The organism is Luteimonas sp. Soil_N_1 (assembly GCF_057656255.1).
Window position 1 is genome coordinate 2,550,867 of sequence record NZ_JBDGKS010000001.1, and the last position, 54,104, is coordinate 2,604,970.

Consider the following 54,104-nt stretch of genomic DNA (forward strand, 5'->3'; position numbering starts at 1 on the left):
GCATCGCGGTCGCGTAGCAGCCGGGATTGCTGATCCGGCGCTGGCCGGCGTACCGCGCACGCGTCAGCTCCGGCAGCCCGTAATACCAGCCGGCCTCGAAGCGGTAATCGGCCGACAGATCGACGATCAGCGTGCCCGGCTTCGCAGCATCGATCGCGGCAACGAACGGCGCGGTCTTGCCGTTGGGCAGCGCGAGGATCACCGCATCGGCACCCTTCGCGGCAACTGCATCGGCATCGAGACTTTCGAAGCGCAGTTCGCCCGCGAAACCGTCGTTGTGATCCGCGACGCGCTGGCCGTCGAGTTCGCGCGAGGACACGAACGCGAGTTCGAGGCCCGGATGCGCGGCGACGAGGCGGATCAGTTCCTGGCCGGTATGGCCGCGCGCGCCGACGATGCCGAGGCGGATAGGGGGTGTGCTCATGGAGGGCTGTCCAGCTTGAACGTGTCGAGTTTGAATCCGAGATGGCGACGCACCGCCGGCCATTCCGCGTCGATCACCGAAAACACCACGGTGTCGCGCAGCGAGCCATCGGCATGCCGCTTGTGATGGCGCAGCACACCATCCTGTTTCGCGCCCAGGCGCGCGATGGCCGCGCGTGAGGGGTGATTGAACCAGCTGGTCTCGAACGCCACCGACGCGCAACCGAGCACATCGAAAGCGTGCGCGAACAGCAGCAGCTTGGCTTCGGTGTTGAGGCCGGTGCGCTGCACGCGCGGCGCATACCAGGTGTAGCCGATCTTGAGGTTGGGCACCGCGGCGTCGAGATCGTAGAAGCGCGTGCTGCCGACGACGCTGCCTTCGGCATCCAGCACGGCGAACACCAGCGCCTCGCCGGCCGCCTGCGCTTCGAGCGCCTTGTCGATGTAGCGCGGCACGTCATCCGGCGCGGGCACGTTCGTGTACCAGACCGAATGCAGCGCGCTGTCACGCGACACCGTCGCGAGCGCGTCGGCATGTGCCGGCGTCAGCGGCACCAGCGAGACATGACGACCGGTCAGTGTCGGCGTCCGTGTCCACGCAGCGTCGGCGGCGCGTTCGCCCACTCAGCCCACCAGCGTCGGCGGACGGGTCGCGCAATGCGCGACGCAGCGCTGGATCTGCTCGAAGCCGTCGAGGCCGTACCAGAACACCTTCCACTTCTCCTGCTTGATGCAGCCATCGGATTCGGCGTAATAGAAGATGTTGACCTGATTGTGGTGGCGCGACCGCCAGAACAGCTGCGGCGTCTCGTCGCGCATCACGTTCCACACCGCGCGGCCGAGGCCTTCGCCCTGCGCGTCGTCGAGTACGGCGAACTTGTCCAGGTACACCGTGCCCTCGCCTTCGGTCAGGATCACCGCGGCGCGATAGTTCTCGCTGACGTAGGCGCGCAGCAGCGGCGTGCGTTCGAAATAGTCGGGCGCGAGTTCGCGGCCGAAGCTCGATTCGATCAGCGACTTCAGCCGTTCGAGATCCAGTTCCGACCAGTCGGTCACGCGCAGCACCTGCTCGCCGCGACGCACCAGCGTGCCGGATCCCTTGTGGGTAAACAGTTCCTTGGCAAGATCAGCCGGTCGCGTGATCGATACCGACGAGGCCATCGGCAGACCTTCGAGCAGCGCCTTGATCTGTTCGATCTTGACCTTCATGCCGCCATGGATCCACGGCTGCTCGATCAGATGGTCGTACTCGGTCGACAGATTGATCGAATCGATGACCTTGCCGTCCGCGTCGAGCAGTCCGCCGGTGCCGGTGAGGAAGATGATCTTGTAGGGCTGCAGTTCGCGCACCAGTTCGTTGGCGGCGAAGTCGGCATTGATGTTGAGGATCTGCCCCGAGGCGGTTTCGCCCAGACTGGTGATCACCGGGATCGAACCGGCCTGCAGGCTGGCTTCGATCGGCGCGAGGTTCACGGCGCTCACTTCACCGACCAGGCCGTAGGTCGCCTGGTCGAGATACGTCGCTTCGAACACGCCGCCAGTGATCGACGTCGCGCGCGCGCCGTTGCGTTGCAGGGCTTCGACGAGGCGCAGGTTCGCGGCCTGGAACACGCGGCGCACGATGGCCAGCGCCTCGGGCGTGGTGACACGCAAGCCACCGACGGTCTGCTTCTCGATGCCGGCCGCAGCGAGCTCGGCGTCCAGCTGCGGGCCGGCGCCATGCAGCACGATCGGCGTCAGGCCGACCTCCTGCAGGAACGACAGCGAGGAGGTCAGATCGTCGAGTTCGTCGCGCAGCACCGCGCCGCCGACCTTGACCACGGCGAAGCGCTTGGCATCGAGCTGCGAGAAGCGCTTGAGGTACTGGCTGATTTCCTTCGCGCTGGCCATGCTCGAAAGCAGGCGCACGATGGTCTGACGGGTCTGGACGTGGGTCGCGGGAATGTTCACGGGCTGCAATCGGTTGGGCGTGGGATGACGCGTGAAAAGCGGAGGCTGCGGGAGATGCTCAGCGATCGCCGTTGATGATCCGGTGCACAGAATCGGCGTAGCGCTGCAGCTGGTCGAGCGTCACGAACTCGTCGCCGGTGTGCGCCTGGGCGATGTCGCCCGGGCCGTAGACCAGCGCGGTGTAACCACCGGCGGAGAACAGCGAGGCCTCGGTCCAGAAATCGACAGCGTTACCGATCGGCAGGTCGAAGGCGTCGGCGACGTCGCGCGCGGCGAGACGGCGGTCCTCCGCACGATCGATGTCACCCGACGGCAGGCTCGGCCCGCGGAAGGTTTCCTCGAAATGCGCCGCATCGGGCTGCGCGAAACCGGAAAAGGTCCCAAGCAGATCGTCGATGTCCATCGACGGCAATGGCCGGAAGCCGAAGCGCAGCTCGGCGGCCGGCGCAATCATGTTGGCCTTGATACCGCCTTCGACCCGGCCGATGTTGAAACGCAGACCGGTCAGCCCACCGAAACGCGCGTGCGCCAGCGACTCGACATGGTCGAGCGCGCGACCGCCCCAGCGCATCGCCTGGTGCAATGCGCTCGCCGCCGGATCCTGTTTGCCCGAAGCGTGTCCCGCGGTTCCGGCGAAACGCATCAACACCGAACTGATGCCGCGATGCGCGAGCACCGCTTCGCACTGCGTCGGTTCGGCAACCAGCACGGCCTCGAACTGCAGACCGCGCGCAAGGAAGGCTGCGATACACCGCGGATCGTTGGCCTCCTCATCCGAGGAGAACAGAAACGCCGCATCGCCATCACCGGCATTGGCCGCTGCGATCAGCGCCGCCGCCGCGCCCTTGATGTCGCAGACGCCGAGGCCGACCACACGATCGTCAAGCCGCCGCATCACGTGCGGGTCGGCGCTCCAGTCGGGCGAATCCGGCACCGTGTCCAGGTGCACATTGAACAGCACCGTCGGCGCGCCACGCACCGCGAACAGGCTCACCGCGCCGTCGCCGTGATCGATCACCTCGACATCGAAGCCCGGCAGCTGGCCGCGGATGTAATCGAAGATCCCGCCCTCGGACTGGATCGCGCGCGGCGGATTGCGGGTGTCGAAGGACACCAGCTGTTCGAGATGGTCGAGGGTGTGGGTCAGCAGATCGGTCATCGCACTCGTTTCAACTGGATTGGAGCGTTGAGCACAGAATGTCGTCATTCCCGCGCAGGCGGGAATCCAGCGCCTTGATGCACTCAGCAAGAGACACTGGATCCCCGCCTGCGCGGGGATGACGTCCGATAGTTCAGCGGTTCACTTGCGCGTACAGCGTGCTGCTCATACCGAACAGTTTGATGAAGCCTTCGGCTTCCTCGACGCCCCAGTCCGCGGACTGCGCGTAGGTCGCACCCTTGGCGTTGAGGATGTGCGGCGAGGTCACCGCTACCGCGTCGACTCGGCCGCCGCGGGTTTCCAGCACCACTTCACCGGTGACCTTGGCCTGCGAGGATTCGAGGAAGGCTTCGATGTCGGCCTTGAGCGGATCGTGGAAGAAGCCTTCGTAGACCAGCTCGGTCCACTTGCGCGCGACCTCGGGCTTGAAGCGGTTCTGCTGCTTGGTCAGCACGGTGTCTTCGAGCGCGCGGTGCGCGGCGAGCAGCGAGATCAGGCCCGGCGCTTCATACACGATGCGACCCTTGAGGCCGATCACGGTGTCGCCGGTGTAGACGCCGCGGCCCACGCCATAGGGCGCGAACAGTGCGTTGAGCTTCGCGAGAATCTGCGCGCCCGGCAGGGTTTCGCCATCGAGCGCGACCGCCGTGCCCTGCTCGAACCGCACCTTGACCTGCAGCGGCGCTTCCGGCCATTCGGCGCGCGGTGCGCACCAGCCGCGGGCGCCCTCGCCCGGCGCTTCCCAGCGGTCGATCTCGCCACCGGACATCGTCAGGCCGAGCAGGTTCTCGTTGATCGTGTAGGCCTGCTGCTTGGCGCGCACGCCGAAGCCGCGCTCTTCGAGGTACGCCTGCTCGTAGGCGCGCGTCTGCGTGTGTTCCTTCTGGATCTCGCGAATCGGCGCCACGATGCGGTACTCGCCCTGCGCCTTCACGGCGAGGTCGAAACGCACCTGGTCGTTGCCCATGCCGGTGCAGCCGTGCGCGATCGCGTTGGTGCCGAGTTCGGCGGCGCGCGCGAGCGCGGCGTCGACGATCAGATAACGGTCCGACACCAGCAGCGGGTACTGGCCCTGATAAGCCTCACCGGCCCACACGAACGGCTTGACGAAACCGTCCCAGATCGCGGGACCGCCATCGACGGTGACGTGGCTGGCGACGCCGAGTTCAGCCGCACGCTGCTCGATGAAGGCGCGCTCTTCGGCATCGACGCCGCCGGTGTCGGCGAACACGGTGTGCACGGTCCAGCCCTGCTCCTTGAGATAGGGCACGCAGAAGCTGGTGTCGAGGCCGCCGGAGAAGGCAAGGACGATGTCGCGGGAGGTGTGGGCGCTGGTCATGGGGATGTCCGTGGGGATGCGGAAAAGAATTCGGTTGGGGTGCGGCGCGCGTCAGCGCATCAGGGTCGCCATGACCGCCTTCTGCACGTGCAGGCGGTTCTCGGCTTCGTCGATCGCGATGCAGTTGGGCGAATCCATCACCGCGTCGGTCGCCTTGACGTTGCGGCGCAGCGGCAGGCAGTGCGAGAACACGCCATTGTTGGTCAGCGCCATCTTCCGCTCGTCGACGATGAAGTGCTGGTACTGGTCGCGGATCGGCTTCTCGGGCGCCCAGTTGCCGAAGAACGGCAGCGCGCCCCAGCTCTTGGCGTAGACCACGTCGGCGCCGGCGTAGGCGCTGTCGATGTCGTGGCTGACGGCGAGCGAACCGCCGCTCTCGGCGACGTTCTGCGCCGCCCAGTCCATGTAGCGCTGGTCGAGCACGTAGTCCGGCGTCGGGCACAGAAGGGTCACGTCCATGCCCATGCGCGTAGCGATGGTGAGCGCGGAATTGGCGACCGCGGTGTTGAGTGGCTTAGGGTGATAGGTCCAGGTCAGCACGTACTTCTTGCCGCGCAGATCCGCGGTGCCGAAGTGCTCCTGCAGCGCCAGCGCGTGCGCCAGTTCCTGGCAGGGATGGGTGATGGTCTCCATGTTGATGACCGGCACCGGCGAGTACTGCGCGAATGCCTTGAGCACCCGGTCCTCGCGATCGACCGACCAGTCGACGAACTTCGGAAACGCGCGCACGCCGATCATGTCGACATAGCGGCCGAGCACGCGTGCGACCTCGGCCACGTGTTCCTCGGTGTCTCCGTCCATCACCGTGCCCAGATCGAATTCGATCGGCCACGCGTCCTTGCCCGGCTGCAGCACGATGGCGTGACCACCGAGCTGGAATGCGCCGAGTTCGAAGCTGGTGCGCGTACGCATCGACGGATTGAAGAACACCAGCGCGATCGACCGGCCCTTGAGCGCATCGCCAAGCTTTTCGCGCTTGAAGCGCGCGGCATCGACCAGCAGGGCGTCGAGGTCGGGACGGGACCAGTCCTGCGTGTTGAGGAAGTGTCGGATCGCAGTCATCGGTGGAAATCTCGTGGAGGCGATGGAGGGAGGATCGGATGGATCGATGAAACCGGTATTTCGGAAACGAAAAAACCCGGCACCGGCCGGGTTTTCTGCAGAACAGCACGCATACGCGAACGACGTTCCGACTAGCCCGGGAGGATGTGGGCTTCCGGTCGGCGGGCACGCGAGGTCATCCCCGACGCCATACGGGCGGAGGTCAGGATGTCGGCGTTGGCGCGCAGGGCGTTCATGAGGCGCGAATCCTCGCACGCGGAGCGTTGCACTGCAACAGCGGCGACGGCGCTGCTCAACGCTCGCCTGCGGGCGGTACGACCGGCGTCACGGACACGCGGACGCGCAGGCGGTTGCCCGGGTCGTACGGCAGCCGCGAGCGGTACTTGACGCCCTTGTGCACATAGTCGACGTCATAGGCGATCGGCCGGCGGAACTCGCGCTCGATCGGGACCATGCGGCAGTCACCGCCTGCCGAGCGATCGGTCTCGTCGACCCGGTCGTCCTCGGAACGCAGGACATCCCTGACCGCACCGACCCAGCGTGCAACGCCGCGTCGCTGCTCTTCGTCGACGGGGGTCGTGGCCTCGCAGCGCTCGACCATGCTGGTCGCGCGCAGGGTCTGATAGACCGGTTCGGCGCGCAGCACCTGGGCGTACTCGAGCCGCGCGTTCTCGGGCTGTCCGGGTGGCGGTGGGCTCTGTGCGAACGCCGGACACACGCATGCGAGCAGCACCGCCAGGACAGGCAGCGCGGGATTCGCACGAGGGTGGCTTCGGAGCGCGATCGACACCGACGCAGTGTAGGGCGCGCCCACCTGCGGGGGCTGAATCGATGCTGTCGTGAACACGCGCCCCGCCCGATGTGACGCGGCGTGCGGGGCGCAACGTCACCGGGGCAGCGCGGGGCCGCATGCGCCGTTAGAATCGTCCGGTTATCCCGGCGAGCCCGCCATGTCCCTGCATCTCTACAACAGCCTGACCCGCCGCCTCGAACCGTTCGCGCCCCTCGATCCCGCGTGCCCGACGATGTATGTCTGCGGCCCCACGGTCTACAACTACGTCCATATCGGCAATGCCCGTGGACCGGTCGTGTTCGGCGTGCTGGCCGACCTGCTGCGGCGCCGCTTCGGCGCGTTGAAATACGCGCGCAACATCACCGACGTCGACGACAAGATCAACGCCGCCGCACGCGACCACGGCGTCCCGATCTCGACGATCACCGACCGCTTCGCCGCCGCCTACCGGCAGGACATGGCCGCGCTGGGCATCGCCCCGCCGGACATCGAACCGGCCGCGACCGCGCACATCGGCGAGATCGTCGCGATGATCGGGCGCCTGATCGACAGCGGCCACGCCTATGCGGCGGAAGGCCATGTGCTGTTCTCGGTCGGCAGCTTCGACGGCTACGGCAAGCTGTCGCGCCGCGACACCGACGACATGATCGCCGGCGCCCGCATCGAGGTCGCACCGTACAAGCGCGATGCAGGCGATTTCGTGCTGTGGAAGCCGTCGACCGATGATCTTCCCGGCTGGGAATCGCCCTGGGGCACCGGTCGGCCCGGCTGGCACATCGAATGTTCGGCGATGGCCGCCGCGCATCTGGGCGAGACGATCGACATCCACGCCGGCGGCGTTGACCTGCAGTTCCCGCATCACGAGAACGAGATCGCGCAGAGCGAGTGCGCCCATGCCGGCGCGCCGTTCGCGAACGTCTGGCTGCACAACGGCATGCTGACCTTCGCCGGCAGCAAGATGTCCAAGTCGGTGGGCAACATCGAACGCGTGCATGACCTGGTGCAGACGCACGCACCCGAAGCGCTGCGTTATGCCCTGCTCTCCGCGCATTACCGGCAGCCGCTGGACTGGTCCGACGCGTTGATCGAACAGTCGGTGCGCACACTGGACCGGCTTTACGGCACGCTGCGCGATCTGGCCGATGTCGAGGCCGAAGCACGGATTCCCGACAGCATCGAAGCCGTGCTGGACGAGGATCTGAACACACCGGCTGCGCTGGCCGAGGTCGCCCGCATCGCAGGTGATGCACGCAAGGCCACCGACGACGCCACGCGTGCGACGCTCAAGGCAGAACTGCTCGGCGCCGGGCTCGCGCTGGGCCTGCTGCAGCAGGCGCCTGCCGAGTGGTTCGCGCGCGGCGCCAGCGACGACGACGACGTCCGTATCCAGGCGCTCATCGACGAGCGCATCGCCGCCAAGCAGGCCCGCGACTTCGCCCGCGCCGACGCGATCCGCGACCAGCTGGCCGCCGAGAAGATCGTGCTCGAGGACACGCCGCAGGGCGTGCGCTGGAAGCGCGGCTGAAGTCCACTGCGCGGTGCGCACGCGCCAGCGCACCTGCAGACAGAAAAAGGCCCGCTTGCGCGGGCCTCTTTTTTTTGGCTGGCAGGGTCGCCTGCCGTCAGACCTTGCGGAACACCAGCGTGCCGTTGGTGCCGCCGAAGCCGAACGAGTTCGACATCACGTACTCGACCTGGTGCTCGCGTGCGGTGTGCGGCACGTAGTCCAGATCGCAGCCTTCGCCCGGTGTGTGCAGGTTGATCGTCGGCGGAATGATGCCGGTGTGCAGCGCCATCGCCGAGAACACCGCCTCGATGCCACCGGCCGCGCCCAGCAGATGGCCCGTCATCGACTTGGTCGAACTGACCATCACCTTCGATGCATGCGCGCCGAGGACGCCCTTGATGCCCATCGTCTCGGCCACGTCGCCGGCCGGGGTCGAGGTGCCGTGCGCGTTGATGTAGCCGATCTGCGAGGGATCGATCCCGGCGTCGTTGATGGCGGCGCGCATGCAACGACCACCGCCCTCGCCGTTCTCGCTGGGCGAGGTCATGTGGAATGCGTCGCCGCTCATGCCGAAGCCCGCGAGCTCGGCATAGATGCGTGCGCCACGCGCCTTGGCACGCTCGTATTCCTCGAGCACCAGCACGCCCGCGCCGTCGCCCATGACGAAACCGTCGCGCTCGACGTCCCACGGACGCGAGGCGCCGGTCGGGTCGTCGTTGCGGGTCGACATCGCCTTCATCGAGCAGAAGCCACCGACCGAGGTCGGCGTGGTCGCGAACTCGGCGCCACCGGCCACCATCACATCGGCATCGCCGTACTGGATCATGCGCATCGCCAGACCGATGTTGTGCGTGCCGGTGGTGCAGGCGGTCACGGCCGCGATGTTCGGACCCTTGGCGCCGGTCATGATCGAGACCTGGCCGGAGATCATGTTGATGATCGTGCTGGGCACGTAGAACGGCGAGATCTTGCGCGGACCACCTTCGGCGTACTTGATCGCCGTTTCCTCGATGCCCTTGAGGCCACCGATGCCCGCACCGATCGCCACGCCGATGCGCTCGGCGTCGGATTCACGCACGTCGATGCCTGCGTCGGCGATCGCCATCAGGCCGCCGGCGACACCGTAGTGCACGAAGGGATCCATCTTCTTGACGTCTTTCGGCGCGATCCACTGGGTCGCATCGAAGCCCTTCACCTCGCCCGCGATGCGCGTGGCGAAATGGGTGGGGTCGAAATGGGTGATCGGGCCGATGCCCGACCGGCCGTTGACGATGCCGTCCCAGCTTGAAGCCAGATCGTTGCCCAGCGGCGAGAGGATGCCGATGCCCGTGATGACGACGCGGCGCTTGGCCATTGTTCAACTCCTGAGAAGTCGGTGGCGGCGCGGTTGGTCGCCGCCAATACGCACGAGGCCGCAACGCGGCCTCGTACTGGAACCTGTCTGCCCGGCCGCACCGCGACCGGACCAGTCGCACGCCCATCGGTCGAACCGTGGACGTGGACGCGGGCATCAGCCCTTGGCGTGCGCCTTGACGTAGTCGATCGCCTGCTGCACCGAGGTGATCTTCTCGGCTTCTTCGTCCGGAATCTCGCACTCGAATTCTTCTTCCAGCGCCATCACCAGCTCGACGGTGTCGAGGGAATCGGCACCGAGGTCGTCGACGAAGGAAGCGCTGTTGCTGACTTCTTCTTCCTTGACGCCCAGCTGCTCGATGACAATCTTCTTGACGCGCTCTTCGATGTTGCTCATGGGTAGTTTGCTCCGGGGAGGCGATTTTCGGTGGATAGTGTAAGGGAAAGCCGGGCGATGGGCGCACCACCATCAAAGCCCTTGCCATTCAACGGCTTGCCCTCGGAATTCAAGTGTCGACGCAGCCCTCTCAGGGCATGTACATACCGCCGTTGACGTGCAGGGTTTCGCCGGTGATGTACGCCGCCGACGGGCCAGCGAGGAACGCGACGGCCTGCGCGATGTCGTCCGGTTCACCGAGACGGCCGAGCGCGATGCGTTCGGTCAAGGCGGCCTTGGACTCTTCCGGCAAATCGCGGGTCATGTCGGTGGCGATGAAGCCGGGCGCGACCACGTTGACCGTGACGCCGCGCGAACCGATCTCTTTCGCCAGCGACTTGCTGAAGGCAATGATGCCTGCCTTGGCCGCGGCGTAATTCGCCTGGCCGGCGTTGCCGGTCACGCCGATGACTGATGCGATGTTGATGATGCGACCCTTCCGCGCCTTCATCATGCCGCGCATCACCGCCTTCGAGCTGCGGTAGACGCTGGTCAGATTGGTGTCGAGGATGGCCTGCCAGTCCTCGTCCTTCATGCGCATCAGCAGGTTGTCGCGGGTGATGCCGGCATTGTTGACGAGGATCGAGATCGCGCCGAACTCGGCGGTGATCGATTCGACCAGCGCTTCGATCGTGCCCGGCTGCGAGACGTCCAGCACGCAGCCGTGGCCGCCGTGCGCGGACAGGCGCTCGCCGATCTTCGCTGCGCCGGCATCGCTGGTCGCAGTCCCGATCACGGTCGCGCCCTGCGCGGCCAGCGTGTCGGCGATCGCGGCACCGATGCCGCGGCTTGCGCCGGTGACGAGAACGATCTCGCCGGAAAGAGGTGCGCTCATGAGAACTCCATAGGGGCGTGTGTGACGGCGAAGATCGAACGACGCAGGCATCGGCCGCAGCCACTGCCCGCAGTGTGCGCCGATCCGCGTCCTTCCGCCGGGTTCAGACCTTCCAGTCTGCCAGCGCGGCGTCGAAATCGTCCGGCGCGGCGAGCGCGCGGGCCTCGATCGACTTGTCGATGCGCTTGACCAGACCGGTCAGCACCTTGCCCGGGCCGCACTCGACGATGCGCGTCACGCCGCGTGCCGACAGCGCTTCGACGCAACGCGTCCACTGCACCGGCAGATACAGCTGGCGCACCAGCGCATCGCGGATCGCGTCGACACTCTCGTGCACGGTCGCATCGACGTTCTGCACCACCGGCAGCGACGGCGCCTGCCAGGCGACCGCGCCCATCGAGTCGGCCAGACGATCCGCCGCCTCGCGCATCAGCGGCGTGTGCGAGGGCACGCTGACCGCCAGCTTCACGACCTTGCGTACGCCACGCTCGCCGAGCAGTGCGATCGCACGATCCACCGCCGCGGCATGCCCGCCAATGACGATCTGGCCGGGCGAATTGAAATTGGCCGGCACGACGACGTCCGCGTCCTGCGATGCATCGCGGCAGATCTCGCCGACCAGCGCATCTTCCGCGCCGATGACTGCAGCCATCGCACCGGTGCCCGCCGGCGCGGCGCTCTGCATCAGCTGGCCGCGCAGACGCACCAGCTTCGCGGCATCACCCAGCGAGAGCACGCCGGCCGCGACCAGCGCGGTGTATTCGCCGAGGCTGTGACCGGCCAGCGCGGCCGGCGCAGCGCCACCGCGCTGCTGCCAGGCGCGCCACACGGCGACACCGGCAGCAAGCAATGCGGGCTGGGTGAACTCGGTCTGGTTGAGCTCGGCCTCGGGGCCCTGCTGCGACAGCGCCCACAGATCGACGCCCGCGCCTTCGGAGGCTTCAGCGAATGCCTCGACGATCACCGGATGGCGCGCGGCGAGATCACCGAGCATGCCCAGCGACTGCGAGCCCTGCCCCGGGAAGACGAATGCGAGTTGCGATGCGGTCACGCGTATTTCCAGCCTCAAAACCGGGGGCGATGATAAGTGCGAAGCCGCGACATTGTCTGTACCGGGGCGTATGCGGGGCGCCTCTCATATCCAGATCTGACCTTTACGCAATCAGATGGGCGAGCACGATGGCCGCTGCCTCACGCCCCCACTATCCGGATGGCGGACATCCGCCTCCCAGGCGGCCAGCCGAGCGTCGCGTCAAGTGTGAAGAAAGCCAGCTTTCACCCCACGCGGGAGTACTCTTCGCATCCACCCCACACCTCCCGACTCTACCGAGCATCCCATGGCCTCTGTCCCGCGAGTGACGTCCCTGCTGATCGCCGCCAGCCTGCTGGCAGCCTGCAACAACCAGGCACCAGAACCCTCCTCTACCGACACTGCGGCAGCTCCGGAAACCGCCTCCGCGCCCGTTTCCGCCCCCGCCGTGCCAGTCTCGCTGCAGGACTATGCCGCTGCATCCAACACACCAGGCGGCAACTGCGCGCTGGACGCTGTGAACGGCAGCCCGTCGGCTGGCACCAGCGTTGCGACCGGAACCCAGGTCTCGATGTCGGGATGGTTCGCAGATGCCGCGAACGGCGTACCCGGAGACGCGCTACTGGTGCTGACCGGAGCCGCACGCAGCTACTCGGGAGCCTTGCCGGCCGGCGTGGAACGTCCTGATGTGGCCGCTGCGCTTTCAAGCGAATCAGCGCGAATGTCCGGTTACAACATCGACGTGTCGCTGCAGGGTGTGGAGCCCGGCGACTATGCGCTGACCATCGTGCACGGCGGCACAGCAGCCCAGACCTGCAATCTCGGCAAAGGCCTCTCGGTCACTCCGGCCACCTGACAGCACGCCAAGGCGTGGTTGCCATCCTGGCACCACGCCCGCAGCGAGCGGCAGCGCCCAGGATGATGACGCTGGGCGCCTGCCGGACGGGCTCAGGCGACTGCCCGAGCTTTTCGCCGGAAGGGCTGGACACACGCTGCCGCTCCGGCTCAGAACATCATCCGCAGCAGTTCGATCTCGCCGTCGTCGAGCCAGTCCCACAGCACAGCGACCACGAGCAGCACCGGCAACAACGTCGCCGCGCGCACCACGAGGATCGAATGCGCGACGTGGCGCGCGGAACGGCCGAGCCAGCCGATGCGCTGCGCGAAGCCCTCAAGGCGGCCCACGCGGCCTGCGTGCGCGGCCACTTCAGGCTCGCGCTGCATGACACGCGCGAGCATGTCGGCGAGCGCGTCGGTACGGCCGTCGTAGTACTTCGCCATGCCGAACGCGAACATCAGCCAGTCACGCGCCTGCGCCTGCGGCAGCGACATGACTTCCAGCGGATCTTCCTCGAAGTCGATGAAGCCCACGCGACCGCTGTCGTCGAGCGTGATGTTGCGCGGCAGCGGCTGCCCGAAATAGGCGCCGCGCGCATGCGCATCGGCGATCGCATCGATCACCGCCGTCGTCAAAGTATCGATACGCACGGCATCGCCATCGGCAGCGCGCAGTTGCGCGGCGAAGGTATCGCCCAGATTGCTCAGCAGCAGCGTGGAAGCGCCTTCGCCGAGCACGCGCGGCACGCGCACGCCCTGGGCGTCGAGTTCGGCCAGACGTCGCGCTTCGATCTGCTTGGCCTCACCGCCACCGGGATGCGGCGGCGGACGCAGCGCATCGATGTCGAGACCGCGCGCGATCGCGTCGAGGATGCCAAGGCCGAACTTGCGGCTGTCGCCGTCAGCATACGCCTTGAGCCAGGCATCGCGCCCGGCCACGACGATGGATTCGACGCCCATGCGGGAGTCTCCGTGTCGTGCGGACACACGTCCGCGAAAGTGGAAGCAACTGCGGGGGCCATCCGCCCCCGCATGCGGGACTCAATAGCGCAGCAGCGCCGAACCCCAGGTGAAGCCGCCGCCGAAGGCTTCGAGCAGCAGCAGCTGACCGCGCTGCACTCGACCCGAACGCACCGCCTCGTCGAGTGCCAGCGGCACCGAACCGGACGAGGTGTTGCCGTGCTTGTCGACCGTCACCACGACGCGATCCATCGGCATGTCCAGGCGCTTGGCAGTGGCTTCGATGATGCGCAGGTTGGCCTGATGCGGGATCAGCCAGTCCACGTCGTGGCGATCGAGACCGTTCGCCAGCAACGTTTCCTCGACCACCGAATCGAGCGCCTTGACCGCGTACTTGAAGACATCGCTGCCGGCCATCTGGATGCGCACGCCCGCGTTGGGCTGGTCGTCGCGGAAGCCTGCGGACACGCCGACGGGATTCCACAGCAGTTCCTTCTTCGCGCCGTCGGCGTGCAGATGGGTGCTGAGGATGCCGGTTTCGGCATCGGCCTTGAGCACGACCGCGCCGGCACCATCGCCGAACAGCACGGCGGTGGTGCGTTCGCTCCAGTCGACCATGCGCGTCAGCGTTTCGGCGCCGACCACCAGTACGGTCTTCGCATCGCCCGACTTGATGAACTTGTCGGCGACCGACAACGCGTACAGGAAGCCCGAGCACGCGGCGTTGACGTCGAACGCGCCACAGCCGTTGGCCCCCAGCCGCGCCTGCAGCAGGCAGGCGGTCGACGGAAAGATGATGTCGGGTGTCGTGGTGCCGACGATGATCAGATCGATCTCGGACGCAGACACGCCGGCCGCTTCCATCGCGCGCGTGGCGGCATGGAAGGCCAGATCACTGGTGGTCTCGCCCTCGGCGGCGATGTGTCGCTCGCGGATACCGGTGCGGGTCGCGATCCATTCGTCACTGGTGTCGACGAACTTCGCGAGGTCGTCGTTGGTCAGCACTTTCTCGGGCAGGTAACTGCCGGTGCCGGCAATGCGGGAATAGATGCGTTCGCTGGTCATCTGCGGAGCGGCCCTCGCGCGAGGCGCGTGATCGTGACACGTGATCTCAAAACCGGCATCCCTGCCGACGGCAGACGCAGCCGCCCGTCAGGGACGGAGGCTGCGCCCGGTACATCGTGCGCCCGCCAACGAGGTGGCGGGCAGCAAGGATCAATCTTCCTCGACGACGCGCGTCTTCGGCTGGATCACCTGCTTGCCACGGTAGTAACCGTCAGCGGTGATGTGATGACGGATATGGGTCTCGCCCGTCGTCTGATCGGTCGACAACAGCTTCGCGCTCAGCTTGTCGTGCGCACGACGCATGCCACGACGGGACGGGGTGACGCGGGATTTCTGCACAGCCATGGGAATTGCTCCAACAGGTTCTAGTTGTTTCGATCTTTCTTCAAACCCGCCAACGCCGCGAACGGGTTGACGCGTGTCTCTTCTTCGGTCGATACCGGCCAGTCGCGATCGATCGCTTCGGAGCCGGGCGCGACCGGAATCGCGGGTATTGCCAGAATCAGTTCGTCCTCGACCAGCGCGACCGGCGACAGCGAACCGTCACCTTCCAGCAGCAGCGCCTCGTAATCGGGCAGCAGTGCCGCCTCTTCCGCTTCGTCGCGGATCAGGCCCAGCCGCTGCTCGATGTCGATCGGCCACACGAAACGCTTGAGCGTCCGCTGGCACACCAGCGGCAGGCTGCCCTGTACCCGCAGAAGCGCATACGACTGCTGCAGCGCGTCGCGACCGAACTCGATCGAGCAGGTCACGTCGTCGCCATCAACATCGGCCAGAAGCTCGCTCAGGCGCGTCAGGGACGCCAACGGCAAGCGCCCGTCGAGGCGCATGCCGCTCCCGACCATGCGCCAAGCATCGACCAACTCGGGCATTTGCGCGGACATAGCCGCCGAATGTTAAAGATGCGATCCCGGGCTGTCAAACCGCCCTGCGCGGTGGCTGGACCCATGGACCGGCGCATTTGCCGGCATCGCGGCCTGGCGGGCAGACTGGCCCGCCGCGCCACCGGACTTCCTGCGTGCAGCCGATCCCCAGCCTGCTGCTGGCCACCCTGCTTGCGACCGCCATTGTACTGGTGTGGCGCCACCGCGTCCGACGCCGCCACCGCGCCTATGCGCGCGTGCTCGACGCCGCCGATACGTTCGAGGCACGGCTGCGGATCGCGCGTGCCCAGATCGGCCAGAGCGATGGCGACCCGGTACGCGATGCGCTGCAGGAGATGCTGCGGCAACGACTGTGGCTGCAGCAGCATGGCGCAAGCGCGGAGGTCGTCGCGCTGGACGCGATGCGCGAATCGATCGAACAGGCGCAGGCCCGCATCGACCGGCAACTCGCCCAGCTGGCGCTGGTCCGCGCCGGAGGCAGTGCATGAACCCGCCGCTGATTCTCGGCTCGACATCGATCTACCGCCGCGCGCTGCTGGATCGCCTGCGCCTGCCGTTCACCTGCGAGCGCCCGGATGTCGACGAGACGCCCGGCGACGACGAGGAATCCGCTGCGTTGGCGATCCGCCTGGCACACGCCAAGGCGGAGGATGTCGCCGCGCGATCTCCGGACGCCTGGGTGATCGGCTCCGACCAGGTCGCCACGCTCGATGGTCGACCGCTCGGCAAACCCGGCGGCCGCGATGCGGCGATCGCGCAGCTGACGGCGATGTCGGGGCGCAGCGTGGTCTTCCACACCGCACTGGCGCTGGCGCGATCGGGACAGTCGACCTTGCAGGCGCAGGACCGTACCGAAGTCGTCTTCCGCACGCTGCAGGCCGACGAGATCGCGCGTTACGTCGATGCCGAACAGCCGTTCGACTGCGCCGGCAGCTTCAAATGCGAAGGGCTTGGCATCGTGCTGTTCGAGGCGATCCGCAGCGATGATCCGACCGCGCTGGTCGGCCTGCCGCTGATCGCGACCGCGCGTCTGCTGCGCGCGGTGGGTTACGCCCTGCCCTGACAGATGCGCCTCAGCGCGCCGGCGCGACCTGGATCGGCTGCTCCGCCCAGATCTCGACCGAACCGTCGTGACCGGTGATTTCGAGTCCGAGCCAGTGGCGGCCGGGTGTGAGCGTCGCTGGATCGATCGTCGCGGTGAAACCGATGTTGGCGCCCGCGGGATCACGGGAATCTCCAGCGAGGAACCGCTCGACGATCCAAGTATTCGGCGCGCCGTACTGCGCCTGCGCGACCGGCACGCCATCGAGTGTGATCGCGACCGACGCGACGCCGCTGCCGTCCTTGACCGCCCAGCCACGCACTTCGAACGGCGCATCGACGCGCGCGCCTGCCAGGGGCGTATCGACATGGGCGAGCGCCGGCGTGACGCAATCGCCCGCGCCTGCCGTCGTATCCGCATCGAAGCGCGACAGGATGAAGCGCTGCGCGCCGCGATCGGCATTGACCACGCGCGAGACCGGCAGCGCGCCCATGCGTGCACAGATCGTCTGGTAGCGCTGCAGCAGCGCACTGAACTTGACGTCATTGACGCCGGTCACCAGCAACACCGGGCGTCCCGCCAGCTCGGCGCGATCGTCAAGCTGCAGGTGCCAGAGCTGCAGCTGCGGCGCGCGACCGTGGTGGCGATTGAGCGGATGGTCGAGCACGCGGATACGCGGGTCACCCAGCGCGAAGCCGAGCTCGGCACCGATCTTGAAGTTGTCGGCCACCAGGACCGTATCGGCGGGCATGGCGGCGAGTTCTTCGCGCACCGCATCGGCCAGCGTGTCCCAGCCGGCGAAGTTCGACGGGTACCACTTCAGGCCCGCGCTGCGTTCGCGCACTTCGGGCGTCGACACTGCCGCGTAGTAGCCGACCACGCCGACGAAGCCCAGCGCCAGCGTCGCCCAGGTCGCAATGCGCAGCCAGCGCGGCCAGGTCATCAGCACGAAGCCGACCAGCGGCAGCAGTGCGAGATAGCCCGGCAGTGGCCAGTGAAAACTCGCGCGTTCGGTGTCGGCGACGAAGCCGAGCGCGAAGAAGCCCAGCACCATCAGCCCGCCGGACATCGCGAGGAAGCGCGCCGCATCGTCCGGCGCCCGGCGCAGACGCCAGGCCGCGATCAACAGCGCGGCGAACAGCAGCGGCGTCACCATCACCGCCTGGATCACGATGAACTGCCAGCCCTCGGCATGCAGCGCCCAGGGATGCCGGTCGACCATCTGGAAGCGCAGGCCGGCTTCGGCGTTGTCGACATTCCAGACCAGCAGCGGAATCCAGGCGGCTGCACCGGTCGCGATCGCGATCCACACGCGCGGGTCGCGCAGCGCTTCGCGGCCCTTGGCGATCGCGAGCAGCGCCACGATGCCGACACCGATCACCGCGATGAAGCGGTAATGGCTCAGCGCGCCGAGCGACAGGCCGAGCGCGAGCAGCAGTGCGCCGCCGTGGGTCACGCCGCGCAGCAAACGCACGCCGGCATCCAGACACAGCACGGTCGCCAGCGCGAGCATCGCGTCAGGCAACGCCATCACGCCGAGCGAGCCGAGCAGCGGCAGCAGCAATGCCGCGCAGCCGGACAGCCACGCGGACTGTGGATCGAACTCGCGCGCGGTCAGGCGCACCACCAGCCATGGCACCAGCGCGGAGATCGCGATGAAGGGCAGACGCACCGCGAGCAGACCATCGCCGAAGACTTCGGTGCCGATGCGGATCAGCCACGCGGTCAGGCCCGGCAGATCGGAATAGGCGAACGCGGGATGCTGACCTTCGAGCCAGTAGAACGCCTCGTCGACGAACAGCGGCAGCCGCGCGGCGATGGCCAGCTTCAGCAGCACGATCGTCGTCCACAGCACGACGAACACCGTGCGCATTTCCATCCGCCGCATTGAACTCGACCTCGCTACACTCGGGAAGACCGCCGCAGGAGCACATGCATGCCCGACCCGACGACGCCCGCCATGCTAACCGACACCCAGCGTGAAGCCCTGTCGTCATCGCTGGCCCAGGTGAACCGGCTGGTGCTCGGCAAGGAGACGGCGGTGACGATGAGCTTCGTCGCGCTGCTCGCCGATGGCCACATCCTGATCGAGGACCTGCCCGGCCTCGGCAAGACGACCCTGGCGCATGCGATCGCCGCGACGGTGGGCCTGGATTTCCAGCGCGTGCAGTTCACCTCGGATCTGTTGCCGTCGGATGTCGTCGGCGTGTCGGTCTACGAGGGCAGCGCGCGTCGTTTCGAATTCCATGGCGGCCCGGTGTTCACCAACGTGCTGCTGGCCGACGAGATCAACCGCGCGCCGCCGCGCACGCAGAGCGCGCTGCTCGAGGCGATGGCCGAACAGCAGGTCACCGTCGACGGCACCACGCATCGCCTGCCCGATCCGTTCTTCGTCATCGCCACGCAGAACCCGGTGGATCTGTCGGGCACATATCCGTTGCCCGACTCCCAGCTCGACCGCTTCCTGCTGCGGCTCAATCTGGGTTACCCCGATCGCGATGCCGAGCGCGCCCTGCTGTCGGGCAGTGATCGGCGCACCCTGATCGCCGAAACCCTGCCACGGCTCGGCGCAGACGATCTGCGTGCGATGCGGCAGGCGGTGACGGCCATCCATGCGAGCCCCGCATTGATCGAATACGTGCAGGCGCTGCTCGGACGCAGCCGGCAGCATCCCGGCGTCCGCGTCGGCCTGTCGCCGCGTGCGGGGCTTGCACTGCTGCGCGCATCCCGCGCACTGGCGCTGCTGCAGGGGCGCGATCACGCAGTGCCCGATGACGTGCAGACCCTGTTCCCGCTGATCGCCACGCACCGGCTGGTCGCCGAGGCCGACACCGGCGACGCCGGGCTGGCGGATTCGATCCTGCAGGCCGTGCCGGTCGACTGATGCGCGTGTCCGCCGGGCTGCGCCGACGCATCGAGGGCTGGGCACGTCCGCGTCGCCCCGAATCCCTGCCGGTCCGACTCGACCGCAGGCGGATCTACGTCCTGCCGACCGGCTTCGGCGCATTCGTCGTGGCGCTGATGGCAACCATGGCGATCGGCGCCCTGAACTACAACAACAATCCCGCGCTTCTGCTGTGCCTGCTGATGGTCGGGGCAGCGCTCGCCAGCCTGCTGTGGACGCATCTGCAACTCAGCGGGCTGGAGGTGCGTGCGGTGCTCGGGGAGCCGGTTCCTGCCGGACTGCCGATGCCGCTCCATGTCCACGTCACCGCGCGCCCCGGCCGTGAGCGACGTGGTCTGCGCGTGGAGCTCGCGGACAGCCGTTCGATCCTGTCGCTCGATGCGAGCGGCGGCGAAGCGACCGTGCTGTTGCCGACCGCGCGACGCGGCCTCCTCCCGTTGCCACGGCTGCGCATCGGCACCACGCGTCCATTGGGGCTGGCGCGCGCGTGGTCCTGGATATGGCCCGATGCCCGGGTCCTGGTCTATCCCGTGCCGGAAGCTTCCGGGCCGCCCCTTCCGACCAGCGGCGGACAGGACGCACAGCCGCGGCTCGATCCCGCCGGCGAGTCCCTGCACCACCTGCGCGACTGGCGCGTCGGCGACGCGCGGCGGACCATCGCGTGGAAGGCGTCGGCGCGGCGCGATGCCCTGGTGGTGCGCGAGTTCGAACGCCCGCAGGGCGACGACCTCACGCTCGACTGGCATCGCCTGGAGGCGCTGGACCACGAAGCCAGGATCCGGCGACTGGCGCGCTGGATCGACGAGGCGGAGCGCAAGTCGCTGCGTTACCGGCTGCAACTGCAGGGGCAGCCGGTCATCGGACCGGATCGCGGCGCCCTGCATCGCCACGCCTGCCTGCGTGCGCTCGCCCTGCTGCCGGAAGCCGGCTGATGGCGGGCAGCGCCCTCGCCCTCGACACCGCCGGCCGGCGCTGGTCACTGTGCGCGGCGGGCGTCTGCCTGCTGCCGCTGTTGCTCCAACTGCCCATGCCACTGCCGCTGGTCATCGCGCTGACCGCCGGAATTTCCGCGGTGATGTCCACACGCCGGGCGACACCCGGCTGGCTGCGCACAGTGCTGGCACTGGCGGTGTTCGGCCTGGTGTTCATGCAGAGCGGCATGCATTTCGGCCGCGACACGGGCTGCGCCCTGCTGGCCGGCATGCTGGCGATCAAGCCTGCGGAACTGCGCAGCGTGCGCGATGCCCGCAGCCTGCTGGGCTTTGCCCTGTTCGCGCCGTTCGCCACCTTCCTGCTCGACCAAGGGCCACTGTCGCTGGCCCTGGGACTGGCGGGCGCGATCCTCGTGCTCGCTGCGCTGGCCAGACTGTCGGAACAGGAGTCCGGCCTGCCGGCGGCCGCGCTGGACCATCGCACGCGACTGGGGATCGTGCTGCGCCTGGTCGCGATCGGACTGCCACTGGCACTGTCGGCATTCTGGCTGTTCCCACGCCTGGCGACGCCGCTGTGGGGTGTGCCGGAACGCTCGATCGCGCGTCCCGGACTGTCGGAGGAGATGTCACCGGGGCAATGGCTGGACCTGATGGTGGATGACAGCCCGGCCCTGCGGGCCACGTTCCGCGGCGCCGAGCCCGGCCCGCGCGATCTGTACTGGCGAGGCCCCACGCTCACCGAATACGACGGCCGCACATGGACCGCCTCGCGATGGCTGCGCCACCTGCCGCCGGCACCGGTGGAGCACGGTGAAACGGTATGGGACTACGAGATCGCGCTGGAGCCGACCGAGCGTCATCTGCTGGTCGCCCTCGAAATGCCGCTCGCACTTCCCGATGGTGCGGCCGCGACTCACGACTACTCGTTGAGCAGTGCCAGACCGCTCGACCGGGTCACCCGCTGGCAGATGCAATCCGCATCCCCACGCCGCTTCGAGGCCACCCTGCCGGATGTGGTGCGCAGGGCCAACCTGCAGCTTCCGGGCGGCTTCAATCCGCGTACCCGTGCCCTGGCCCGGCAGTGGCGCGCCGAGACGCCGGACGATGCCGCGCTGGTCGCACGTGCCCTGACCTGGATCAGCAACGAGTTCGCCTACACACTCTCAACCCCGCTCCCCGGCCGCCATGCCGTCGACGAGTTCCTGTTCGACGAACAGGCGGGCTTCTGCGAACACTTCAGTTCCGCTTTCACCGTACTGATGCGCGAAGCCGGACTCCCGGCACGTGTCGTCACCGGGTACGCCGGCGGCTACCGCAACCGCTACGGCAACTACTGGATCGTCCGGCAGATGGATGCACACGCCTGGGCGGAAGTCTGGCTGGAGGGCCGTGGCTGGGTCCGGGTCGATCCGACGGCCGCAGTGGCGCCCGAGCGCATCTACGACACCCTCGAAGATCGCCTCGGGGCCGGCGGCGCCGGCGCGGCGCTCGCCCCCATCTTCGACATGGGCGACTGGGCGCGGAGGAGCTGGAACGACTTCGTGCTCGGTTTCGATGCATCGCGCCAGCAGCGCATGTTCCAGCGCATCGGACTGAAGGACATCGACGCAGGCCGCCTGGTGGCGCTGTTCTCGCTGTGCGCCGCGCTCGCGCTGTGCTGGATGCTGTGGCTGGTCGCGCGCAGCGAACGCGAGCGCGACCCTCTGCTGCGGGCCTGGCATCGCCTGGGCCGTCGCTATGCACGGCTCGGCCTGGGTCGCGCGCCACACGAACCTGCACTGGCCTGGGCGAGGCGCGTAAGCGCCGCCCGGCCCGACGAGCACGCGCTCGAAACCCTCACCCGGCGTTTCGCGGCCGCCCGTTACGCTCGGTCGACATTCGATGCGACGCTGGTGCGGGCATTGCGCGCGCACCGTCCAGCCCGGAAGACCGACCCATGATCCTGCGCATCGCGTTCCTGCTCGCCGGCACATTGCTGCTCGGCGCCTGTGCCACCCAGCCCGGCCCCCTGCAGGGCAGCTACGTCGAGGCACTGACGCCGCACGCCGCGGTGCAGGGCGAACACACCGGCGCGATGGTGCGCTGGGGTGGACGCATCGTGCAGGTCGAACCGCAGACCGATGCGACCTGCTTCGAGATGATCGCCACACGCCTGACGTCGAACGGACGCCCGTACTGGGCTAGTGACGACACCAATGGCCGCTTCATCGCCTGCCGGGCCGGCTTCTATGACCCGGCCGTGTTCGAGGTCAACCGCGAAGTCACCTTCACCGGCCGCATCGCCGGCTACGACTCCCGCCGCGTGGGCGAATACGATTACCGCTTTCCGCGGGTCGATGCCGACGTGGTGTATCTGTGGCCGGTGCGCGAACGCGTCGACGTGATCACGCGACCAGCGCCGTGGCCATGGTGGGGTTACTGGTAACGGTCGATTGCGCGCGCCCGCCAGCGATTGCGATCCTCGCGCGCGGCATCGAGATGGATCCGCAATCGCACAGGGGCTGCCGGATCAGAACGGCGTGCCGAAACGACCCAGCTGCGCACCTGCCAGCAGATGCAGATGGATCTGGAACACCGTCTGGCCTCCGTGTTCGTTGCAGTTCATGACGATGCGGTAGCCGTCTTCGGCGAATCCCTGCGCTTTCGCATACCGCGCGGCCGCAATCGCCAGCCGCCCGATGATCCCGGGCGCGTCCACCGGCACGTCATTGAGCGTGGCGAAATCCTGTTTCGGCACGAACAGCACATGCACCGGCGCCTGCGGCGCGATGTCGCGGAACGCGATGACGTGGTCGTCCTCGAAGACGATGTCGGCCGGAATCTCGCGCTGGATGATCTTGTGGAAGATGGTCGTCATGGGCTTCTGGAATCAGGGGCCAAGGTTCCGAAAAGCATACGTCACCGCTCACGGCACACGCCTTTCATCCCGTGTGCGAACGCCGATCCTCAGGCGACTTCGCTGCGACTGCCGAACGCATGCGACAGCGTGCCGCGATCCACGTATTCCAGTTCGCCGCCGAGCGGCAGACCATGCGCGGGCCGGCTCGGCCGCACGCCGTGCTGCCGCGCGATCTGCGCCAGGTAATGCGACGTGGCCTCGCCTTCGACGGTCGGATTGGTCGCGATGATCAGTTCCTGCACTTCGCCTTCGGCCAGCCGTGCGCCGAGCAGGTCAAGCCCGAGCTCATGCGGGCCGATGCCGTCGAGCGGACTCAGCCGGCCCTGCAGCACGAAATAGAACCCGCGAAATCCCGTGGCCTGCTCGATCGCGAGCCGGTCGGCGGGCGTCTCGACCACGCACAGCGTCTGCGCATCACGCGCGGCGCTGCTGCAGGTCGGGCAAACCGGCGTTTCGCTGAAGTCACGACACCGCTGGCAGTGGCCGATCTTCTCGACCGCCTCGGCCAGCGCCGTCGCCAAGCGCGCGCCACCCTCGCGCCCGCGTTCGAGCACGTGATAGGCCATGCGCTGCGCGGACTTCTGCCCGACGCCGGGCAGCACACGCAGCGCATCGATCAACTGTTCGAGCAGGGAGGACATGCGATTGGTGATTCGTCAGAGATGATTCGTAATGGCTGAAAGCTGGCAGCGCGCGCAGCCAGTCGCCTCGGATCACGAATCACTGCCACTCAGAACGGCAGCTTCATGCCGGGCGGCAACGGCATGCCGGCGGTCGCACCGGACATGCGGCTCTTCGATTCTTCATCGACCTTGTTCGACGCGTCGTTGAACGCGGCGGCGATCAGGTCTTCGGCCATCTCCGGGTCCGACAGCACGCTCGGGTCGATGCGCACCTTGCGGCATTCCTTGTTGCCGGTCAGCGTGATGGCGACCATGCCGCCGCCGGCGCTGCCCTCGACTTCGAGACTGGCGAGTTCCTGCTGCACGCGCTGCATGTTTTCCTGCATCTTCTGCGCCTGCTGCATCAACTGGGCAATGTTTCCACGCATCACTGAAATCCTCGTTCTTCAAAAGGGCGTATCGAATCGGGCACCACTCTGGCCCCCTGCTGCGACATCAGCCGCTGTACGTCCGGATCGGACATGAAACTGTTCTCGGCGTTCGACTGCCGTGCGTCGCGCTCGCGTGCATTGCGTTCATGCAGCGTCACGGTTTCGCTGGCGGCCGCGGTCTCGAAGCGGATCTGCGGCGCGCCGCCGAGCGGGCCAGCAAGCGCCTCGCAGAGCTGATGGACCATGATCGGCGCTTTCAGATGCTCGTCCGCCTCGGGCAGCGCGAGCCGCAGCACGGCGCCGTCGAGCGAGACGAAAGCAGCGCTCGCGGCGAGTTCGCGCACCGGGCCACGCAATGGCAGATCGGCAACGAGATCGAGCCACTGGTGCGCATCGAGCGTGCGCAGCTGTGCAGTGACAGCCGGCGCCGGTGCTTCGGCGCGCGGCGCGTCGACCGTCGGCTGATCGACGGACGGCGCAGCGCGCGCAGGCTCAGGTGCCGGACGCGCAGGTGGCGTTTCCACGACCACCCGTGATGGTGTCGGCGTGGGAACGGCTTGTGGCGACGGCGACGCCGCGCGCGGTGCAGGCGCGGACTCGGGCGCCGTCTGTGCAGCCAAGGGAGCACGCGCCGCGGCCGGACCGCTCGCACGGTTGCCGCTGCCTGCGGCCGGCGCAGCAGCGCCGCCTTCGGCAGGCCGGAACGCGAGCATGCGCAACACGGTCATCTCGAAACCGGCACGCGGACTCGGCGCCAGGCCGACATCGCGGCGGCCGTTGAGCGCCATCTGGTACCAGAGCTGCACGACTTCCGGACGCACCGCCGATGCGATCGCATCGACATCGACGCCGTCGTTCTCCACGGCCACTTCCGGCACCAGCTGCCGCACCTGGATGCGATGCAGGGCTTCGGAGACCGCGTCGAGTACGCCGCCCCAGTCGGGCGAAAATTCGGCCAGCGTCGCGACCTCGGCGAGCAGCGCCGCACCGTCGCCATCGGCCAGGGCAGACAGCAGCGCACCGACGCGCGTGCGATCGACACTGCCGAGCATCGTCGCGACCGCCGCGTCGCCGAGCGCACCGCCCTCGCCGCCCGCGCCGGTGTAAGCGATAGCCTGGTCGAGCAGTGACAGGCCATCGCGCAGACTGCCGTCGGCAGCCTTCGACAGCTGGCGGATCGCACCGGCCTCGACCGCGATGCCTTCGGCCTCGAGGATCCGCGTCATCTGACCCTGGATCTGTTGCTCGTCGAGCCGCTTCAAATTGAACTGCAGGCAGCGCGAGAGCACGGTGACCGGCAACTTCTGCGGATCGGTCGTCGCCAGCAGGAACTTCACGTGCCCCGGCGGCTCCTCCAGCGTCTTGAGCAGCGCATTGAACGCCGACTTCGACAGCATGTGCACTTCGTCGATCAGGTAGACCTTCACCCGGCCGCGCGAGGGCATGTACTGCGCGTTGTCGATCAGCTCGCGCACATCGTCGACGCCGGTGTTGCTGGCGGCGTCGATCTCGAGCAGATCGATGTAGCGGCCCGCGTCGATCGCGCGACAGGTCTCGCACTCGCCGCAGGGATCGGACGAAGTGCCGGTCTCGCAGTTCAGGCTTTTGGCGAAGATGCGCGCGATCGTGGTCTTGCCGACGCCACGTGTGCCGGTGAACAGGAAGGCGTGATGCACGCGGCCGGTCTCCAGCGCATTGGTCAGCGCACGGACCACGTGCTCCTGGCCGACGAGCTCGGCGAACCGCTTCGGACGCCACTTCCGGGCGAGGACGAGATAGGACATCCCCGTATTCTGCCACGCCCCCAACGGTTCCTTGTGACCGCAGGCGCCGACGGATAGAATGGCCGGCCCGCGGCGTCCCAATGCCGTTGCGCAGCGCCCAGGCGCTCCGCGAAGGGCCAGTTCTGGAGAGGTGTCCGAGCGGTTGAAGGAGCACGCCTGGAAAGTGTGTAAGCGTCTAAACCGCGCTTCGGGGGTTCGAATCCCCCTCTCTCCGCCAGAAACGCAAACGCCCCCTCGTGGGGCGTTTTGCGTTTTCTGGCGGAGAGAGGGGATCTGATGAGAACCCCAGGTTCGACGGATTCGCCCGGAGCGAATCCGGACAGCCGAATGGCTGGCCCCGCAGGCGCACCGCGCCGGAGGGGCGAGGCCCATGGATGGGCCGAGCAATCCCTCGCTGGGCAGGTCGCTTGTCCGGATCCTGAGTCGAAGCGCGAAATCAGAATGGCTGACACGCCATGCGGGTATTGAACTGCGCTTCCAGCGCTCGCTGGTAAGACGAGTCGAAATGCGCATGCGCTGCACACGTAACAGACTCGCAGCCCCCAACAAGACCACTGGATCGCCCCCCTCCAACAACACGTTCACGCATCACAGCGTATCGCTGCACGACCGAAGGGCCCGCGCTCCCATTCCACATCCGGCGCCCGCCCGCATCGCATCCCACCCGGAGATCCGCCATGCTGACCCGCCGTCTCGTCGCCCCGCTGCTGATGTCCATCTCATTGCCGCTGTCCACATTCGCCATGGCCCAGACCGTACCCCCGACCCCGCAGGACACGCCCGCGACCACTGCAACCGCGGCGATACCCGCGCCCGTCGAAGGCAGCTGGCGACTCGTGTCCTACGAAGTCGAGGTCAAGGAAGGTGGCGAGACCTTCCCGCCAATGGGCGATCAGCCGACCGGCTACGTGATGTTCTCGCCTGAAGGCCGCGTGTGGTTCGTGCTGACCGGCGAAGGTCGCGAGCCGGGCGAAAGCGCGCAGGAGAAGGCGCGTCTGCTGGAAACCGTGATCGCCTACACAGGCCGCTACCGGATCGAGGGCGACACCTGGATCACCGCGGTCGACGTGGCCTGGAACCCGGCCTGGGTCGGCACCGAACAGCGCCGGCAGTTCAAGCTCGACGGCGATCGCCTGCAGGTGCTCACGCCGTGGCGGGTCATGCCGAACTGGGCCGACAAGGGCGAGACGCGCAGCATCATCACCTTCGAGCGTGCAAGCGAGACGCGCTGAGCATCGACATGGCGGATCGGCGCATGTCGATCCGCCGCAACGCAGGCGTGCAGGACGAAGCAGACCGTCGCTGGCGTGTACCGGAAAAGGTGATGGCCCCGCCGACTGACCTCGGCGCCCGCATCGACCGATACCGTTGCTGCCTTCCGGCCCTGGCGGGATTTTCGATCTAGCGTCGCGAGGGGCCGACGGGGCCACCATGGAGACACGCATCGGGCTTTGCGCCCGACCCCACCATGACGACGGGACGCGGAGTCTAGCAGGCTCGCGGCGGCTCGCCTATCCGCTTCGAGGCATCACGGCGCACCGATGCGCTCGACCTCGGGCGTGCCGGCCTGCTGGCTGAATCGGAACGCATAGGACAGGCGCACAGCGGTCGGGGTTTCGATGACGCCATCGGCCTGGCAGGCATCGGTGCCATCGAAGGTCTCCGGTGCCACGCACAGCAGCGCGGGCGCATAGGTCCACTGGCGCACGGCGGCGAGCGCTGCATCGGTGAACGGTGCGATCTCGACTGTCTCCGGCTGCACGCAGTCCGCATCGGTACGCGGCGCGGCCGCGGACACCGCGCCCGTCGCATCGATGGCGGCATCGATGCACACGACGACCGGCGCGAGACGCAGCGCGAGCTGGTCCGCCGGATAAACCGGCATTGCCGCAGGCATGTCCAGATTGGGATGGATGAAACGGCGATTGCGCTGCATCTCCATGCGCCGCGTGTCCGCGGCCGGCTCCATCAACGACGCGCCGACCGCGCCCTGCAGTGGCGGCTCGATCGGTTGGACCGGCGCAACCGGCGGCGTTGAGGCGCAGCCGGCCAAACCGGCGATGCAGACGAGCGCAGCGCCGCGGCCGATCAAGGCGCGACCTCGCCCGGCGCCAGCGCCAGCGCATCGGGTTCGCGCCCCGTCGTCCAGTACTCGAGAACGCTCCAGTCGCGCGTATCGATCACGGCAATCCGGTCGGCACCGCTGATCGCGACATAGGCACGCGGCGTGTCCGGATCGACGATCGCGCCGATCGGCAGCGGCCCGTCACCGAGCAGCGTCGTCTGCAGCGCGGCATCCTTCGGCGCCAGTGCGACCGACGCCACAGCGCGGCGAGAGGCGACGTCGAACACCGACAGCGTCGCGGCGGTCGCGTTGGTGACCAGCGCATGGCCGCCATCGGGCGTGAACACGACACGGATCGGGAATCCCGCACTCGGCAGCGTCGCGACGATGTCGAGCGACTCGGGGTCATGCACGGTCACGGTGTCGTCGGCGCGATTGGTGACCCACACGCGTCCGTCGGGCGCGACCGCGATCCCTTCCGCGCCGGCACCGGCCGGACGTTCGATGGTTGCACGCATCGTCGCCAGATCCACGCGCACCACGGTGCCTGCGCGGATCTTGCTGACGTATGCGAACGCGCCGTCCTTCGACACCGCGACCATGTGGCGGAGGCCGTCGCCGACCTCCGCGACGCCGCTCACCGCCCCGCTCGCGATGTCGACGCGCAACAGCGCGCCGCTGCTTTCGGTCGTGACCAGTGCATCACCATCGGCCAGTAACTGCAGGCCATGCGGACGCCCGTGCGTGCCCAGGTCGATGGTGCGCGTGCCGCCTTCGACGAGATCGATCACCGTCAGCGCGTGGTGCGCGTCCTGGTGACCGTAGGTCGTGACAATGGCGGTGCGGCCATCGCGCGAGACTGCGATCTCGTGTGGCGCGGGGCCGGTCGCGTACTCGGCGAGGCGCGCACCCGTCGCGCGATCGAGCGCCCAGACGGTGTCGGCCGACTTGTTGCCGACCAGCAGCCTCGGCGCGGCGTGCGCGCTGCACATGGCCGCGGCCAGCACCGCGGCGAGCACGAACCGCCTCATGCATCACCGCCGCGGGTCGATTCGGGATGCAGCCAGCCGGCGTCGCCATCGGCATAACGCTCGTGTTTCCAGATCGGCACGCGATCCTTGATCTCGTCGATGATGTAGCGGCAGGCGTCGAAAGCCGCGCCGCGATGCGCGGCGGTCACGCCGACCCACACGGCCATGTCGCCGATCGCCAGATCGCCGATGCGGTGCACGCAAAGCGCCGCGCACAGGTCGAACCGTTCGCGCGCCTCGGCGACGACTTTCGCACCTTCGGCCTCGGCGAGCGCCACGTAGGACTCGTAACGCAGGCCGAGCACGGGGCGCCCGTCGTTGTGGTCGCGCACCCAGCCTTCGAAGCTCGCGAACGCACCTGCACGATCGTGCTGCACGCGGCGGCGCAGCGGTGCCAGATCGACCGGCGCATCCGCCAGCCAGAATTCACGACTGTCCATGCTCAGCCTCCGCTGACCGGTGGAATGAAGGCGATCTCGCTGCCGGCCTGCAGCGCATCGTCCCAGCGCGCGAACGTGCCATCGACAGCGACGCGCAGACGCTCGACCGGCAACACGAAGCCATGCCGCGCGCGCAGTTCCGCGTACAGCGTGCGCAGATCGACCGCGTCTGTGGTCCAGGTTTCCTCGCCCTGCCCCGCGGCATCGCGCAGGCTGGCGAAATACAGCACGCGCACCGCGCTCATCGTGCATCGCCCGCGATCGATCCCACATCGCGCTTGCCGCCGCGTTTGCCAACCAGCTTCGCCGGGCCCAGCACGATCGCGTGCGACAGCGCCTTGCACATGTCGTAGACGGTGAGCGCCGCAATCGTCGCGCCGGTCAGCGCTTCCATCTCCACGCCGGTGCGGTGCGTGGTCTTCACCGTGCACTCGATGCGCAACTCGCGTTCGCCGTGCCAGTCGATCGCGATGCCGATGCCGTCGATCGGCAACGGGTGACAGAAGGGAATCAGTTCGTGGGTGCGCTTGACCGCCATGGTGCCGGCGATGATCGCGGTGTCGACGATGCCGCCCTTCGCGCTCTTCAATCCATTGGCGTGCAATTGCGCGGCGACGTCGGCGGGAAAGCGCACGCGGCATTCGGCGCTGGCGACACGCGCGGTGGTCGCCTTCGCGGACACGTCGACCATGGTCGGTCGGCCGGCGGCATCGATATGGGTCAGCGCTGCGGGCGCTTCGGGTTTCGTGCGGGCCATGCGCCTGCGTCGTGACTGCGGAACCTCAGATGGTACCGGCCCCGGTGTCAGGCGTCCCTTGATGGAACACCATTCGCCAGCAACCGTCGGCGTCCAGGCGCCACCACGAACTGCGCAGCGAGTGGCGCGCCTCGCCATCGGCTTCGCGGCGCACGGTGTACAGCACGCGCGCGACATCGGCACCGATGCGTTGCACACGCATCGACAGCGCCTCGTACGCGACACCGGATTCGCCGGGCAGCCGCGCCAGCACGTCGGCCTTGCCGAAGACAGCGCCCGACGCGCCGATCTCCAGGAAATCCTCGGCGATCAGACCGTCGAGACGCGCGCGGTCGGCGCGGATCGCGGGTTCGAGCAATGCGCGCTCCAGCGCTTCGAGATGCGTTTGCAGAGTGCCTGCATCCACAGCTCAGCCGCCGACCAGAAACATCTCGACGTGCTTGCGCGGCGCGCGCACGCTGCCGCGCAATTCGCTGTAACGATCGGCGCGGCGCGACCACAGGTCGGCCAGCCTCGACGAGAACGCCGCTTCGCCATCGCCCAGCCAGCTGCGCATCGGCTGCCCGCTGCCGGAGAACAGGCAGGTGTAGAGGCTGCCGTCGGCGGAGACACGTGCACGCTGGCAGTCGCCGCAGAACGGCGCGGTGACCGAACTGATGAAGCCGATCTCGCCGGCGCCGTCGATGAAGGCGTGCCGCTCGGCCACTTCGCCGCGGTAGTTCGCATCCAGCGGGCGCAGCGGCCAGCGGGCGTCGATGCGTGCGTGCAGTTCACGCGACGGCACCACCCGCTCGCGATCCCAGCCGTTGCAGGTGCCCACGTCCATGTACTCGATGAAACGCAGCACGTGGCCGCTGCCGCGGAAATGCGCGGCCATGCGTTCGACTTCGTGGTCGTTGACGCCGCGCTGCACGACGCAGTTGAACTTGATCGCCGGGAATCCGGCGCGCTCGGCGGCGGCGATTCCGGCGAGCACGTCGTCGATCTCGCCGCGGCCGCCCGACAGCGTGCGGAACAGACCCGGATCGAGTGCGTCGAGACTGATCGTCAGCCGCTGCAGGCCGGCATCGCGCAAGGCCTGCGCATGGCGCGCCAGCAGCGACGCGTTCGTCGTCATCGCCAGGTCGATGATGCCCGGCACCTTCGCCAGACGCTCAACCAGGGCCGGCAGGTTCTTGCGCAACAACGGCTCGCCGCCGGTCAGGCGCAGCTTGTGCATGCCCAGCCGCGCGAAACCGCGCACCAGGGTCTCGATCTCGTCGAAGGACAGCCGCCCGGCCTGGTCGAAGCCGTAATCGTCGGGCACGCGATCGGCCGGCATGCAGTAGCCGCAGCGGAAATTGCAGGCTTCGATGACCGAAAGACGCAGGTCGTGCAGCGGACGTCCGAGCCGGTCGAGGGGCGCCTGGGGGAGATGTGGCAGGGCGCTCATGCGAGGGGAGCCTGCGCCACGAGCGGTGGACGCAGCGCGAAACGGGCGCCCGGACGGGCGATCCGCTGCCCGCGCGCTTCAAGCGCCGCGCCGTCGGCCTCGGACGCGTAGTGATACAGCACGCAGCGCGCGAGCAGGTCGCGCGGATACTCGCGCTCCAGATCGTCGATGCCGCTGTGCGAAGGGTTGCCATGCAGGCCGCAGTCGTGGGCGACGAGTTCGTCGCGGTCGGCGAAGCGCGCCAGCATCTCGGGAATCGGCCGCGTGTCGCCGCTCCACACCAGGCTGCCCGGCAGACACAGGCCGTACGCGGTTTCCGGCCAGTGATGGCGTACCGGGAACACCTCCAGCCGTACCCCGTCGTGCCAGAACGCATCACCGACCGGGATCAGCTGGAACGCATCCCAGAAGTTCGCGCCGCCTTCGGCCAGCACGTTCGGGTAATCGCCCACGCGCCTGTGCAACAGCGGTACCACCGGCGCCGGCACGTAGATCGGCAGGCGGCCGCGCCGCGCGGGATCGAAGTAGCGATCGACGAACAGACGCTCGAAGCCGGCCACATGATCCAGGTGCACGTGGGTGACGAACAGCGCGCGCGGCGCTTCGCCGTAGTGATCGAGATACGCGGTCAGGCCTTCGGCGCCGCAATCGATCGTCAACCACGGCGCGCCGTCGCGCTCGATCGTGGCCATCGGCGAGCCCAGCGACACCGCCGACGCACTGCCCACGCCCTGGAACCGCAGCGCCCAGTCGCTCGGGGATGACATCAGGTGCCCCGGCTCCACAGCGCGTCGTAGGAGCGGCGCAGGCGGGCGAAGTCCTGCTCGATGTCCGCCTCCGATCGCGCCCCGCGCACCTTGAGCAGCGAACGCTTGAGCCGCGCGAGATTCTGTTCGCGCCAGCGGGTTTCGGGAATGCGAAGGCGGCCGCGGTCGAAATCGATCAGCCAGCCCTTGCCGACGCCATCGAACAGGATGTTGTGGGCGTTGAGATCGGCGTGATCGAGGCCGGCGCGATGGAAGCGCGCGATCAGGCGCCCGGTCTGCTCGAGCGGCGCATCTGCAGGCGCATCGGCCATGTGATCGGCCAGCGAGCGCACGTCCGGCAGCCGCTGCATCAGGATCCAGGCGCGGTAGCCCAGCCCGCGGCGTAGATAGCTCGCGGCGATCGGCTGCGGCACCGGCAGATCGCGTCGCAGCAGTTCACGCAGCAGACGGAATTCCACGAAGCTGCGCACGTGCTGCGTGCCGCGCCACAGATGCTGGTCGCGGTTGAAGCGCCCGACCATGCCACCGCGCAGGTACTGCCGCAGGACGCAGGGCCCGTGCGAGGCGTCGATGAACCAGGCGCCGCCGCGGCCACTGCCGTCGACGCGCTGCGCGCGCTCGCCCCACTGGGCCGGATCGAACCAGCGTGGATCGGCTTGCCGCAGTTGCGTGCCGTCGAACAGAATGGCGCCGTACTCTCCTGCACGCCCGCCCATGCGATCGCCCGCCGGTATCGGCGTCAGGCTTTCGGCGGGATCGAATCTGCTCATCGAAGCGAGTCTATCAAGCCTTGACGCCCGCCCAGCCCGGTTCCGACACCTCGACACGGGCTTACGGCCCGGGTGCCACGCCACGTTCGATCTGTCTGCTGCGCCTGTCGGCGCTCGGCGATGTCACGCATGTGCTGCCGCTGATCCGGACCCTGCGTGCCGCATGGCCCGACGTCGCGCTGACCTGGGTGATCGGCAAGGGCGAGCACCGCCTGCTCGAAGGCCTGCCCGGCGTGGACTTTGTGGTCTACGACAAGAAGGCCGGTATCGCCGGCATGCGCGCGGTGCGGCGCGAACTCCGGACGCGACTGGGCGCGGCCGGGCGGTTCGACGTGCTGCTGCAGATGCAGGTCGCCGCGCGCGCGAACCTGCTGTCGGCCTTCATTCCCGCCCGGGTGCGCGTGGGCTACGACGCGTCGCGCTCCAAGGATCTGCACGGGCTTTTCATCAACACCCGCATTCCCGATCGCCCCGGCATCCATGTGCTCGATGCCCTGGGAAGTTTCTGCGAACCGCTGGGGCTGCGGCAGGACCGCGTCGAATGGGATGACATGCCGGTGCCCGCCGAGGCCTTCGACTGGGCGCGCGCGCAGTGGCCGGACGATGGCCGCCCGGTGCTGATGATCTCGCCATGCTCCAGCCATGTGCGTCGCAACTGGTACCCGGATCGCTACGCCGCGCTCGCCGATCACGCCGCCGATGCCGGCTGGCGCATCGTGCTGTGCGGGGGCCGCAGCGATCTGGAGCGGCAGACCACCGACGCGATCCTCGCAGCGATGCGCCATGACGCGCTCGATCTGGTCGGCAAGGACACGCTCAAGCAGCTGCCTGCCCTCCTGTCGCGCGCACAGTTGCTGGTCACGCCCGACTCCGGCCCGATGCACATCGCCAACGCGATGGGCACCAAGGTGCTGGGCCTGCACGCGGCCAGCAATCCCGAACGCAGCGGCCCGTATTCCGACCGCCGCTTCTGCGTGGATCGCTACGACGATGCCGGCCGCAAGTTCCTCGGCAAGCCGGCCGCGGATCTCAAATGGGGCACGAAGATCGAGTTCGACGATGTGATGGCACTGGTCACCGTGGACGACGCGATCGACGCCTTCGAACGCCGCCGTGCCGATCTGGAGCGCAGCTGATGGATCCCATCGTCGCCGGCCTGCTCGCCACTCTCGTCGGCGCGATCGTCGGCGGTGGGGTCAGCTTTCTGCTCAACCGGCAGTTGCACGCGCAGCAGCTCGAGCGTCTGCGCACCGAACACAAGACCGAGTTCGCCGCCGAGGACACCGCCCGGCATTTCCTCGGCCATCGCGGCTACACCGACCGCTCCTTCGACGTGCTGCGCAAGCATCTGGGCGGTTTCGAGGACGACGAACTGCGGCGCATCCTCGTGCGCGCCGGCGCCGTGCGCACCTATCGCGATGACGGCAGCGAATGGTGGCGGCTGCTCAGCCGCATGGACGAGTACATCGAACAGAAGGCGCGGCGCGCGGACGCGGCCGCCAACGACTGAGACTCAGGGCGCGGCCTTGCCGCCCCGGTAGTCGGCATACGACTTCTCTTCGACGTAGGCCGAGCCCAGCGCCAGATTGATCGCCTTCTTGACGCGCGCGCGCTCGTCGTTCTCGAAATAGACGCTGCGCGCCAGCCGCACGAATTCGTCTCCGAACTCGCCGGCACGCTCCTTGACCCGTACCTCGTCCTCGATGTCCCACAGGCGCTCGTTGACCGCCTTGAGTTCGGCGCGCAGACGCACGATGTCGTGCCCGGCTGCCGGATGCGCCATCCAGGTCTGCTCCAGTGCGCTCAGCTCGGTCCGGACATTCGCGAGCTTCGCCGGATCGTCCATCCGCTCGGACTTGATCTGCAGGATCGAAAGCTTGTCGAGGAGTTCGCCGAACGAAACGGGGACGATGATTTCGGACATGGACAGCGCCGTGGAGGTGAACGGGCCCGCCAGTGTAACGCCGCGCTTGTCGCCCACGCGGAGCGCCCGTATCATTGCGCCCCCGGACGCCGCGAGGCGATCGGGGACCATCTGGAGAGGTGGCAGAGCGGTTGAATGTACCTGACTCGAAATCAGGCAGGCGTTAATAGCGCCTCGGGGGTTCGAATCCCCCCCTCTCCGCCAGATTCGCAAACGCCCCGCAAGGGGCGTTTTGCGTTTCTCGGCAGCGCGGGACGGGTGCGGCGGATCGATCACGCCGGATACCGGCACCGGAACGGATGACCCGACGCAACGCGCCATGCGCACGATGCTTGCCCTATGCTCACGGACGGGTCCACCGTCACAATGCAGAATGCGCCAGCCTTCCCCGCTCCGGACCTTCTCTATCGTGCCTCCCATCGACTGCCGGGCCGCACTGGCCGCACACGGCGTATCGACGCGTTGTGAGCGTCAGACACCCCAGTCCGGCGCTGCCAGGGGATCCGCATGATCGAGTTCGGCCACCTCACGCACATGGGGCTGCGACGGGACCTCAACGAGGACACCTACTACGGCGACAGCGAGCTCGGGCTGTGGCTGGTGGCCGACGGCATGGGCGGCCACGAGTACGGGGAAGTCGCCAGCGCACTCGCGCGCGAGACCATCGTCCGCGAGATCCGCCAGGGGACGTCGCTGCCGCAGGCGATCCGGATCGCGGACGAGGAGATCATCCGCGCCTCGCGTCGGCGCAACGACAGCCTGCCGATGGGCACGACGGTCGTGGCCGCGCGCGTGACCGGCAACCGTTTCGAAGTGGCCTGGGTCGGCGACAGCCGGGTGTACCTGTGGCGCGACGCCAAGCTTGTGCAGCTGTCGCAGGACCACAGCTACGTGCAGGAACTCATCGCGCAGGGCGCGATCAGCATCGACCAGGCCCGCAGCCATCCGCATCGCAATGTGGTGACCCAGGCCCTGGGCGTCACCGACCCACAGACGCTCAACGTCGAGACCCTGTCGGGCGAACTGACGCCAGGCACCCAGCTGCTGCTGTGCAGCGACGGCCTGACCGAGGAAGTCGACGACCGCGCGATCTCGCGCGTGCTCGCGCATACCGAATGCAGTGCGCAGGAATGCGCCGACGGTCTGGTGGCCGCCGCACTCGATGGCGGCGGCTCGGACAACGTCACGGTGATCCTGATCCGCCAGCACTGAGCTCTCGGGGAACTCAGGCCGGCTCGGCCTCGGCCACCGGCTCCCACAGGCACTGCCCTGCCCGCTTGCGGATCGCTTCCACGCGCAGCAGATGGGCGGCGAGGTCGTCGGCCGGCACCGCCAGCACCGGGCGCACGCCGGTCGGCTGCGCCATCACCATATGCCGCGCGGCCCTGCCCGGCTCTTCCACCGCACCGAAGCCGATCTCGTGCTGGCCGGCAGTCAGTGACAGGTACACCTCGGCCAGCAACTGTGCATCGAGCAGTGCGCCGTGCAGCTGGCGATGCGCGTTGTCGACGCCGAGCCGGCGGCACAGCGCATCGAGCGAGTTGCGCTGGCCCGGATAGCGCTGGCGCGCGAGCAGCAGCGAATCCTCCACCGTGACCCGCTGGCGCAACGTGCCGTACCCCGGCCCCAGCAGCGACAGCTCGTTGTCGAGGAAGCCGACGTCGAAGGCCGCGTTGTGGATGATCAGCTCGGCGCCTTCGACGAAGTCGAGGAACGCGTCGGCGATCTCGGCGAACGGCGGCTTGTCGGCGAGGAACTCCAGACTCAGGCCGGTGACCTCGGCCGCGCCCTGCTCGAAGTCGCAGTCGGGCTTGATGTACTGGTGGTAGGTACGGCCGGTCGGGCGGCGCTCGACCAGTTCCACGCAGCCGATTTCGACGACGCGGTTGCCCTTCTTCCATTCCAGGCCGGTGGTTTCGGTATCGAGGACGATCTGGCGCATGCGTGTCCTCCGGTCAGGCGGCGGCGGTGCGCTGTTCGCGCGCGGCGGCACTGGCGAGCGCGTCGACGCGCTCGTTCTCGGGATGGCCGGAATGGCCCTTCACCCAGCGCCAGTCGATCTGGTGGCGCTCGCAGGCGACCTGCAGCCGCTGCCACAGATCCTGGTTCTTGACCGCGCCGCCACCGGCGGTCTTCCAGCCGCGCTTGATCCAATTGCGCATCCACTCCGTGATGCCCTGGCGCATGTACTGGGAATCGGTGTGCAGCACGATCTCGCAGGGTTCGCTCAGCGCTTCGAGCGCGGCGATCGCCCCCATCAGTTCCATGCGGTTGTTCGTGGTCCGCGGCTCGCCGCCCGACAGCTCACGCTCGATTTCCTTGTAACGCAACAACGCGCCCCAGCCACCCGGGCCGGGATTGCCGAGGCAGGCGCCATCGGTATAGATCTCGATCGACTTCATCGGTGTTCCGGAAAAAAGGGAGTCATGCCGCCGAAGCGGCCGCCGGCAGTGCCAGCGTGCGCCGGCTGCGCACCGGCGTCAGCGGCAGGTGGCGCTTCTGCCCGCGCAGGGCATAGGCCGCACGCAGGCCCGGACCGTTCTGGTCGCCGGCAACCGCATCGATCCGCCAGGTCGGGCCCACGCCTCGCGAGACCGCATCCGGCGCAAGCCCCGCCTCGCGCATCCGGCGGCGCCACGCCAGCGGTTCGGGACTGGCCAGCCCCGCGCCGCGCCAGCGCCAGCGATACGGCGTCAGCGGATTGAGAGCCAGCACCCACAGGTGGCCGCCCGGCGCCAGGACGCGTGCGGCCTCTTCCAGCAGATCCATCGGATCCTGGCGGCTGCCCACGACATGCTGCAGGACCACCGCACCGAAGGCCTCGCTGGGCAAGGGCAAGGGCACCGTGCAACGCACCGGCCCGTCCAGACGGTCACCCCGCCGGACCAGGCACAGGCCACGGCCGTCGACGTGCAGATCCGGCGCCGCAGGCGCCAGCCACAGCCAGGGCAGGCCCGGGTGCGAGCCGAGCGCCTCGGCAACCAGAGCGTGCTCGCTGTCGAGAATCGCGCGGCCGGCCGGAGTCTCGAACCAGTCGCAGGCGCTGCCGGGTTGACCGGCCGGGGAGATCGCGGGCATGGTCGGCATTGTAATGGCTTCCAGCCGCCGAGCCCGAGATCCATGCGACTGCAGCCACTGCCCGCCTTCGACGACAACTACATCTGGACGCTCACCGATGGGTCCGGGGCAGCCGTGGTGGTCGATCCCGGCGAGGCCGGCCCGGTGTTCGAGGCAGCCGACAACGGCCTACGACCCGCCGCCCTGCTGCTGACCCACCATCATGCCGACCACATCGGGGGCGTGGACGCGTTCCTGGCACGCTGGCCCGACCTGCCGGTGTTCGCGCCGGACGACCCGCGCATCCCGCAGACAACGGTGCGTCTGGGGCACGGAGACGTGGCCGCGTTCGCTGGATGGCAGTTCGATGTGATCGGTGTGCCCGGCCATACGCGCAGCCACATCGCCTTCCACGGACACGGTCACCTGTTCAGCGGGGATGCCTTGTTCAGCCTCGGCTGTGGACGGATGTTCGAAGGTACGCCGGCCCAGATGCTGGCTTCACTGGATCGCCTGTCGATCCTGCCCCCCGACACACTGGTCTGCTGCGGCCATGAGTACAGCCGCGCCAACGCCGCCTTCGCGCGTGTGGTGGACCCGGACAACGCGGCGCTGCGGCGACGCGAACAGGAGATCCTCGAGATGCGCAGCGCTTCGCGCCCCACCCTGCCCGTGACCCTTGCCAGCGAACTGGACTGCAATCCCTTCCTGCGCGTCGACAGCCCTGCGATCCGGGCGGCCGTCGCGGATCACGCGGGTGCAGCACTGTCCGATCGCGTGGATGTGTTCGCCGGCTTGCGGCGATGGAAAGACGGCTTCCGCGCATGAGGGCCCGACGCATGACCCGGTTGGCGGCGGCATTGCTGGTCTTCGCGGTGCCGGCCTCCGTCGGCCTCGCGTCCGATGCGCCCGCCGCTCCGGTGCCTGCGCCCGCCGCCGCCCCTGCCGCAACACCGCCTGCCCTGACCCGCAACGGCCAGGACGTCTACCAGCGGTTCCTGGAAGGCCTCTCGGAACCGGACTGCAGTGAAGCCGCGACCGGCCGCTGGCGCTCGCACTTCGCCCACGTGCCCAGCCAGCTCGCCGCGCGGGGTACCGATGTGCTGCCGCTGTTCTCGTATGTGGTGGAAGAGGTCCGCGCGCAGCACCTCCCGACCGAGTACGCACTGATCCCGTTCGTGGAGAGCGGCTATCGCCCCGGCGCACGCAGCGCTTCGGGCCCGGCAGGTCTGTGGCAGTTCATCGCAGTCACCGCACGCAACCACGAGATCCCGATCCGCCCCGGCTATGACGGACGCCTGTCACCGGCCGACTCCACCCGCGCCGCGGTCCGCTACCTCAAGACGCTGCATGGCATGTTCGCGGGCGACTGGCGCCTCGCGGTCATGGCCTACAACGCCGGCGAGTACCGGGTGTTCGGTGCGCTCAAACGTGCCGGGCAAGAAGCCCGCAACGCCACGCCCGACACGCTGCCGGTCCCGCAGCTGACCCAGGCCTACGTGCGGAAACTGCATGCCCTGTCCTGCCTGATCAAGGAAGCCGGCACGCAGGAGACCTGGATGGCGGCGATGGACCGCGAAGTGCCGGCGTTGACCGCGATTCCCGTGCCCGACGGCATCCGCGATCTCGATACGCTCGCGACGCGCCACGAGACAGACGCCGCGCGCCTGAAGCGACTGAACCCCGCGCACGCCGACGGCCGCCTTGCGCGGATCGGCCAGCCGGTCAACGTGCTGGTGCCGCAGGCCGCAGCCGCGCCGCCGGTCTTCATGGCCGAGGCACCGCCCGGGTTCGATGGACCGCCCGTTGCTGGTGCCCCGGAGACCGCGGCCAGTCGCACCCACACGGTCGTGCGCGGAGACTCGCCGTGGTCGATCGCCAGGCGCTATGGCCTCCGCACGCAGGAGCTGCTGACGCGCAACGCACTCGATGCCGGCAGCGTATTGCGGCCGGGTATGGAGCTGCTGATCGACGAGCGCTGACTGGCGCGACGGGTCGCCGGCCCGCATCCACACACCATGAAAAAAGCCCGGCGCGAGCCGGGCTTTTTCGTGTGCCGCGAAGCGTTCTTACATGCGCGCTTCGTTGACCGTGATCTTCATCTGGCGGCGCAGACTGCGCTGCATGACCTCGGCGTCCTCGTTGCCGAGCAGGCTGCCGAGCTGCTGACGCAGCATCGTCTTCTCCTGCTCCGGCGCCTCGTCGGGGTTGCCGGGCTCGACACGGGTCACTGCGAACACGACCGCAGTACCGTCGGGCAGCATCACGCTGCCAGGCGTTGGCGTGTCGCCGGTCGGCGGCGTGGCACGGAAGTACGCCTGGTTGGCGGTCACATCCGGCACCGGCGCACCGCGCGGCACACCCGGAACGTCCTGCGCCTGCAGCGAGCGCTCGCCTGCCAGTGCCTGCAGCGTCTTGCCTGCTGCAAGTTCGGCCACCATCGCATCGGCAGCCTCTTGGGCCTGCTTGCGGGCACGATCGGCACGGATCTCGGCGATCACCCGGTCACGCACCTGGTCCAACGGCTGCGCGCGCTCGGGCGTGTGGCTGGTGACACGGATGAACACCGTGCGGCTCGGGCCGATCTCGATCGGGTCGCTGACCGTACCGTCCTGCGTCAGTGCATCGGAGAACGCCGCCTGCACCACCGCATTGTTGGCGGCGATGCCACTGCCGGCGCCCCGCGCGAACGGGGCGATGGTCTGGATCTGTACACCACCGGCTGCGGCCGCAGGTTCCAGCGACATCGGATTGCGGTTGATCTCGTCGACGACGCGACCGACCTGCTCGTTGTAGGCGCGCGAGCCGTCGCCGTCGCGGACTTCCCGCTCCATCTGCTCACGCACGTCTTCGAACGCCACCGGCGTACCGGCGTCCACGTCCCGCAACTGCAGCACGTGCCAGCCGAAGTCCGTGCGCACCGGAGCGCTGACCGAACCGGCCTGCATCGCGAACAGGGCGTCCTCGAACGGGCCGGTCATCATGCCGGTCTCGACCCAACCCAGATCACCACCGCCGTCCTTCGAACCCGGATCGTCGGAGTTCTCGCGCGCCAGGGCGGCGAAGTCGGCGCCCGGCGCCTGCGCTCTGGCCGCGATGTCGGCGGCCTTCTTCTGCGCCGCCTGCTGCGTCGCTTCGTCCGCGCCGGCCGGCACCTCGATGAGGATGTGCGATGCCTGGCGGCGCTCGGCCGTCGCAAAGCGCGACTTCACCTGTTCGAAATGCGCACGCGCCTCGGCCTCGTCGACCGTCGCGCCTTCATCGCCGGCGGCAGCCTGCACGTCGATGTATTCCAGCGCGACCTTCTCAGGCTCGCGATAGCGCGCGACATGCGTGTCGTACCAGGCCTGCTGGTCGGCATCGGCAACCGCCGACGCGTCGACTGCCGGCGACGGCACCATGACGAAGCTCACGTCACGACGCTCGCCGAGCAGGCGCATCAGGCGCTCGGCCTCGCCATCGGTGACGAATGCGGTTTCGGCGATCGCCTGCGGCACCAGTGCACGCTGCAGATCGATCCGGATGCTTTCCTGAAAATCGCGCGGCGTGCGCGGCGGCTGCGAAGACTGCAGCGCCATCTGGTAGAGCTGCGGATCGAAACGGCCTTCCACCTGGAATGCCGGGATCGAACGGATGATCTCCTGCACCTGGGCATCACCCACGACGATCTTCGCCCGGTCTGCGGCCAGGCCGAGCACCGCACGGTCGATCAGCTGTTCGAGCACTTCACGCTTGCTCTCCATCGTCTCGAACGCGCGCGCATCGAACGCTTCGCCTTCCTGCTGGCGACGCTGCTCGCGCACGCTGTCGAAGGTCAGCCGGAATTCCTCGGCACTGACTTCGGTGGAGGTCCACGCCACCTTGCGCACCAACCAGACGTCGGGCGCGGACTGCCACCACTTGGGGGGTGCCTCGACCTTGGCCGCATAGTCGGCATTGTTCTGGAACAGATACTGCTCCATCCCGAAGAACGCGAACGGAATCGCAAGCAGCGCCACGATGGCGATGGCGATCCAACCACTGGTCTTATCTCGAAGCGCTTGCAGCATGGGTCCGGACACGTCATGGCGAGCCGCCCAGTGTACCTGCAAGCCCTCGCCTCCGCAGGCCGGTGCGGCGGCAGGCGGCCCGCCGGGACCGCGATTGCGCCGGTTCAGTCGCAGGCCGGTCTGCGGTCGTAATCGCCAGCGTCATCGCGTACCATGCGCGCCTGACCGGAACCCCCGTCCGGCCCCCGCAGCGCATAGCGCGGCCGGCCGGATGCTCCAGACGTACGACACGTCGCTATCTCAAGAAGAAGAGGAATTCACTGATGGCAAACCTCACCAAGTCCGACATCATCGCTTCGGTTGCCGAGAAGTCCGGCCTGTCGCGCGCCGACGCTGGCCGTGCCGTCGACGGCCTGCTCGACACGATCACCGAGGCGCTGAAGAACGGCGACGCGGCCAACTTCGTCGGCTTCGGTTCGTTCGTTGCCCGTCCGCGCGCTGCGCGCACCGGCCTGAACCCGCAGACCAAGGAGCCGATCCAGATCGCCGCTTCGACCGTGCCTGCGTTCAAGGCTGGCAAGGCGCTGAAGGATGCAGTAAAGTAAGCGGCTCGATTGTTCCGCATGGGTGCTTAGCTCAGCGGTAGAGCGTCTCCTTTACACGGAGAGGGTCGGGGGTTCGAAACCCTCAGCACCCACCAAGAGTTTCAAAGCGCGGAGCGGTAGTTCAGTTGGTTAGAATGCTGGCCTGTCACGCCGGAGGTCGCGGGTTCGAGTCCCGTCCGCTCCGCCAATCTACAAGCAAAGAACCCTGCAGAGATGCGGGGTTTTTTGTGCGCGTCTTTTTTTCGAGGCGTGCATTGCGAAGCGGGCGCTGCGTGGTCGATGGCGGGGTTTCAGATGCACGCATCGACATGGGGGGCCCGCTCGCAAATTCGGTGCTCCTTTTTGCGCCCTCTCGAAAACACGCTCGCGACGGTCTTCGCATTGGTGCTGCACGCGAACGCGCAGTCCCGGGCGGGCATCGACATCGAGCGGCGCGCGACCAGCAGCCACGATGATCGCGTCATTCCTCTTCGAAGCGCCTCGCGCTTGCCGATCGCTTGAACCGCGCGTCCGAACGCATCGCATCTCGCGCGATAGAAGACGTCGCGTGCGACGACGTGCCACATGCTGCAGGCGATGCCGACCCGCATTGCGAGCCGAGTCGAAGCCACCTCGGACACCGCGAAAAAAAGTGCGCGCAGCCTCTTCCCAAGCCCGAAGTTTCATGTAGAATCTCGCGCCTTGGAGCGGTAGTTCAGTTGGTTAGAATGCTGGCCTGTCACGCCGGAGGTCGCGGGTTCGAGTCCCGTCCGCTCCGCCATTTGCAAGCGAAAACCCCTGCAGAAATGCAGGGGTTTTTCGTTTGTGTCGACGTCGATTCCCGAGAGCCCGGCGCTACCGGCAATCGCCTTCGCGTACGAACGCGAGATCCTCGAAGTCGTAGCTGAAGTCCGCGTCCGGATCGACCTTCGCCATGTGCAGCGCGGTCGCCCTGCCTTGCGCCGGCGATGTGACGAGCCACGCGTCGACGTCCACATCGGCGTCCCGCCAACGCACCTGCAGGCGATCGTCGACGACGACCACGTCGCCCTGTAGTCTCGGCGAGCGCTCGGACACGAAGCGCAGGCCATCTCCGTGCGGACACACGTCGATGCTGCCGAACCACGGATCGCGCCAGCGCCCGGCGACGTTCGCGATCTGTCGCGCGGTCGGCGTGCGCGCCGCCATTCGCGTGTCGACCGCTGACGTGCCGCTGGCCGCACGCTCCCTTGCGAGCAGATCGGCGTAATACGCGACACCGTGCGCGCCAGCTGCGCCGGTGAACTGTTTGACCAGCGCCTGCATCAACACCGTGCGCGCTTCGTCCGCATCGCCGTTGATCAGCACGACGATGCCGACACCGCGCTCGGGCAACAGCGTCAGCGCGGAGTACATGCCCTTGAGCGTGCCGGTGTGCGAGACCTTCGACGTGCCGTCGACATCGGTCAGCCGCCAGCCGTAGCCATAGGCCGAGAAATGGCTGCGATCCCACGCACGCATGCGCGCACCCAGCGGCATCGGCATGTGCGCCGTCCACGCGGCATCGCGTTGCGCCTGCGACAGCCACGGGCGTTCGGCGTGCGCGTTCCCGGTATCGAGCCAGACCTGCGCCCAGCGCAGCATGTCGTCGAGGCTGCAGCGCAGTCCGCCAGCGGCCATCATCGGCTCGTCGGGAATCGTCGCGTCATCGGCGCGCACCACGACATTGCGTCCGTCGATGCGCGCATGCGGCTGGGCGACATTGCCGACGGCGTCGCGCGACCAGCTGCCGGCCTGGCAGCGCGTCATGCCGAGCGGTTCGAAGACTTCGCGCCGCACCAGCACATCGAACGGCACGCCGGTCACGGCGGCCGCCACTTCGCCGGCGACGATGTAAAGCGTGTTGTCGTAGGCGTAGCGCGAGCGGAAGCTCCAGCGCGGCTGCAGATGACGCAGGCCGTGGATGACCTCCGCGCGGGTGAAGCGGTTCGGCGACGGCCAGAGCATCAGATCGCCGGCGCCCGGGCCGAGCCCGCTGTTGTGGATCAACAGATCGCGCAACTGGATTTCGCGCGTGACCCAGTCGTCGGCCATGCGGAAATCGGGCAGGTGTCGCACCACCGGATCGTCCCAGCGCAGCAGACCGGCATCGACCTGGCGGGCCAGCACCGCCGCGGTCATGGCCTTGCTGTTGGAGGCGATCTTGAACAGCGTGGCCGCATCGACCGGCTCGCCCTGCCCTGCGCGCAGTTCACCGCGCGTGTGGCGCAGCACCACCTCGCCATCGACGACGACGCCCACCGCGATCCCGGGCAGCGCATAGCGTGCGACCGCATCGTCGACCAGCGACGCGAGCCGTGCAGGATCTCCCTGCACATCGCGCGCGCCCGCCTGCCCCGTGACGGCGAGGCAGCCGATCAACATCCAGCGCGCGATGCGCGTCGGCACGACTGTCAGAAATCGAACGTGATGTTGGCGAACACCTGGCGCCCGATCGCGCTGTAGCTGCTGGCGAAGTACGGCCACGCGGTATGCGAGTCGTCGCGCGGCGGCATTTCATCGAGCAGGTTGAGCACGCTGATGCCCAGCGTCACGTCGTCGGTGATGCGACGCGAGACGTCGGCGTTCCAGATCACGTAGCCCGACGTGCGGCCCGGCAACACGTTGCCGTTGTAGTTCGGCCGGCTGCCGTAGCGGTAGCCGTAGAGGCTGGTGTTCCACGCATCGTTCGACCAGCTGGCGCGCCAGTTCGCGCGGCTGCGCTGGCTGTTGTACTCGACGGTGCTGCGCACGTCGCGCGGCGCTTCGTCGCCGAACTGCGCGACTTCGAATTCGAGCACGTGGGTGTAGCCGGCCTGCAGGTTCAGATCGCCCCAGCGGCCGAATTCGAGACCGTAGCGCAGCGAGGCGTCGAGGCCTTCGGTGCGCATCAGCGAGGCATTGATCGGGTACGTCGCGAAGCGGGTGATGCGACCTTCTGGATTGAGGTCGGACACCACGCGCTGCACGGCGCCGGCGTAGAACTGGCAGGCCTGCGAATTCGTGTCGACCGCAGCGCCATTGCGATCCTGTCCGAGCCGGCAATTCGCTTCCTGCTCGAGGTAGTAGCTGTTCGACAGCGTCTGCACCCGGCCTTCGAGCTCGATGCGGTACCAGTCGACGCTCGCCGACAGGTTCGGCAGCACGTCCCAGACCACACCCAGCGTCGTCGATTTGCCCTTCTCTTCTTCGAGCAGCGGGTTCGACGACTGCGTCATGTAGGTCTGGTAATTGAACGCCGCGGTGCAGGCGGGCGTCTCGGGGGCGATGCCGTTGAGCCGGCACAGGTACTCGTCGTCGACGATCGGGTTGGAACCTGTGGTGCCGGCATAGATCCACAGCAGATCCGGCGCACGGAAGCTGGTGGCATGCGCGCCACGCAGCAGCAGGTTGCGAAACGGACGCCATTCCAGGCCTGCCTGCCAGGTCACCGCGTCATCGACGGACGTGATGTCGTCGTACTTGTCGTAACGGCCGGCGAGCGTGGCTTCGAGACGTTCGAACACCGGCACGCGGAATTCGAGGCCCAGTGCGAACCGGTCGCGCGGGCCGCCGCCAGGCGTGCTGGTCAGGTTGTAGACGCGGTCCGGGCCGGTGTAATCGACGGTCGTGCGGGGATCGGGTGTCAGCGAGTACTCCTGCTTCGCGGCTTCGAGCACCGCCGCCATCTGCAGCGGCCCGGCCGGGAGATCGAACAGCGGACCACTGAAGACGAATTGCGCCTGGTCGGACTTCGACACGCCGTCGCTGACCACCGTGGTGGTGAGCTGGTCGTACAGCGCGGCGGAGCCGGGCGCGAACAGACGGTCGGTGTAGAACTCGCGGATCTCGTTGCCGTCCGGCGCGATGCCCAGCACCGGACCCATGTAGTAATCGCGCACGGCGCGGGTGAGGAAGCGCGGACGCGTGGTGGTGATCTCGAAGCGCGACGAGGTCAGGCTCACGTCCCAGTCGAAGCGGCCGTCGGCCAGCGTGCCGCGCAGGCCGGCGTTGATCGACCACGCACGTTCGTCGTACTCGATGTACTTGGTGCCGCCCACTTCACCGGGCAGGAAGATGCGCTGCGCAGTGACGAGACCACGTACGGGATCGCGCACGGTGAACGGGCCTTCGCCGATGTAGTAGTGCGTCTGGCTGGAACTCTTGTCGTTGGAATCGCTGCCCAGCAACTGTGCGTACCCGGTGACCGTATCGCTGAAATCGAAGCTGCCCGACACATAGGCCGAGGTCTTGCCGTAGGCGTTCTGGATCGAACGCGCGTCGTAGTAACCGAGCGCACCGCAGCGATTGGGCACCGCGACGGTCGTGGCCGAATGGAAGGGCACGAAATCCGGATTGGTCGCGTCGCAGGCGTCCAGCAGCGCCTGGTAGGACGGCGACAGCGCGCCGGCATCGTTGCGCCACAGATAGTTCTGGCCGGCGCGGAAGTAGACGCCGCTGATCGATGCGGTCGGCCGTTCGGGATTGGTGCGGTACTGCGGATGCGCCAGATAGGTGAGATCGCGCTGCGAGGCGACGATCTCTTCGCGGTCCAGCCGCTCGAACGCGTAGGTCAGGCTCCAGCGATCACCGGTGCGCCCGCCGGTCCACTGGAACAGGCCGGTGTCGCCACCGCCCTGCGTGGCCGTGCCACCGCGCAGACGGATCGTGTCACCGCTGAAATTCTCCTTGGTGATGATGTTGACCACGCCGGCGACCGCGTCCGATCCGTAGATCGCCGAGGCGCCGCCGCTCATCACTTCGATGCGCTCGATCGCTGCCGCCGGAATGCTGCCCAGGCTCACCGCGGTGCCGTTGGAGCCGTAGGGCTGCGGATAGTCGGCCAGACGCTGGCCGTTGAGCAGGATCAGCTGGTAACCCGGCCCCAGCCCGCGCAGATTCATGAACTGCCCGTTCGGCGAATTACCGGTCTGGTCGGACTCGTTGAGCGTGTTGCCGGTGAACTGGGTCAGCGTGCCCAGCGATTCCCAGACGGTGCTGAAGCCCTGCTTCTGGATGTCCTCGGCAGTGATCACGGTGACCGGCGCCGGGCCCTCGATTTCGGTACGCGCGATGCGCGAGCCGGTGACCTGCACCTGGTCGAGCGTGCTGACGCGTTCGTCGGTGGTCGAGGTCTGCGCATGGACGATCGCAGGCGCGGCCAGTGCCAGCAGCAGCGCGGCGCTCAGGCGGCGGAGGACAGGCGGGTGCGAAGCGGGCTGACAGGACATGCGGAACAGACTCCCCAGTTGGCGTGGCGACACGGCGCACGCAGCCGGCAGGTCACACCGGTGCGGCCGACATCGAAAGCAACCCGGCCGCCCCGGAGGGCCCCCTTACCGGACGGGCATGACCACGTGATTACCACCCGTGATGAATCGGTGTCAATTATTTATTCCAGCTTGTCCTGAGGCAGAAAACAAATATTCTCGAACCCTCGACCGCAGACCGGTGCGCCGTCCCGCGCACCGACCGCAGGAGCCGCGATGCCCTCGATCCGACTGTCCCCGCTCGCCGTCCGCTGCACGCTGGCCACGCTGCTGACCCTGGCCGCGTTGCTGCCCGCGCCCGGCGCGACGCACGCCGCATCGCCCGCGCCTGCGATTCCCGGCCTCGCTGCGCCGATGCAGAGCCCGGACTTCTGGATCGCGCGACTCGAGGCGCCGGAGGCCGTGGTCCTCGACGGCACTGCGATCGATGCGCAGAACGCGACGATGCGGCGCGACGATGCGTCGATCCACGATCCACTCGCCCTGCCCGATCGCCTCGACCGGCGCACTGTCGCCGGTTGGATCGAATCCCTCTCGAAGCGCCCCACGGCGCCACGCTTCACCGTCGACGGCCCGGTCGATGCCGCGACGCTCGATGCCTGGATGCAGGCACTCGCGCTCGACGTCCTGCCCGCGCAGGTGACGCCGCGTTTCGGTCTCGTCACGCGTCGCGCCGACCTGCGTGCGTTTCCGACCGCAACACGCGTCTTCAGTCGTCCCGGCGACACCGATATCGACCGCTTCCAGGAAGACGCGCTGTTCCCCGGCGCGCCGGTCGCGGTGCTGCATGCCAGCCGCGACGGCCACTGGCTGTTCGTGGTCAGCGAACGCTATCGCGCCTGGGTGCAAGCGGCACACATCGCGATCGGCACGCGCGACGCCGTCGCCAGCTATGCAGCACGCGCGGCCGACGGTGTCGTCGTCACGGGTGCCACCGCGCGTACGGTGTTCACCCCCGAAGCGCCCGGGGTCTCGGACGTCCAGTTGGAAATGGGCGTGCGTGTCCCGCGCGCCGACTGGGACGCCACCCGCGTCCTGCACGGCCAGGTACCGGCGTTCGGTCACATCGTCGAACTGCCGGTACGCGGCGACGATGGCGCGCTGTCGTTCGCGCCGGCGCTGCTGCCGGCGTCCGCCGATGTCGCCGACGACGTGCTGCCCTACACGCGTGCCGCACTGATCCGCCAGGCCTTCAAATTCCTCGGCGAACGCTACGGCTGGGGGCATACCTACAACGCGCGCGACTGCAGCGGTTTCGTGTCGGAGATCTACCGCAGCTTCGGCATCCTGCTGCCGCGCAATACCAGCGCCCAGGCGACGAGTGCCGCGTTGAACCGCATCGAGGTGCCGGCCGACATGCCGTATGCGCAGCGGCTGCAACTGCTGCGTGACGCCGACGTCGGCGACATGGTGTTCATTCCCGGGCACGTGATGATGGTCATCGGCCACGTCGACGGCGAGCCCTGGGTCATCCACGACACCGCCGGCATGAGCGTGCGCGACGCCGACGGCACCATCGCGCGCATTCCGCTCAATGGCGTCGTGGTCACGCCGGTCACGCCGATGCTGTCGGGCGAAGACGGCACCACCATCGACCGCATCACCAGCATCCAGCGCGTGCGCTGATGCGCGCGCCCGACCGGACACCCCGATGAAGATCACCGATATCCGGCTGGGCATGCTGCGCGTGCCTCTGAAGACGCCGTTCAAGACCGCGCTGCGCACCGTGGAGAACGTCGAAGACATCGTGGTCTCCATCCACACCGACAGTGGCCACACCGGTTACGGCGAAGCCGCCCCCACAGCCGTCATCACCGGCGACACGCACGGGGCCATCGTCTCGGCCATCTCCACGGTCATCGCGCCACGGTTGATCGGACGCGAGATCGCCGACCTCAACGCGCTGACCCGTCTGGTGCAGACCGCTCTGGAACGCAACACCAGCGCGAAGGCCGCGGTCGAGATCGCGCTCTACGACCTGTTCGCGCAACTGCACGGCGCACCGCTGTATCGCATCCTCGGCGGTGGCGACCCGGTCATCAGTACCGACATCACGATCAGCGTCGACTACATCGACAAGATGGTCGCCGATGCGATCTCGGCAGTGGAGCGCGGCTACGGCTCGCTGAAGATCAAGATCGGCAAGGACATGGGCGTCGACCTGGAGCGCATCCGGGCGATCCACGCGGCCGTCGACGGCCGCGCACTGCTGCGGCTCGACGCGAATCAGGGCTGGACGGCGAAGCAGGCGGTGTACGCGATGCGTCAGCTCGAGGACGCCGGCATCGCGCCCGAACTGCTCGAGCAGCCGGTCAAGGCCCACGACCTGGCCGGGCTGAAGTATGTGACCGACCGGGTACACGTGCCGGTGATGGCCGATGAAAGCGTGTTCGGTCCGGTCGAGCTGATCGAGCTGATCCGCATGCGCGCCGCCGACATCGTCAACATCAAGCTGATGAAGACCGGCGGCCTGTCGAACGCGATCAAGCTCGCCGACATCGCCGGCCTGCACGGCGTGGACTGCATGATCGGCTGCATGATCGAGAGCAGCATCAGCGTGGCGGCCGCAGCGCATCTTGCGGTGGCCAAGGCCGACATCATCACCAAGATCGACCTCGATGGCCCGTCGCTGTGTGCATGGAACCCTGTGGAGGGCGGCGTGTCGTTCGACGAGGCCGAGATCTCGATCGGCGATGCGCCCGGCCTCGGCATTCTGGGTGTGCGCGATCTGCAGCCGATCGCCATCTGAGTGGATGCTGCGTCACCCCTGCTGAAGATCCGGGCCGAGCGCGATCGCCTGTCCGCGATCGAGCGCAGGATCGGTGATTTCGTGCTCGAGAACGCGCACCTGCTGCGCGATTACTCGTCGCAGCAGCTCGCCGGCGCGCTCGGCATCAGCCAGTCGAGCGTGGTGAAGTTCAGCCAGAAGCTCGGCTTCCGCGGATATCCGGATCTCAAATTCTCGATCGGCGAATCCGTGGCCCGTGCACGCGAACCCGACGCGGTCGCCCTGGAGGCGCCGGCGCAGGCGCCAACGATTGCGGACGCGCTCTGGCAGGCCAAGACCCAGGCTGACGCGGCGACACGCTCGATCAACCCCGATGCCGCCTTGCGGACGATCGCGGTCCTGCTGCACGCGGCAGGCCGCGTGGTGGTGGTCGGCTCGGGTGAAGACAATCTGGCCGCACGCGCATTCGCACTGCGGCTGTCCCTGCTCGGCGTCGCCGCGGCCTACCACCCCGACCCCGCACTGGCCGCCGCGCAGGTGGCCACGCTCGGCGAAGGCGATGTACTGGCGCTGTTCTCCGAGCAGGGCCAGCAACCGGCGTTGCTGCAGCTCGCCAGGCTTGCGCATGAACGCAATGCACGCGTGCTGTCGGCGACGCGCCACTCCAGCAATCCCCTGCGCGCACGCGCCGACCATCCGCTGCTGGTCTCGGCGCACGACGCGCAGCCGCACGTCGCGATGCTGCTGTACCAGGCCACGCTGCAGCAGTTGCTCGACGTCGTCGTGGTCCACCTGTGCGCACTGCCGGGCCGGCACGCATCGCTCGTCGACCACCAGGCGCGGATGCGGCGCCTGCTCGATCCATGAACCACGAGACCTGTCCCATGCCACGCCCACGAGTCCGCGCCTGCCTGGCGCCTCTGCTGATGACCTGCCTGATGCTCGCCGCCTGCAGCGGTGCCTCTAGACCCGGGCCGGCGCCACTCGCAGGCGCCCACCAGCTCGTCGTGGTGACACCCGCGGACTGGGACGCGACACAGGCCCGCATGCAGCGGTTCGAGCGCGATGACGATGGGGGCTGGCGCAGCGTCGGTACGGTGGAGCCGGTGATGCTCGGCCGCAGCGGCAGTGCCTGGGGACTGGGCGTGCATCCGGCGCAGACGGGCAAGCCACAGAAGCACGAAGGGGACGGCCGCGCACCGGCCGGCGTGTTCGCGATCGGCGAGGCCTTCGGCTACGCCCCCACCGGTATCGGCGCTCTGCCCTACCTGCCGATGCAGGCCTCGCACTCCTGCATCGACGTGCCGGCCTCGCCGCTCTACAACCGCATCGTCGACGAGAAGGATGTCGGCGCGGCCGCGGTGGAAGGCTCGAGCGAGCGCATGCGCCTCGATCTGCACAACGACGGCGACGTGCGCTACCGCCAGGGCTTCGTCATCGCACACAACGCGCAGGGCGAAGCCGGTCGCGGCAGCTGCATCTTCGCGCACCTGCTGCGCCGGCCTGACGAGACCACGGCCGGCTGCACGGCGATGGGCGATGCGGCCATGGAGACGCTGCTGGGCTGGCTGGACCCGGCGCGCACGCCGCGGTTCGTGCTGCTGCCCGAAGCGGAGTACGCGCGCCTGCAAGCCGCCTGGCAGCTGCCGGCACTCGCACCATGAGCGCGACGACAGAACTGGTTTCCCGCATCGCCACGCTGGACGACCTGCCCGCAGTACTCGACATGATGCGGGCCTTCTACATCGAGGACCGCCTGCACTTCGAGGATGTCGCCACGCCGCGCGCGGTGTCGGCGCTGCTGTCCGACCCCGGCTGCGGCGCGTTTCTGCTGCTCGGTGCCGACGGGACTGACGGATACCTCGCCCTGACCCGCGGCTTCAGCCTCGAACAGGGCGGTCACCACGCCCTGCTCGACGAGCTCTACATCGCGCCGGCCGCGCGCGGTCGTGGACTCGGCGCGCAGGCGCTCGAGATCGCCAGCACGCAGGCGCGCGTCTGGGGCGTCCCCGTGCTGCGTCTGGAAGTGCATCACCACAATCCGCGCGCGAAAGCGCTGTACCTGCGCGCGGGTTTCGTCGACGGCCACCGCGACACGCTCGCGCTCGATCTGGGCGCGGTCGCCTGATGCACCGGCGACCGCGCGGCCATCGCGCCGCATGGCATGCTGCTGCGGTCCGTCGAACCGGCCGCGCGCCATGACCGAAGCTGTTCCCGCACGTCGCACCCTTCCCGCCTCGGTCCGCGTGCTGCTGGCGTTGCTGGCCGGCGCGGTGGTCGGTCTCTCGCTCGCGGCCTGGAATGCCGATACCGCCCTGCGCGTCGCCGAGTTCGCGCAACCGATCGGCAAGCTCTGGCTCAACGCGCTGCAGATGACCGTCGTGCCGCTGGTCGCGGCACTGGTCGTGGTCGGCATCAACGGCGCGGCCGATGCGGCCGCATCAGGTCGCAATGCACGCATGGCGATGGCGACGTTCGCGGTGCTGCTGGCGGTCTGCGGCACCTTCGCCGCGATCGCCGCACCGGCGCTGCTGTCGCTGGTACCGCGCGATGACGCGCTGGTCGCCGCGTTCCGCGCCGCGATCCAGGCGCCCGAGGTCCTGCCGCAGGCGCCGAGCTTCGGCCTGTGGATCACCAGCGTGATTCCGAGCAATGCGATCGCCGCGGCTGCCGCCAGCGCGATGCTGCCGCTGGTCGTGTTCTCGATGTTCTTCGGCTTCGCGCTGACCCGGCTCGAACCCGAACGCCGGATGCGGATGCTCGACCTGGTGCGCACGATCGGTGACGCGATGATCGTCGTCGTGCGCTGGGTGCTGTGGGCCGCGCCGGTCGGCGTGTTCGCGCTGGTGTTGGCGGTCTGCGCGCATGTCGGCCTCGGCGTGCTGACCGCGCTGGGGTACTACATCGCGCTGCAGTGCGTGCTGTATGTGGCGATCACCATGCTGATGTACGTGGTCGCCGTGACGGTCGCCGGCGAGCGCCTGCCGCGCTTCGCGGCCGCGCTGCTGCCGGTGCAGGCGATCGCCGCAAGCACGCAGTCCTCG

58 protein-coding genes, 5 tRNA genes and 1 other RNA gene (2 of these 64 cut by a window edge) are annotated in these 54,104 nt (G+C 68.0%); 26 read left to right on the top strand and 38 right to left on the bottom strand.

Annotated features, from left to right (window positions below; translation table 11 throughout):
* The 7 genes from argC to AC3A4E_RS11825 all read right to left on the bottom strand — a co-directional run.
* On the bottom strand, positions 1 to 424 hold the 5' portion of the coding sequence (gene argC / locus AC3A4E_RS11795) for an N-acetyl-gamma-glutamyl-phosphate reductase (protein ID WP_487631649.1). Its footprint begins 530 nt before the window's first position; the window shows 424 of its 954 coding nt (coding positions 1-424); the start codon lies at positions 422 to 424; its stop codon lies off the left edge, out of view.
* Positions 421 to 1,047 (bottom strand): GNAT family N-acetyltransferase, encoded by a 627-nt coding sequence (locus AC3A4E_RS11800; RefSeq protein ID WP_487631650.1) that lies wholly within the window; start codon positions 1,045 to 1,047, stop codon positions 421 to 423. Before AC3A4E_RS11800 ends, argC begins: the two co-directional genes overlap by 4 nt.
* A complete protein-coding gene (locus tag AC3A4E_RS11805) occupies positions 1,048 to 2,373 on the bottom strand; it encodes an acetylglutamate kinase (RefSeq protein ID WP_487631651.1) in 1,326 nt (441 codons plus the stop codon).
* 58 nt (positions 2,374 to 2,431) lie between these two features.
* Positions 2,432 to 3,532 carry an acetylornithine deacetylase gene (locus AC3A4E_RS11810; protein ID WP_487631652.1) on the bottom strand — a complete coding sequence of 367 codons (1,101 nt, stop codon included), beginning with the start codon at positions 3,530 to 3,532 and terminating at the stop codon, positions 2,432 to 2,434.
* A gap of 133 nt (positions 3,533 to 3,665) precedes the next feature.
* On the bottom strand, positions 3,666 to 4,871 hold the full coding sequence (locus tag AC3A4E_RS11815; protein WP_487631653.1) for an argininosuccinate synthase: 1,206 nt from the start codon (positions 4,869 to 4,871) through the stop codon (positions 3,666 to 3,668).
* A gap of 51 nt (positions 4,872 to 4,922) precedes the next feature.
* Positions 4,923 to 5,933 (bottom strand): N-acetylornithine carbamoyltransferase, encoded by a 1,011-nt coding sequence (locus tag AC3A4E_RS11820; protein ID WP_487631654.1) that lies wholly within the window; start codon positions 5,931 to 5,933, stop codon positions 4,923 to 4,925.
* A 292-nt stretch (positions 5,934 to 6,225) separates the two neighbouring features.
* Positions 6,226 to 6,717 carry a hypothetical protein gene (locus AC3A4E_RS11825; protein ID WP_487632066.1) on the bottom strand — a complete coding sequence of 164 codons (492 nt, stop codon included), beginning with the start codon at positions 6,715 to 6,717 and terminating at the stop codon, positions 6,226 to 6,228.
* Positions 6,718 to 6,883: 166 nt separating this feature from the next.
* On the opposite strand from AC3A4E_RS11825, the gene cysS reads away from it, so the two are divergent.
* Positions 6,884 to 8,251: a cysteine--tRNA ligase gene (gene cysS / locus AC3A4E_RS11830; RefSeq protein ID WP_487631655.1), complete on the top strand. Its 1,368-nt coding sequence runs from the start codon at positions 6,884 to 6,886 to the stop codon at positions 8,249 to 8,251.
* Between the two features lie 97 nt (positions 8,252 to 8,348).
* On the opposite strand, the gene fabF is transcribed toward cysS, so the two are convergent.
* The 4 genes from fabF to fabD form a co-directional block, all read right to left on the bottom strand.
* Positions 8,349 to 9,587, bottom strand: a complete 1,239-nt coding sequence (gene fabF, locus AC3A4E_RS11835) for a beta-ketoacyl-ACP synthase II (protein WP_487631656.1) — start codon at positions 9,585 to 9,587, stop codon at positions 8,349 to 8,351.
* A 156-nt stretch (positions 9,588 to 9,743) separates the two neighbouring features.
* Entirely contained in the window at positions 9,744 to 9,983 is a 240-nt protein-coding gene (gene acpP / locus AC3A4E_RS11840) for an acyl carrier protein (protein ID WP_096297753.1), read from the bottom strand.
* A gap of 130 nt (positions 9,984 to 10,113) precedes the next feature.
* Positions 10,114 to 10,857 carry a 3-oxoacyl-ACP reductase FabG gene (fabG, locus tag AC3A4E_RS11845; RefSeq protein WP_487631657.1) on the bottom strand — a complete coding sequence of 248 codons (744 nt, stop codon included), beginning with the start codon at positions 10,855 to 10,857 and terminating at the stop codon, positions 10,114 to 10,116.
* A gap of 103 nt (positions 10,858 to 10,960) precedes the next feature.
* Positions 10,961 to 11,908 carry an ACP S-malonyltransferase gene (gene fabD / locus AC3A4E_RS11850; protein WP_487631658.1) on the bottom strand — a complete coding sequence of 316 codons (948 nt, stop codon included), beginning with the start codon at positions 11,906 to 11,908 and terminating at the stop codon, positions 10,961 to 10,963.
* Positions 11,909 to 12,194: 286 nt separating this feature from the next.
* Between fabD and AC3A4E_RS11855 the strand changes: the two genes are divergently transcribed.
* On the top strand, positions 12,195 to 12,743 hold the full coding sequence (locus AC3A4E_RS11855) for a hypothetical protein (protein ID WP_487631659.1): 549 nt from the start codon (positions 12,195 to 12,197) through the stop codon (positions 12,741 to 12,743).
* A gap of 149 nt (positions 12,744 to 12,892) precedes the next feature.
* Here AC3A4E_RS11855 and AC3A4E_RS11860 read toward each other — a convergent pair whose 3' ends face one another.
* The 4 genes from AC3A4E_RS11860 to AC3A4E_RS11875 form a co-directional block, all read right to left on the bottom strand.
* Positions 12,893 to 13,684, bottom strand: coding sequence for a BUD32 family EKC/KEOPS complex subunit (locus AC3A4E_RS11860; protein ID WP_487631660.1), 792 nt, complete (start codon positions 13,682 to 13,684; stop codon positions 12,893 to 12,895).
* Positions 13,685 to 13,765: 81 nt separating this feature from the next.
* Positions 13,766 to 14,749, bottom strand: coding sequence for a beta-ketoacyl-ACP synthase III (locus tag AC3A4E_RS11865; RefSeq protein ID WP_487631661.1), 984 nt, complete (start codon positions 14,747 to 14,749; stop codon positions 13,766 to 13,768).
* Between the two features lie 150 nt (positions 14,750 to 14,899).
* On the bottom strand, positions 14,900 to 15,094 hold the full coding sequence (gene rpmF, locus AC3A4E_RS11870) for a 50S ribosomal protein L32 (RefSeq protein ID WP_159679179.1): 195 nt from the start codon (positions 15,092 to 15,094) through the stop codon (positions 14,900 to 14,902).
* 20 nt (positions 15,095 to 15,114) lie between these two features.
* The gene (locus AC3A4E_RS11875; protein ID WP_487631662.1) at positions 15,115 to 15,633 is read right to left on the bottom strand and encodes a YceD family protein; all 519 of its coding nucleotides are present in this window, start codon (positions 15,631 to 15,633) and stop codon (positions 15,115 to 15,117) included.
* 134 nt (positions 15,634 to 15,767) lie between these two features.
* On the opposite strand from AC3A4E_RS11875, the gene AC3A4E_RS11880 reads away from it, so the two are divergent.
* Both AC3A4E_RS11880 and AC3A4E_RS11885 read left to right on the top strand, forming a co-directional pair.
* Positions 15,768 to 16,121, top strand: coding sequence for a hypothetical protein (locus AC3A4E_RS11880; RefSeq protein WP_487631663.1), 354 nt, complete (start codon positions 15,768 to 15,770; stop codon positions 16,119 to 16,121).
* Positions 16,118 to 16,696: a Maf family protein gene (locus AC3A4E_RS11885; RefSeq protein ID WP_487631664.1), complete on the top strand. Its 579-nt coding sequence runs from the start codon at positions 16,118 to 16,120 to the stop codon at positions 16,694 to 16,696. Before AC3A4E_RS11880 ends, AC3A4E_RS11885 begins: the two co-directional genes overlap by 4 nt.
* Positions 16,697 to 16,706: 10 nt before the next feature.
* Here the strand turns inward: AC3A4E_RS11885 and AC3A4E_RS11890 are convergent, their stop codons facing one another.
* Positions 16,707 to 18,554, bottom strand: coding sequence for an ArnT family glycosyltransferase (locus AC3A4E_RS11890; RefSeq protein ID WP_487631665.1), 1,848 nt, complete (start codon positions 18,552 to 18,554; stop codon positions 16,707 to 16,709).
* Positions 18,555 to 18,611: 57 nt separating this feature from the next.
* Between AC3A4E_RS11890 and AC3A4E_RS11895 the strand changes: the two genes are divergently transcribed.
* From AC3A4E_RS11895 to AC3A4E_RS11910, 4 genes are read left to right on the top strand one after another with little or no spacing between them, the layout of a single operon-like run.
* Positions 18,612 to 19,559, top strand: a complete 948-nt coding sequence (locus AC3A4E_RS11895; protein WP_487631666.1) for an AAA family ATPase — start codon at positions 18,612 to 18,614, stop codon at positions 19,557 to 19,559.
* Positions 19,559 to 20,512 (top strand): DUF58 domain-containing protein, encoded by a 954-nt coding sequence (locus AC3A4E_RS11900; protein ID WP_487631667.1) that lies wholly within the window; start codon positions 19,559 to 19,561, stop codon positions 20,510 to 20,512. Before AC3A4E_RS11895 ends, AC3A4E_RS11900 begins: the two co-directional genes overlap by 1 nt.
* Positions 20,512 to 22,452, top strand: coding sequence for a transglutaminase TgpA family protein (locus tag AC3A4E_RS11905; RefSeq protein WP_487631668.1), 1,941 nt, complete (start codon positions 20,512 to 20,514; stop codon positions 22,450 to 22,452). The genes AC3A4E_RS11900 and AC3A4E_RS11905 overlap by 1 nt, the downstream gene beginning before the upstream one ends.
* Positions 22,449 to 22,937: a Slp family lipoprotein gene (locus AC3A4E_RS11910; protein WP_487631669.1), complete on the top strand. Its 489-nt coding sequence runs from the start codon at positions 22,449 to 22,451 to the stop codon at positions 22,935 to 22,937. The genes AC3A4E_RS11905 and AC3A4E_RS11910 overlap by 4 nt, the downstream gene beginning before the upstream one ends.
* 84 nt (positions 22,938 to 23,021) lie before the next feature.
* Here AC3A4E_RS11910 and AC3A4E_RS11915 read toward each other — a convergent pair whose 3' ends face one another.
* The 4 genes from AC3A4E_RS11915 to dnaX form a co-directional block, all read right to left on the bottom strand.
* Positions 23,022 to 23,369 (bottom strand): histidine triad nucleotide-binding protein, encoded by a 348-nt coding sequence (locus AC3A4E_RS11915; protein WP_487631670.1) that lies wholly within the window; start codon positions 23,367 to 23,369, stop codon positions 23,022 to 23,024.
* A gap of 89 nt (positions 23,370 to 23,458) precedes the next feature.
* Positions 23,459 to 24,052, bottom strand: a complete 594-nt coding sequence (gene recR / locus AC3A4E_RS11920; RefSeq protein ID WP_232135920.1) for a recombination mediator RecR — start codon at positions 24,050 to 24,052, stop codon at positions 23,459 to 23,461.
* An 89-nt stretch (positions 24,053 to 24,141) separates the two neighbouring features.
* Positions 24,142 to 24,462, bottom strand: a complete 321-nt coding sequence (locus AC3A4E_RS11925) for a YbaB/EbfC family nucleoid-associated protein (protein WP_232135921.1) — start codon at positions 24,460 to 24,462, stop codon at positions 24,142 to 24,144.
* Complete coding sequence (gene dnaX / locus AC3A4E_RS11930) at positions 24,462 to 26,249, bottom strand: DNA polymerase III subunit gamma/tau (protein WP_487631671.1); 1,788 nt, start codon at positions 26,247 to 26,249, stop codon at positions 24,462 to 24,464. The genes AC3A4E_RS11925 and dnaX overlap by 1 nt, the downstream gene beginning before the upstream one ends.
* 124 nt (positions 26,250 to 26,373) lie before the next feature.
* Between dnaX and AC3A4E_RS11935 the strand changes: the two genes are divergently transcribed.
* A tRNA-Ser gene (locus AC3A4E_RS11935) sits at positions 26,374 to 26,466 on the top strand.
* Positions 26,467 to 26,926: 460 nt separating this feature from the next.
* Complete coding sequence (locus AC3A4E_RS11940) at positions 26,927 to 27,481, top strand: lipocalin-like domain-containing protein (protein ID WP_487631672.1); 555 nt, start codon at positions 26,927 to 26,929, stop codon at positions 27,479 to 27,481.
* Between the two features lie 95 nt (positions 27,482 to 27,576).
* Here AC3A4E_RS11940 and ffs read toward each other — a convergent pair.
* From ffs to AC3A4E_RS11990, 10 genes are all read right to left on the bottom strand, one after another.
* Positions 27,577 to 27,673: signal recognition particle sRNA small type (gene ffs, locus AC3A4E_RS11945), an RNA gene on the bottom strand.
* A 104-nt stretch (positions 27,674 to 27,777) separates the two neighbouring features.
* Positions 27,778 to 28,341: a hypothetical protein gene (locus tag AC3A4E_RS11950; RefSeq protein ID WP_487631673.1), complete on the bottom strand. Its 564-nt coding sequence runs from the start codon at positions 28,339 to 28,341 to the stop codon at positions 27,778 to 27,780.
* Positions 28,338 to 29,345 carry a YVTN family beta-propeller repeat protein gene (locus AC3A4E_RS11955; RefSeq protein WP_487631674.1) on the bottom strand — a complete coding sequence of 336 codons (1,008 nt, stop codon included), beginning with the start codon at positions 29,343 to 29,345 and terminating at the stop codon, positions 28,338 to 28,340. Before AC3A4E_RS11955 ends, AC3A4E_RS11950 begins: the two co-directional genes overlap by 4 nt.
* Positions 29,342 to 29,785, bottom strand: a complete 444-nt coding sequence (locus tag AC3A4E_RS11960; RefSeq protein WP_232135929.1) for a molybdenum cofactor biosynthesis protein MoaE — start codon at positions 29,783 to 29,785, stop codon at positions 29,342 to 29,344. Before AC3A4E_RS11960 ends, AC3A4E_RS11955 begins: the two co-directional genes overlap by 4 nt.
* A gap of 2 nt (positions 29,786 to 29,787) precedes the next feature.
* Positions 29,788 to 30,030, bottom strand: a complete 243-nt coding sequence (locus AC3A4E_RS11965; RefSeq protein WP_487631675.1) for a MoaD/ThiS family protein — start codon at positions 30,028 to 30,030, stop codon at positions 29,788 to 29,790.
* Entirely contained in the window at positions 30,027 to 30,542 is a 516-nt protein-coding gene (moaC, locus tag AC3A4E_RS11970; RefSeq protein ID WP_487631676.1) for a cyclic pyranopterin monophosphate synthase MoaC, read from the bottom strand. Before moaC ends, AC3A4E_RS11965 begins: the two co-directional genes overlap by 4 nt.
* Positions 30,543 to 30,567: 25 nt before the next feature.
* Positions 30,568 to 30,948 (bottom strand): nuclear transport factor 2 family protein, encoded by a 381-nt coding sequence (locus AC3A4E_RS11975; protein ID WP_487631677.1) that lies wholly within the window; start codon positions 30,946 to 30,948, stop codon positions 30,568 to 30,570.
* Positions 30,949 to 30,951: 3 nt separating this feature from the next.
* Positions 30,952 to 31,974 carry a GTP 3',8-cyclase MoaA gene (gene moaA, locus AC3A4E_RS11980; protein WP_487631678.1) on the bottom strand — a complete coding sequence of 341 codons (1,023 nt, stop codon included), beginning with the start codon at positions 31,972 to 31,974 and terminating at the stop codon, positions 30,952 to 30,954.
* Positions 31,971 to 32,741 (bottom strand): MBL fold metallo-hydrolase, encoded by a 771-nt coding sequence (locus AC3A4E_RS11985; RefSeq protein ID WP_487631679.1) that lies wholly within the window; start codon positions 32,739 to 32,741, stop codon positions 31,971 to 31,973. The genes moaA and AC3A4E_RS11985 overlap by 4 nt, the downstream gene beginning before the upstream one ends.
* The gene (locus tag AC3A4E_RS11990) at positions 32,741 to 33,511 is read right to left on the bottom strand and encodes a 3-deoxy-D-manno-octulosonic acid kinase (protein WP_487631680.1); all 771 of its coding nucleotides are present in this window, start codon (positions 33,509 to 33,511) and stop codon (positions 32,741 to 32,743) included. Before AC3A4E_RS11990 ends, AC3A4E_RS11985 begins: the two co-directional genes overlap by 1 nt.
* A gap of 89 nt (positions 33,512 to 33,600) precedes the next feature.
* Here AC3A4E_RS11990 and AC3A4E_RS11995 point away from each other — a divergent pair, with 89 nt between their 5' ends.
* Both AC3A4E_RS11995 and AC3A4E_RS12000 read left to right on the top strand, forming a co-directional pair.
* Positions 33,601 to 34,647: a glycosyltransferase family 9 protein gene (locus AC3A4E_RS11995; protein WP_487632067.1), complete on the top strand. Its 1,047-nt coding sequence runs from the start codon at positions 33,601 to 33,603 to the stop codon at positions 34,645 to 34,647.
* The gene (locus AC3A4E_RS12000; RefSeq protein ID WP_487631681.1) at positions 34,647 to 35,021 is read left to right on the top strand and encodes a hypothetical protein; all 375 of its coding nucleotides are present in this window, start codon (positions 34,647 to 34,649) and stop codon (positions 35,019 to 35,021) included. Before AC3A4E_RS11995 ends, AC3A4E_RS12000 begins: the two co-directional genes overlap by 1 nt.
* A gap of 3 nt (positions 35,022 to 35,024) precedes the next feature.
* On the opposite strand, the gene AC3A4E_RS12005 is transcribed toward AC3A4E_RS12000, so the two are convergent.
* Positions 35,025 to 35,435 (bottom strand): DUF6165 family protein, encoded by a 411-nt coding sequence (locus tag AC3A4E_RS12005; protein WP_487631682.1) that lies wholly within the window; start codon positions 35,433 to 35,435, stop codon positions 35,025 to 35,027.
* Positions 35,436 to 35,548: 113 nt separating this feature from the next.
* Here AC3A4E_RS12005 and AC3A4E_RS12010 point away from each other — a divergent pair.
* Both AC3A4E_RS12010 and AC3A4E_RS12015 read left to right on the top strand, forming a co-directional pair.
* Positions 35,549 to 35,639 (top strand) — tRNA-Ser (locus AC3A4E_RS12010).
* 303 nt (positions 35,640 to 35,942) lie between these two features.
* On the top strand, positions 35,943 to 36,647 hold the full coding sequence (locus AC3A4E_RS12015) for a PP2C family protein-serine/threonine phosphatase (protein WP_487631683.1): 705 nt from the start codon (positions 35,943 to 35,945) through the stop codon (positions 36,645 to 36,647).
* Positions 36,648 to 36,660: 13 nt separating this feature from the next.
* On the opposite strand, the gene dnaQ is transcribed toward AC3A4E_RS12015, so the two are convergent.
* The 3 genes from dnaQ to AC3A4E_RS12030 are packed head-to-tail and all read right to left on the bottom strand — an operon-like array spanning position 36,661 to position 38,513.
* A complete protein-coding gene (gene dnaQ / locus AC3A4E_RS12020; RefSeq protein ID WP_487631684.1) occupies positions 36,661 to 37,377 on the bottom strand; it encodes a DNA polymerase III subunit epsilon in 717 nt (238 codons plus the stop codon).
* Positions 37,378 to 37,390: 13 nt separating this feature from the next.
* The gene (rnhA, locus tag AC3A4E_RS12025) at positions 37,391 to 37,837 is read right to left on the bottom strand and encodes a ribonuclease HI (protein ID WP_487631685.1); all 447 of its coding nucleotides are present in this window, start codon (positions 37,835 to 37,837) and stop codon (positions 37,391 to 37,393) included.
* A gap of 22 nt (positions 37,838 to 37,859) precedes the next feature.
* On the bottom strand, positions 37,860 to 38,513 hold the full coding sequence (locus AC3A4E_RS12030; RefSeq protein WP_487631686.1) for a methyltransferase domain-containing protein: 654 nt from the start codon (positions 38,511 to 38,513) through the stop codon (positions 37,860 to 37,862).
* A gap of 42 nt (positions 38,514 to 38,555) precedes the next feature.
* Here AC3A4E_RS12030 and gloB point away from each other — a divergent pair, with 42 nt between their 5' ends.
* A complete protein-coding gene (gene gloB, locus AC3A4E_RS12035; RefSeq protein WP_487631687.1) occupies positions 38,556 to 39,320 on the top strand; it encodes a hydroxyacylglutathione hydrolase in 765 nt (254 codons plus the stop codon).
* Between the two features lie 11 nt (positions 39,321 to 39,331).
* Positions 39,332 to 40,474 carry a lytic transglycosylase domain-containing protein gene (locus tag AC3A4E_RS12040; RefSeq protein ID WP_487631688.1) on the top strand — a complete coding sequence of 381 codons (1,143 nt, stop codon included), beginning with the start codon at positions 39,332 to 39,334 and terminating at the stop codon, positions 40,472 to 40,474.
* An 87-nt stretch (positions 40,475 to 40,561) separates the two neighbouring features.
* Here AC3A4E_RS12040 and AC3A4E_RS12045 read toward each other — a convergent pair whose 3' ends face one another.
* Complete coding sequence (locus AC3A4E_RS12045) at positions 40,562 to 42,541, bottom strand: peptidyl-prolyl cis-trans isomerase (RefSeq protein WP_487631689.1); 1,980 nt, start codon at positions 42,539 to 42,541, stop codon at positions 40,562 to 40,564.
* A gap of 263 nt (positions 42,542 to 42,804) precedes the next feature.
* Here AC3A4E_RS12045 and AC3A4E_RS12050 point away from each other — a divergent pair, with 263 nt between their 5' ends.
* From AC3A4E_RS12050 to AC3A4E_RS12060, 3 genes are all read left to right on the top strand, one after another.
* Positions 42,805 to 43,086, top strand: a complete 282-nt coding sequence (locus tag AC3A4E_RS12050) for an HU family DNA-binding protein (RefSeq protein WP_159679230.1) — start codon at positions 42,805 to 42,807, stop codon at positions 43,084 to 43,086.
* A 20-nt stretch (positions 43,087 to 43,106) separates the two neighbouring features.
* Positions 43,107 to 43,181: transfer RNA gene (locus AC3A4E_RS12055), tRNA-Val, on the top strand.
* Between the two features lie 15 nt (positions 43,182 to 43,196).
* Positions 43,197 to 43,273 (top strand) — tRNA-Asp (locus tag AC3A4E_RS12060).
* Positions 43,274 to 43,376: 103 nt separating this feature from the next.
* On the opposite strand, the gene AC3A4E_RS12065 is transcribed toward AC3A4E_RS12060, so the two are convergent.
* A complete protein-coding gene (locus AC3A4E_RS12065; protein ID WP_487631690.1) occupies positions 43,377 to 43,676 on the bottom strand; it encodes a hypothetical protein in 300 nt (99 codons plus the stop codon).
* Positions 43,677 to 43,769: 93 nt separating this feature from the next.
* Between AC3A4E_RS12065 and AC3A4E_RS12070 the strand changes: the two genes are divergently transcribed.
* Positions 43,770 to 43,846, top strand: a tRNA-Asp gene (locus AC3A4E_RS12070).
* Positions 43,847 to 43,920: 74 nt separating this feature from the next.
* Here the strand turns inward: AC3A4E_RS12070 and AC3A4E_RS12075 are convergent.
* Positions 43,921 to 45,468, bottom strand: a complete 1,548-nt coding sequence (locus AC3A4E_RS12075) for a serine hydrolase (protein ID WP_487632068.1) — start codon at positions 45,466 to 45,468, stop codon at positions 43,921 to 43,923.
* Positions 45,469 to 45,497: 29 nt separating this feature from the next.
* Positions 45,498 to 48,293, bottom strand: a complete 2,796-nt coding sequence (locus AC3A4E_RS12080) for a TonB-dependent receptor plug domain-containing protein (RefSeq protein ID WP_487631691.1) — start codon at positions 48,291 to 48,293, stop codon at positions 45,498 to 45,500.
* 255 nt (positions 48,294 to 48,548) lie between these two features.
* Here AC3A4E_RS12080 and AC3A4E_RS12085 point away from each other — a divergent pair, with 255 nt between their 5' ends.
* The 6 genes from AC3A4E_RS12085 to AC3A4E_RS12110 form a co-directional block, all read left to right on the top strand.
* On the top strand, positions 48,549 to 49,958 hold the full coding sequence (locus AC3A4E_RS12085) for a C40 family peptidase (protein ID WP_487631692.1): 1,410 nt from the start codon (positions 48,549 to 48,551) through the stop codon (positions 49,956 to 49,958).
* 25 nt (positions 49,959 to 49,983) lie between these two features.
* Positions 49,984 to 51,081, top strand: a complete 1,098-nt coding sequence (locus tag AC3A4E_RS12090) for a dipeptide epimerase (RefSeq protein WP_487631693.1) — start codon at positions 49,984 to 49,986, stop codon at positions 51,079 to 51,081.
* Positions 51,082 to 51,927: a MurR/RpiR family transcriptional regulator gene (locus AC3A4E_RS12095; RefSeq protein ID WP_487631694.1), complete on the top strand. Its 846-nt coding sequence runs from the start codon at positions 51,082 to 51,084 to the stop codon at positions 51,925 to 51,927. It begins immediately after the preceding gene.
* A gap of 17 nt (positions 51,928 to 51,944) precedes the next feature.
* Positions 51,945 to 52,724 (top strand): L,D-transpeptidase family protein, encoded by a 780-nt coding sequence (locus AC3A4E_RS12100; RefSeq protein WP_487631695.1) that lies wholly within the window; start codon positions 51,945 to 51,947, stop codon positions 52,722 to 52,724.
* On the top strand, positions 52,721 to 53,188 hold the full coding sequence (locus AC3A4E_RS12105) for an N-acetyltransferase family protein (RefSeq protein ID WP_487631696.1): 468 nt from the start codon (positions 52,721 to 52,723) through the stop codon (positions 53,186 to 53,188). The genes AC3A4E_RS12100 and AC3A4E_RS12105 overlap by 4 nt, the downstream gene beginning before the upstream one ends.
* Positions 53,189 to 53,258: 70 nt before the next feature.
* A protein-coding gene (locus tag AC3A4E_RS12110) for a dicarboxylate/amino acid:cation symporter (protein WP_487631697.1) crosses the window boundary here: on the top strand, positions 53,259 to 54,104 show its 5' portion. It continues 441 nt past the right edge of the window; the window shows 846 of its 1,287 coding nt (coding positions 1-846); it begins with the start codon at positions 53,259 to 53,261; its stop codon lies beyond the right edge, outside the window.

Coding starts and splice junctions, on each gene's coding strand:
- AC3A4E_RS11810 (WP_487631652.1), bottom strand. CDS start 3,532: ATGACCGATCTGCTGACCCACACCCTCGACCATCTCGAACAGCTGGTG.
- AC3A4E_RS11815 (WP_487631653.1), bottom strand. CDS start 4,871: ATGACCAGCGCCCACACCTCCCGCGACATCGTCCTTGCCTTCTCCGGC.
- AC3A4E_RS11820 (WP_487631654.1), bottom strand. CDS start 5,933: ATGACTGCGATCCGACACTTCCTCAACACGCAGGACTGGTCCCGTCCC.
- cysS (WP_487631655.1), top strand. CDS start 6,884: ATGTCCCTGCATCTCTACAACAGCCTGACCCGCCGCCTCGAACCGTTC.
- fabF (WP_487631656.1), bottom strand. CDS start 9,587: ATGGCCAAGCGCCGCGTCGTCATCACGGGCATCGGCATCCTCTCGCCG.
- acpP (WP_096297753.1), bottom strand. CDS start 9,983: ATGAGCAACATCGAAGAGCGCGTCAAGAAGATTGTCATCGAGCAGCTG.
- fabG (WP_487631657.1), bottom strand. CDS start 10,857: ATGAGCGCACCTCTTTCCGGCGAGATCGTTCTCGTCACCGGCGCAAGC.
- AC3A4E_RS11855 (WP_487631659.1), top strand. CDS start 12,195: ATGGCCTCTGTCCCGCGAGTGACGTCCCTGCTGATCGCCGCCAGCCTG.
- AC3A4E_RS11860 (WP_487631660.1), bottom strand. CDS start 13,684: ATGGGCGTCGAATCCATCGTCGTGGCCGGGCGCGATGCCTGGCTCAAG.
- AC3A4E_RS11865 (WP_487631661.1), bottom strand. CDS start 14,749: ATGACCAGCGAACGCATCTATTCCCGCATTGCCGGCACCGGCAGTTAC.
- rpmF (WP_159679179.1), bottom strand. CDS start 15,094: ATGGCTGTGCAGAAATCCCGCGTCACCCCGTCCCGTCGTGGCATGCGT.
- AC3A4E_RS11875 (WP_487631662.1), bottom strand. CDS start 15,633: ATGTCCGCGCAAATGCCCGAGTTGGTCGATGCTTGGCGCATGGTCGGG.
- AC3A4E_RS11885 (WP_487631664.1), top strand. CDS start 16,118: ATGAACCCGCCGCTGATTCTCGGCTCGACATCGATCTACCGCCGCGCG.
- AC3A4E_RS11890 (WP_487631665.1), bottom strand. CDS start 18,554: ATGGAAATGCGCACGGTGTTCGTCGTGCTGTGGACGACGATCGTGCTG.
- AC3A4E_RS11895 (WP_487631666.1), top strand. CDS start 18,612: ATGCCCGACCCGACGACGCCCGCCATGCTAACCGACACCCAGCGTGAA.
- AC3A4E_RS11900 (WP_487631667.1), top strand. CDS start 19,559: ATGCGCGTGTCCGCCGGGCTGCGCCGACGCATCGAGGGCTGGGCACGT.
- AC3A4E_RS11905 (WP_487631668.1), top strand. CDS start 20,512: ATGGCGGGCAGCGCCCTCGCCCTCGACACCGCCGGCCGGCGCTGGTCA.
- AC3A4E_RS11910 (WP_487631669.1), top strand. CDS start 22,449: ATGATCCTGCGCATCGCGTTCCTGCTCGCCGGCACATTGCTGCTCGGC.
- AC3A4E_RS11915 (WP_487631670.1), bottom strand. CDS start 23,369: ATGACGACCATCTTCCACAAGATCATCCAGCGCGAGATTCCGGCCGAC.
- recR (WP_232135920.1), bottom strand. CDS start 24,052: ATGTCCTCCCTGCTCGAACAGTTGATCGATGCGCTGCGTGTGCTGCCC.
- AC3A4E_RS11925 (WP_232135921.1), bottom strand. CDS start 24,462: ATGCGTGGAAACATTGCCCAGTTGATGCAGCAGGCGCAGAAGATGCAG.
- dnaX (WP_487631671.1), bottom strand. CDS start 26,249: ATGTCCTATCTCGTCCTCGCCCGGAAGTGGCGTCCGAAGCGGTTCGCC.
- AC3A4E_RS11940 (WP_487631672.1), top strand. CDS start 26,927: ATGCTGACCCGCCGTCTCGTCGCCCCGCTGCTGATGTCCATCTCATTG.
- AC3A4E_RS11955 (WP_487631674.1), bottom strand. CDS start 29,345: ATGAGGCGGTTCGTGCTCGCCGCGGTGCTGGCCGCGGCCATGTGCAGC.
- AC3A4E_RS11960 (WP_232135929.1), bottom strand. CDS start 29,785: ATGGACAGTCGTGAATTCTGGCTGGCGGATGCGCCGGTCGATCTGGCA.
- AC3A4E_RS11965 (WP_487631675.1), bottom strand. CDS start 30,030: ATGAGCGCGGTGCGCGTGCTGTATTTCGCCAGCCTGCGCGATGCCGCG.
- moaC (WP_487631676.1), bottom strand. CDS start 30,542: ATGGCCCGCACGAAACCCGAAGCGCCCGCAGCGCTGACCCATATCGAT.
- moaA (WP_487631678.1), bottom strand. CDS start 31,974: ATGAGCGCCCTGCCACATCTCCCCCAGGCGCCCCTCGACCGGCTCGGA.
- AC3A4E_RS11985 (WP_487631679.1), bottom strand. CDS start 32,741: ATGTCATCCCCGAGCGACTGGGCGCTGCGGTTCCAGGGCGTGGGCAGT.
- AC3A4E_RS11990 (WP_487631680.1), bottom strand. CDS start 33,511: ATGAGCAGATTCGATCCCGCCGAAAGCCTGACGCCGATACCGGCGGGC.
- AC3A4E_RS12000 (WP_487631681.1), top strand. CDS start 34,647: ATGGATCCCATCGTCGCCGGCCTGCTCGCCACTCTCGTCGGCGCGATC.
- AC3A4E_RS12005 (WP_487631682.1), bottom strand. CDS start 35,435: ATGTCCGAAATCATCGTCCCCGTTTCGTTCGGCGAACTCCTCGACAAG.
- AC3A4E_RS12015 (WP_487631683.1), top strand. CDS start 35,943: ATGATCGAGTTCGGCCACCTCACGCACATGGGGCTGCGACGGGACCTC.
- dnaQ (WP_487631684.1), bottom strand. CDS start 37,377: ATGCGCCAGATCGTCCTCGATACCGAAACCACCGGCCTGGAATGGAAG.
- rnhA (WP_487631685.1), bottom strand. CDS start 37,837: ATGAAGTCGATCGAGATCTATACCGATGGCGCCTGCCTCGGCAATCCC.
- AC3A4E_RS12030 (WP_487631686.1), bottom strand. CDS start 38,513: ATGCCCGCGATCTCCCCGGCCGGTCAACCCGGCAGCGCCTGCGACTGG.
- gloB (WP_487631687.1), top strand. CDS start 38,556: ATGCGACTGCAGCCACTGCCCGCCTTCGACGACAACTACATCTGGACG.
- AC3A4E_RS12040 (WP_487631688.1), top strand. CDS start 39,332: ATGACCCGGTTGGCGGCGGCATTGCTGGTCTTCGCGGTGCCGGCCTCC.
- AC3A4E_RS12045 (WP_487631689.1), bottom strand. CDS start 42,541: ATGCTGCAAGCGCTTCGAGATAAGACCAGTGGTTGGATCGCCATCGCC.
- AC3A4E_RS12050 (WP_159679230.1), top strand. CDS start 42,805: ATGGCAAACCTCACCAAGTCCGACATCATCGCTTCGGTTGCCGAGAAG.
- AC3A4E_RS12065 (WP_487631690.1), bottom strand. CDS start 43,676: ATGCGGGTCGGCATCGCCTGCAGCATGTGGCACGTCGTCGCACGCGAC.
- AC3A4E_RS12075 (WP_487632068.1), bottom strand. CDS start 45,468: ATGTTGATCGGCTGCCTCGCCGTCACGGGGCAGGCGGGCGCGCGCGAT.
- AC3A4E_RS12080 (WP_487631691.1), bottom strand. CDS start 48,293: ATGTCCTGTCAGCCCGCTTCGCACCCGCCTGTCCTCCGCCGCCTGAGC.
- AC3A4E_RS12085 (WP_487631692.1), top strand. CDS start 48,549: ATGCCCTCGATCCGACTGTCCCCGCTCGCCGTCCGCTGCACGCTGGCC.
- AC3A4E_RS12090 (WP_487631693.1), top strand. CDS start 49,984: ATGAAGATCACCGATATCCGGCTGGGCATGCTGCGCGTGCCTCTGAAG.
- AC3A4E_RS12100 (WP_487631695.1), top strand. CDS start 51,945: ATGCCACGCCCACGAGTCCGCGCCTGCCTGGCGCCTCTGCTGATGACC.
- AC3A4E_RS12105 (WP_487631696.1), top strand. CDS start 52,721: ATGAGCGCGACGACAGAACTGGTTTCCCGCATCGCCACGCTGGACGAC.